Source organism: Tropicimonas aquimaris, assembly GCF_042676185.1.
GTDB lineage: Bacteria > Pseudomonadota > Alphaproteobacteria > Rhodobacterales > Rhodobacteraceae > Tropicimonas > Tropicimonas aquimaris.
The window spans coordinates 57,278-113,625 of record NZ_JBHTJT010000046.1 but is presented as its reverse complement, the minus strand read 5'-3'; the positions used below and the strand labels follow the sequence as shown (position 1 = coordinate 113,625).

Below are 56,348 nucleotides of genomic sequence, written 5' to 3'. Positions count from 1 at the left end.
AGGCCTGGAGCCTGATGGGCGAGGGCGAGTCGGACGCCGCGATGGCCGAATTCGACGCCGCCGCCGAGACCACCGGGCTCGATTCCTTTGCGCTTTATCACAAGGCACTGGCGCTCGCCCTGGCCGGGGATTTCGAGAAGGCGGAAGTCATCTTCTCCGGTGCCGCCGGCGCGCCTCTTCGGCTCACCCGCCGTGGCGCCTTCGCCCATGCGCAGGTGCTGAGCCAGCTTGACCGCAACAGCGCTGCCCTTCAGTTGATCGAGGTCGGTTTTGGCAGCGATCTCGATCCTGGCCTCGAGAAGCTGGTCGAACAGCTGGAAGCGGGCGAGACCGTGCCCTTCACACAGGTCCGCAACGTGCGCGACGGACTGGCCGAGGTGTTCTACACGGTCGCCGGCGCGCTGGAGGGCGAGGCGGCCGACAGCTACACGCTGCTCTACACCCGGATCGCCGAATACCTGCGCCCCGACCATGTTGATGCCATCCTACTGAGCGCCAACCTGCTGGAATCCCAAGGCCAGTACGAGCTTGCGACCCAGGCTTACAACCGGGTTTCGAGCGATGATGCCGGCTTCCACGTTGCGGAGATTGGCCGCGCCGACGCGCTGCGCCGCTCCGGGCGGCCCGAAGAGGCGATCGATGTCCTGAAGCAACTGGCGGAGGTTCGCGGCAACCTGCCGATCGTACACGTCACCCTCGGCGATGCCCTGCGCGGCGAGGAGCGCTACGAAGAGGCCAGCAAGGCCTACGATGCCGCCGTCTCGCTCTTCGAACAGGACGAGCCCGGCCAGTGGATCGTCTATTACGCCCGTGCCATCACCCACGAGCGCGAGAAACGCTGGGAACTGGCCGAAGCCGATTTCCGCAAGGCTCTTGAGCTCAACCCAGGCCAGCCGCAGGTGCTGAACTACCTCGGCTATTCCTTCGTGGAGATGCAGACCAATCTCGACGAGGCGCTTGAGATGATCGAGGAGGCCGTCGCGGCGGAGCCGGGTAGCGGCTACATCACCGACTCTCTCGGCTGGGTTCTTTACCGGCTCGGCAAGTATGATGAAGCGGTGATCCACCTCGAACGCGCCGCCGAGCTGATGGCGGTGGACCCGATCGTCAACGACCACCTCGGCGACGCCTATTGGGCCGTTGGCCGTCGCATCGAGGCCCGGTTCCAGTGGCACCGGGCGCTGTCCTTCGAGCCGGAGCCGGAGGAGGCCGAGCGCATCCGCCGCAAGCTCGAGGTGGGGCTGGACGCGGTCCTGGCGGAGGAAGGCGCAGAGCCGCTGTCCGTCGCAAATGAAGACGGTTGAGGAAGCCGCCCGCGCCAAGGTCAACCTCGCCCTTCACGTCACCGGCCGCCGCGCGGACGGCTACCACACGCTCGACAGCCTCGTCGTCTTCGCCGATCACGGCGACCTGGTTACCGCCAGGCCTGCGGAGGCGCTGAATTTCAACGTCACCGGCCCCCGCTCCGAGGGCGTGCCGACGGACAAGTCCAACCTCGTGCTGCGCGCTGCGACGCTCTTCGACAACGTGGCCGCCGAAATCACCCTGGACAAGCACCTGCCCGCCGCGTCCGGAATCGGGGGCGGCTCGGCCGACGCGGCGGCGACCCTGCGGGCGCTGCAGCGCCTGACCGGTCAGACCCTGCCGAAGCCGGAGGCGATCCTCGGCCTCGGCGCCGATGTGCCGGTCTGCCTCGTAGGCCGTCCGGTGCGCATGGAAGGCATCGGCGAACGCCTCTCGCCTGTCCCTAGGTTGCCGCCGCTGCCCGCGGTGCTGGTCAACCCCGGCGTCGGCGTCTCCACGCCTGCGGTTTTTGCCGCGCTGGAGAGCCGGGAGAACCCGGCCATGGAGGCCGTGCCGTCCGGCCTCCGAAGGCCCGGCGACCTCGCCGGCTGGCTGAAGACGCAACGCAATGACCTCGAACCACCCGCGATGGCCCTCCAGCCCCGGATCGCCACCGTCCTGGCTGCGCTCCGTCAGATCGACGGCTGTCTGATAGCCCGAATGTCAGGCTCGGGCGCTACCTGTTTCGCGATCTTCCCCGATGCCGTGACTGCCAGCTCTGCCGCCACGCAACTTCGCGCCAGCCACCCTGACTGGTGGACGGCCGATTGCACGTTCGCCTGAGCAGCATCATCTTCTTGGTGAAAATACCCCCCGCCGGAGGCGCGGCCCGCAGGGCCGGGGGCGATCAGCGCACCCGCGCGACGACGTAATCGGCCAGGTCCAGCAGCATCTCGCGCAGTTCGCTTTCCGGGAACAGCGTTAGCGCCTGCTTGGCCTCTTCCGCCCAGCGAAGCGCCTCTTGCCGGGTCTCCTCCAGCGTCTCGTGGCGGGCCAGCAGCGACAGTGCATGCTCCAGGTCGCCCTCTTCCTGGCGGCCCTTCTCGATCACCCGCTCCCAGAATGCGCGCTCTTCGGCATCTGCCTTCGCCACCGCCTTGATGACCGGCATCGTCAGCTTGCGCTCGCGGAAATCGTCGCCCACGTTCTTGCCGGTCGTGGAGCTGTCGCCATCGTAATCCAACAGGTCGTCGACGATCTGGAAACTGATCCCGAGCGCGTCTCCGTAGGCCCGCAGCGCCGCGATCTTCTCCTCGTCGACGCCGGCGGTCACCCCGCCAACCTCGCAGGCGGCGGCAAAGAGCGCAGCGGTCTTGCCGCGGATCACCTGCAGATAGACGTTCTCGTCGGTCGCCAGGTTTTGCGCGGCAGTCAGTTGCAGCACTTCGCCCTCGGCGATGGTGGCGGAGGCATTGGCGAGGATGTCCATCACCCGCAGACTATCGGTCTCGACCATCAACTGGAAGGAGCGGGCAAACAGGTAGTCGCCCACCAGCACCGAGGACTTGTTGTCCCACAGCAGGTTCGCCGTCGGCCGGCCGCGCCGCTGGGCGCTCTCGTCGACCACGTCGTCATGCAGCAGCGTCGCGGTGTGGATGAACTCCACGGTGGCCGCCAGCTTCACATGGTTCTCGCCGGAATACCCGCACATCCGCGCCGCCGCGAGCGTCAGCATCGGGCGCAGCCGCTTGCCGCCCGCCTCGACCAGGTGAGCCGTGACTTCCGGGATACGGGGAGCGTGTTCGGAGGCCATCCGCGCCCGGATCAGCGCGTTCACGCGCTCCATGTCGTCGGCCAGCACCCGGGCAAGCCGGTCGTGCGGTTTCTGGGAGGCGTCGTCCAGGCTCATCACGGTCTCGTCACCCCGTCTCGACAGCCGGATGGGGCTTTGCTTAAGTCCATTTCATGAAAGAGGTTTTACGCACCACCGACCCGACTGTCATCGCGCTGGCGAAATCCCTCCTCGATGGGGAGGATATAGACTGGTTCGAAATGGACGTCCATATGAGCGTCCTGGAAGGGTCGATCGGGATTCTTCCTCGCAGGTTGATGGTTCTGGACAGCGATCTGTTCATGGCGCGGGCGGTGCTTCGGGACAACCAACTGCCCGTCACCGAGGATCGCTGAGGTGGACGACGCGCTGACCTGCGACGCCTATCTGGGCGGTCGAATCTCCATTTCCCAACCGAAAAAGGGTTACCGGGCCGGGATCGACCCGGTTTTGCTGGCCGCGGCCTGCCCGGCAAAGGCGGGCGAGACGGTGCTGGAACTGGGGTGCGGCGTCGGAACGGCCTCGCTCTGCCTGTCAGCGCGGGTGCCCGGCCTGCAACTCACCGGTGTCGAACGTCAACCGGAGATCGCCGAGATCGCCCGCCTGAACGCCCGCGTCGCCTCCGCCTCTCTCGACATCGTGACCGCGGACCTGGCCGACCTGCCGGCCTCGCTTCGGCGACGCGGGTTCGACCACGTCATCGCCAACCCGCCCTATTTCCTGCGCAGCGCCTCCCATGCCTCGGGCCATGCCGCGCGGGAGGCGGCGATGGGGGAGGAAACTCCGCTGGAGATCTGGCTGGACGTCGCCTCGCGTCGTTTGGTGCCGGGCGGATGGCTCACCATGATCCATCGCGTCGAACGCCTTAACGATTTGCTGTCGGGATTGCGGGAGCTCGGCTCGGTCCAGATCCAGCCTCTGTCACCCCGCCAGGGGCGGGACGCCCGCCTTCTTCTGCTGCGCGCTCGAAAGGGTGGGCGCGCGCCGCTTCGGCTTCATGCGCCGCTGATCGTTCACCAAGGGGCGGAACATCAGCGAGACGGGGACGATTACACGCCGGCTCTCACCGCTGTCCTGCGTGACGGAGCTGCCCTTCCGGGGTTCTCAGAGGTGGCCATATAGGCATTGTCGTCTGATCGTTACAGAGGCGTCTCAAAATATTTTCATTCGATGCCGGTTCGGCGTGACAACCGAAATGTTTCGTGCTGCACTTGAGCCCTGACCTTAGCTTCAGAGGAGAAATCTATCATGCCCGAATCCGCCCGCGTTGCGGAACTTCGCAAGAAGCACGCCGCACTTTCGGCCAAGGTGGAACAAGTTCAGCAGTCTCCCGGCTCCGACGACCTCGAAATCGTAGAACTGAAGAAGCAGAAACTCCGAATCAAGGAAGAGATCACGCGGCTGAGCGCTGTGTGACGTCCTTTTCGGCGCGGCGGCTGGCCATCGCGGCCAGCACCGCGCCCCCTGTGATCAGTGCCGCCGCCACCAGAAGTTTTGGCGTCGGCGCAGCCAGACCGGCAAGCAACAGCGCCAGGGTCGAGAGCAGCGGCGCGGCATAGCTCGCAACTCCCAGAAGCTGGATATCCCCACGCTTCACCCCGATATCCCAGACATAGAACGCCAGTCCCACCGGCCCGAGGCCGAGGGCGATGACGCTTGCCCAGGCGAGCGGCGTGGCGGGCAGGACGGTCTCCTCCAGCGCAAGATGCGCGATGCCGGAGAGCAGCGCGGTCGCCAGGCAGAAGACCGCGACCGTCTCGGTCGGCGCGTCTCCGATCCGCCGCGACAAGACCGAGTAGCCGGACCAGAAGAAGGCGCAGAGCAGCGCCATGCCATAGCCGGGCAGGGCCGTGCCGCTGAGGCCGGCACCGTCTCCGAGGATGATCAGCGCCGCGCCAGCGAACCCGAGTGCGCCGCCCAGGAGATGCCCCGCGCGCAGCCGTTCGCCGGGCAGCAGCCCGGACATCAGCACGATCAGCAGGGGCCAGAGATAGGCGATCAACCCGGCCTGCGCCGGCGGGGCCAGCCGCAGGGCGGAGAAGTAGAACAGGTGATAGCCGAAAAGCCCCGTGGTGCCGAAGGCATAGACCTTCCAGCTCACGCCGCGCAGCCTGTGCAGCCCGCCCGCCGCCAAGGTCCAGACCACGCCGATCGCGCCACCGATGGCAAAGCTCATCGCGGTGAGCTGCAACGGCGGAACCGGCGCGCTGCCCACTGTGAACAATGCGAGGAGCGCCCAGAGCAGGACGGCGACGAAACCGATGCCGGTGGCGTTGGAGCGGGTCATGGCGCCTCGTGCAGGATCGACACGCGTGCGTCAAGCATCGTGATGTCAGAAACAAGAAACCCTCCGCCGGGCAGGCCGACGGAGGGTCTCGTGCTGGGTCCGGTGCCGATCAGACGAAGAACTGGCCGCCGTTGGCGGACAGGGTCGAGCCGGTGATGAAGCCGGCGTCTTCGGAGGCGAGGAAGACCACGGCGCGGGCGATCTCTTCGGGCTCGCCGAGGCGGCCTACGGGGATCTGCGGGATGATCTTCTCGTTCAGGATCTTCTCGTCGATGGCCTTCACCATCTCGGTCGCGATGTAGCCTGGGCAGATCGCGTTGACGGTGACGCCGAAGCGCGCGCCTTCCTGGGCCAGCGCCTTGGTGAAGCCGAGGTCACCGGCCTTGGAGGCGGAGTAGTTCGTCTGCCCAGCCTGGCCCTTCTGGCCGTTGATCGAGGAGATGTTGATGATCCGCCCCCACTTGCGCTCGCGCATGCCGGGATAGACCGGGTGGGTCATGTTGAAGACGCCGTGAAGGTTGGTGTCGATCACGTCGTTCCACTGCTGCACGGTCATCCGGTGGAACATCGCGTCCCGCGTGATGCCCGCGTTGTTGACAAGAACGTCGACCGGGCCGAGGTCGGCTTCGACCTGCTTGATGCCGTTCTCGCAGCCCTCGTAATCGGCGACCGACCACTTGTACGTCTTGATGCCTGTCTCCTCGGAGAACATGGCGGCGGCTTCCTCGTTGCCGCCGAAGTTCGCGGCGACGAGGTATCCGGCGTCTTTCAGCCCTTTCGAGATCGCGGCTCCAATTCCGCGAGTCCCCCCGGTGACGACTGCAACTCTTGCCATGGTTCCCTCCACTCTGGCGTAAATATCTTGTAACACTGCAAATTGCGCAGGCTCTCCCTGAGCAACAATGTTGCGCACGGCGACCTCCGCATCAAGGGGTGATCGGCGGGCGTCAGAAGAAAGGGGCGCCATGGCGGCGCCCCTCGACTCTCGTGTTCAGCGGGGCGGAAAGGTCAGGGGCGTTCGACGCAGAGCGCCACGCCCATGCCGCCGCCGATGCAGAGCGTGGCGAGGCCCTTCTTGGCGTCGCGGCGCTTCATCTCGAAGAGCAGGGTGTTCAGAACGCGGCAGCCCGAGGCGCCGATCGGGTGGCCGATGGCGATGGCGCCGCCGTTCACGTTCACGATCGAGGGATCCCAGCCCATGTCCTTGTTCACCGCACAGGCCTGCGCGGCGAAAGCCTCGTTGGCCTCCACGAGGTCAAGATCGGAGACCGACCAACCTGCCTTCTCGAGCGCCTTGCGCGAGGCATAGATCGGCCCGACGCCCATGATCGACGGGTCGAGCCCGGCGGTGGCGTAGGAGGCGATGCGGGCGAGCGGCTCGATGCCGCGCTTCTCCGCTTCGTCGGCGGACATGCAAAGCACGGCGGCGGCACCGTCGTTGATGCCCGAGGCGTTGGCCGCCGTCACGGTGCCGTCCTTCATGAAGGCAGGGCGCAGCTTCTGCATTGCTTCGATCGTGGCGCCCTTGCGGATGTACTCGTCGCTGTCGACGACGATGTCGCCCTTGCGGGTCTTCACGGTGAAGGGAACGATCTCGTCGGCGAACTTGCCGGCGGCCTGTGCGGCCTCGGCCTTATTCTGCGAGGCGACGGCGAATTCGTCCTGCATGTCGCGGGAGATCTGCCACTTCTCGGCCACGTTCTCGGCCGTTTGGCCCATGTGGTAGCCGTTGAAGGCATCCCATAGACCGTCCTTGATCATGGTATCGATGTATTTCATGTCGCCCATTTTCTGGCCCTGGCGCAGCGGCGCGGCGTGGGGGCTGAGCGACATGCTTTCCTGTCCGCCGGCGGCAACGATCGAGGCATCGCCGAGCATGATGTGCTGGGCGGCGAGCGCCACGGTGCGCAGGCCCGAGCCGCAGACCTGGTTGATGCCCCAGGCGGCCGATTCCTGCGGGAAGCCGGCGTTGATATGGGCTTGGCGGGCCGGGTTCTGACCCTGGGCTGCGGTCAGGACCTGCCCGAGAATGGTCTCGGAGACCTCCGAGGGATCCACCCCGGCGCGCTCGACAACGGCCTTCAGGACAGTGGCTCCGAGGTCATGGGCTGGCGTGTTGGCAAAAGACCCCAGAAAACTTCCGACGGCAGTGCGGCCGGCCGATGCGATAACGACGTTGGTCATGATGGCTCCTCTTAAAGTCATCCTCTCGGGGTCGGACGGCCGTGCTGGCCGTCTCCCTCTCCCCGCTCCAAGAAACCGGTAAGGGGAACCTCTTGCAATAGGCAACGGACAGGGTGTCCCACCCCTGCAGAAACCCGGGCGCGGGGCATGGATCGGCAATGTGCCGCCGGCCCTTTGAGGTTGGCGGCTTAATTGGAGGAACCTACCCGGCCGAACGCAGGCTCTGCGGGAACTCCGGCCAGCGCGGGCGGGTGGAGGGGACGCCGAAATAGAAGCCTTGCAGGCAGTCCACCCCGATCTCGGTCAGCAGCCGCGCCTCCGCCGCGCTTTCAACCGCTTCGGCGACGGTCAGCATGTCGAACTGGCGGGCGATGGAGACCAGCGCACTGGTCATGACCCGGTTGTCGGGATTGTCGTGGATGCCGGTGATGAACTCCCCGGCGATCTTGACGATGTCGAAATCGAGATCCCGAAGGTATCGGAATGCGGTGTAGCCAGCGCCGAAATCGTCCAGTGCGAAGGCCACGCCGCGATCCTGTAGCCGCTGCATGAAGACCATGGTGATGTCGGGCATCAGGATTGCGGAGGATTCGGTGATTTCCACGATCAGGCGCTCTCCGATGGTGGGCGCGGCGGCAAGTCCGCGCTCCAGCGTTTCCATCCAGCGCGGATAGCCGATCGAGCGGGCCGACATGTTGACGGCGAGTCGCAGTGACGGGGCGCAGGCGAGGGCTTTCAGCCCGAATTCCAGTGCAAGGCAATCGATGATGCGGCCGATTTCGTGCGATTCGCAGGCCTCCATGAACTCGTAGGCGGGAATGATTCGGCCGGTGTCGTCGATCACCCGGATCAGCCCTTCGTAGAAGGCCGTGCGGTCGGGGTGCCGCGCGTCCACCACCGGCTGGTAGGCGAGCAGGACATTGCCACGGTCAAGCGAGCGGCGCACCATCGACAGGATGTCCCTGTCCCTTTGAGCAATGGCAAAGGCGAGCGGATTGGCCTGCCCCTCGATCCCGACACGACCGATCTTTTCCAAGTCCTCTTCAGGCTGCATGCGCGACTCCGCTCTTCATTCCGCCCCATTTCAGCGCCGGGGCCTGAACAACTGGTAAAGCTTCGCATTTTGCATCATTTGTCGGGAAACGCTGCGGAGGGCCGGATGGGTGAACGGTGTGGCTGGGTCGGGAGCGAACCGATCTACGTGGACTACCACGACACGGAATGGGGCGTTCCGGAGTACGATTCGCGTGCGCTCTGGGAGAAGCTGATCCTCGACGGGTTCCAGGCTGGCCTGTCCTGGATCACGATCCTGAAAAAGCGGGAGAATTTCCGGATGGCCTTTGCCGGTTTTCAGCCCGAGGTGATTGCCGATTGGGGCGAGGACGAGGTGGAGCGGCTGCTGGCCGATCCGGGTATCGTGCGCCACAGGGGCAAGATCGAGGCGACGATCGGCAACGCCCGGGCCTATCTGGAGATCGAGTCCCGCGAGGGCTTTTCCGCATTCCTGTGGGATCGCGTCGGCGGCGCGCCGATCCAGAACCGTTTCGCGACCATGACCGAGGTTCCGGCGCAGACCGCGCTATCGCAACGCATCTCGCGGGACCTGAAGGCGGAGGGCTTCCGGTTTTGCGGGCCGACCATCATCTACGCCTTCATGCAAGCCACCGGCATGGTGAACGACCATCTGGTTACCTGCCCAAGCCACGACAGGGTGGCACAGGCAGCGCGCTGACGCATTTCGCTTGCGCCGGGCGATGGCAGGAGAATATATTCCAAAAGTCTTATGTGACTGCGGAACACGGATGCTCCTGACACTCTTCAATCCCTTCAGCCCCAAGGCTGAGCCGCTCGATGGCGCGGCGGCGGTCGCTATGGTGAAGGCCGGAAATGCCGTCCTGGTCGATGTGCGCGAACCCTCCGAGCTCGAACAGGGTGGCCGGGCGAAAGGGGCTATCAACGTGCCGGTCTCCGCGCTGGAACGCAGGGCCGATCCCAACAGTCCGCACTGCCAACCGGCCCTGAAGCGCGGCGCGCCGGTGATCCTCTACTGCGCCACCGGGGCTCGCTCGGGGCTTGCGGGCAAGATGCTTCGCAAACTCGGCCATGAGACGGTTTATGACCTCGGCCCAATCTCGGCATGGTCGGCTGCCGGCGGAGAACTCGAGCGCTGAACCCGACTCGCGTTCGGACCAATCAGGGGCAGCCGGCGCTCTCATCCAGCTCGAGCCGCTCAGCCATTCCCGGCCGGTCGAGATCGAGGAAGTCCAGAATTTCGCGCACGTCGGCGAAGATCCGCACGTCGAAGGCGGGACAGGTTTCCAGCAGGGATTGCCAGATGTGGGCCATGCCGAAAGAGAGATCTGTGGGAGCGAAGAGCGCCCACCGAGCCCGGCCCTCCATGCCGGCGGCCCGGGCCTGCAGACGGTCCAGGAACGGCATGAAGTCGGTAAGGCCGAGGTCTGTTTCGGTCAGCCGCGAGCAATCGGACAGGCGCAGGAGATCGACCCGGAAGGCCGGATCGCCAACGATGCTCATCTCGAGCGCGCGGTGTTCCTCGAGCGTGACATGTCCATCGTAGCGAATTGCGATCAGCCGGAGGTCCTCGAAGATCCGGTGGCGGCAGGGCATGGCTCTACCCTTGCCCTTCGTGAACGGTGAGTGAACGCTCCCCGATGGAGGTCCGGCCGGCGGGGTCGGGTGTGTTGAAACCGCGGTGGGGGGAGGCGCCGGCGTATGGCTGTGCGTCGAACATTGAGTCCTGCCTGCAGTGTCCTCACGATTTGAGGCAATCGACACGCAACGGCAAACGGGTCACCTCTGGATTGCGCATGAATGTGTCTTTTCTGCCGGTCCTTGCAGCCCCCTATGCTGCCAGGTCTCGGCGGTCGGGGAGGGCTCCCGCCCGCTGGCGCTGCATCTTGCGATGCATCGCCGGCGGTTGGGCCGGGCCGCGCGCTTCCGCGCGCGGCAGTCAGGACGGTCAGGACGGTCAGGATCCGCTGGACAGCGCTTCGAGAATGGCCACGGCGCTGTCGCTGTCCCATTCCGCATCGCCGCGCAGGCGGGCGACCTCGCGGCCGTCTGGGTCGATGATCACGGTGATCGGCAGGCCGAGGACGCCCATTTCGCGCGCCAGTGCCTGTTTGGGGTCGCGGTGCTGGGGGAGGTTGTCCACGCCGATCTCCTCGAAGAACCGGCGAATGCCCTCGGGCGCGTTCCGCCCCGTGGCGATGGTGACGACTTCGACCGGCGCGCCTTCGAAATGTGTCTGCAGGTTGGCCAGCGTCGGCATCTCCTTGCGGCAGGGGGCGCACCACGTGGCCCAAAAGTTTACGACCAGCCACTCGCCGCGCATCTCCTCCAGGCTGATCGGCGCCTCGGTCACATCGATGAAGGTGGTCGCGGGAACCGGTTGCGGCTCGTCGTGGAACACCAGCTTCTTCATCGTGCCGTCACGCAGCGCCTCCACGGCGGCCATGTCTGCCAGTCCCGGGTTTGCCAACAGCGCGGCGCCCGTATAGACCACTGCGGCCAACAAGTGCTTCATCTCATTCCTCCGAGGTCCGATCCATGACCGATGCTTCCCAACAGGCCGCCAACAAGATGTGGGGCGGGCGCTTTGCCGCCGGACCAGACGCGATCATGGAAGCGATCAACGCCTCCATCGGTTTCGACCGCCGGCTCGCCCGTCAGGACATCGAAGGCTCCCGCGCCCACGCCGCGATGCTGGCAGCGCAAGGCATCATCACCGATAGCGATGCGCAGGCGATCCGGGAAGGGCTGCTCACGGTCTTGTCAGAGATCGAGGGCGGGCGTTTCGAGTTCTCGACGGCGCTGGAGGACATCCACATGAATGTGGAGGCCCGGTTGAAGACACTGATCGGCGAACCGGCCGGCCGGCTGCACACGGCCCGCTCGCGCAACGACCAGGTCGCGACCGACTTCCGGCTCTGGGTGCGCGACCAGTGCGATGCGGCGATCGAGGGGGTCGGGGCGCTCCAGAAGGCGCTGCTCGGACAGGCCGAGGCTGGGGCCGACTGGGTGATGCCGGGCTTCACCCACCTTCAGACCGCGCAACCGGTGACCTGGGGCCACCACATGATGGCCTATGTCGAGATGCTGGGGCGCGATGCCAGCCGGTTCCGGGATGCCCGCGCTCGCATGAACGAATGCCCGTTGGGCGCTGCCGCGCTCGCCGGCACGTCGTTTCCGATCGACCGTCATGCGACCGCGGCGACGCTCGGTTTCGACCGCCCGATGGCCAACTCGCTCGACGCGGTGAGCGACCGCGACTTCGCGCTGGAGTTCCTCGGTGTCGCCAGCATCTGCGCCATGCATCTCAGCCGGCTGGCGGAGGAACTGGTGATCTGGTCCTCGGCGCAGTTCCGCTTCGTGACCATGAGCGACCGTTTCTCGACCGGCTCCTCGATCATGCCGCAAAAGAAGAACCCTGACGCGGCCGAACTGATCCGGGCCAAGATCGGCCGGATCATGGGCGCCAACGTCGGGCTGATGACGGTGATGAAGGGCCTGCCGCTCGCCTATTGCAAAGACACGCAGGAGGACAAGGAGCCGATCTTCGACGCGGCCGATACGCTGATGCTGTCGCTGGCCGCGATGACCGGCATGGTCGCCGACATGACCGCCAACCGCGAGGCGCTGGCGGCGTCGGCGGGCAGCGGCTTCTCGACCGCGACCGACCTGGCCGACTGGCTGGTGCGCGAACTGGGCCTGCCGTTCCGCGAGGCGCACCACGTAACGGGTGCGCTGGTGGCGTTGGCCGAGAAGCGCGGCTGCGACCTGCCCGAACTGAGCCTCGAAGACATGCAAGCCACCCATGCCGGCATCACCGAGGGCGTGTTCGAAGTGCTGGGCGTGGAGAACTCGGTCGCCAGCCGGACGTCTTTCGGCGGCACGGCTCCGGCGCAGGTCCGCGAGCGTATCGCGGAATGGAAGACGCGTCTGTGACGTCTCCCTTGTGACCTCGGGCGTTGCTGCGGAGGATCGCCCGACACGTTCAACGGCGACACGTGGCCGTTAATCCTTGAAGGAGCCGACATGAGCAAGTTCATCAGACTGGCCGGCTGCCTGGCCCTGATTGCGGGGCTCGCAGCCTGTGGCGTGGACGGAGCGCCGATCCCGCCGGCCGACAACACCGAGACACCTGCGCCGGGTGTGACCCTCTCGGGCAGCGTCAGCATGGGCGTGTCCGGCGGCAGCGGCAATTCGCCAATCTCCCCGGCGGACTGATCCGGGAACGGCCGCCGCGACCTAGTTGATCAGGGTCTCATGACCCATGCGCTGATCGGCCTCGAGCGTCAGGGCGTTGAGGTCGTCCTCCAGCCTCTGGCGGAGTATTTCGCGCATGTCGGCGCCGAGCTTCTTCGGGATCTCGGCGTCCCATCGGCGGTAGAGCATGATCCCTTCGTCGCCCGAAATGGGCAGGGCCATCTTGTCCCAGGCCTTGATGCAGCTGTAATTCCTATAGGAGGCGGTAAAGAGCCAGATCTGGGCACCGGTCAGCCGCGCCCAGTCGATCGGAACAGATTTTGCTTTGCGCGCCGGGCCGACCGGGCCGTCGGCGGCGAAGCCGATCGACGTGCCGCCGCGGACCATGCGGGCGATCTGCAGCGAGGTTCCGGTATTCGCCTTGCGCTCGCGCATCGGGATCGTGTCGTGGCCGAACTGTCCCATCACGCGTCCGACCATGCGGCCGGGGATCGCGGCCGAAGTCACGACGCAGAGCTTGCCCCAATCCGTGTCCCAGCCGATAGGGGCAGCCGGAAGGCGGCCATGCCAGAGCACCATGATGACACCGTTGCCGGCCCGAACGTGCTCGGCGAGCGGCTGTTGACCCTCGCTCGTCCAGCGCGTGCCCTCGAGGCGCGTGCGCAAGTGCGACGTGATCAGACGGCTCACAGGCCCGGCCACCGTCGGGCTGCAGAGCGCTGAATCGATCTTGCGGCGCGCCTGTTTCATCATCGACGGCATTGCGGCCCTTCCCCTTCTTTGCGGCCCCGTCGTTTGGCGTGCTTCGGTCGCACCGGGTGCCTGTCAAATCGATGTGATACCGCGCCGGGCGCGAGCGTGCGAGTCCCGCAATTGCGGTGGCCTGCCGGTGTGGTATGACCCGTGACCGATCTGCCCACCTTCCGGGTGGCTCCGTCCGGCGCGGCAAGGGCCTGACGACAGCCCGACGACAGCACAAGGACGAGCCCGAATGGACCATTTCCTCTATCGCGACGGCGCGCTGCACGCGGAGGACGTTCCCGTCGCCGAGATCGCGGCCGCGGTGGGCACGCCCTTCTACTGCTATTCCACCGCCACGCTTCAGCGGCACTTCCGGCTGTTCGACGAGGCGCTGGATCCGCTCGACCACCTGATCTGCTTTGCCATGAAGGCCAATTCGAACCAGGCGATCCTCAAGACGCTGGCGGAGCTTGGGGCCGGCATGGACGTGGTTTCGGGCGGCGAATACGCGAGGGCGAAGGCGGCCGGCGTGCCCGGTGAGCGGATCGTCTTTTCCGGTGTCGGCAAGACGGCGGGCGAGATGCGCGCAGCGCTGGAAGGCGGTATCCGCCAGTTCAACGTCGAGAGCGAACCGGAGATGGAGGCGCTGAGCGCCGTCGCCACGTCGCTCGGTGTGACCGCGCCGGTGGCGCTTCGGATCAACCCTGATGTCGACGCGCGCACCCACGCCAAGATCGCGACCGGCAAGTCGGAGAACAAGTTCGGCATTCCGATTGCGCGGGCGCGGGAGGTCTATGCCAGGGCGGCCGCGCTGCCGGGCCTCGAAGTCGTGGGCGTCGACGTTCATATCGGCTCGCAGCTGACCGAGCTGGAGCCCTTCGAGATGGCCTACCGCAAGGTGGCGGAGCTGACCGAGGCGCTGCGTGCCGATGGTCACGACATCCGGCGGCTGGATCTCGGCGGCGGCCTGGGCATTCCCTACACCCGCAGCAACGAGGCGCCGCCGCTGCCCAGCGACTACGGCGAGCTGGTGAAGCGGACGGTCGGGCATCTTGGCTGCGAGGTCGAGATCGAACCCGGACGGCTGATCGCCGGCAATGCGGGGATCCTGGTAAGCGGCGTGATCTACGTGAAGAATGGCGAGGGCCGGGACTTCCTGATTCTCGACGCCGCGATGAACGATCTGATCCGGCCCTCGATGTACGATGCCCACCACGACATCGTGCCCGTGATCGAGCCCGCACCGGGCGTGGAACCATCGGTGTTCGACATCGTCGGCCCGGTCTGCGAGACCGGCGACACCTTCGCGCGCGGTCGTTCCATGCCGCCGCTGGCGCCGGGCGACCTCGTCGCCTTCCGGTCGGCGGGGGCCTACGGTGCGGTAATGGCCTCGGAATACAACACTCGGCCCCTGATTCCGGAGGTTCTTGTGCATGGGGATCAATTCGCTGTCATCCGCGGACGTCCGACCTTTGACGAAATGATCTCGCGGGATAACATTCCCGAGTGGCTGGCCTGAGGCGGCCCGCCCCTACCGGCCCGATTTGCGGGCCGGTGAAAGGAGAGTCATGGAGCCGGACGCCACCCGCGCACAAGCCCTGAAACGACTTGTCCGCCCGCTGCGCCTGACCCGCGCGGGCATGGTCGCCGAGCGACTCACGCTGTGTTTCTGGCCGGTCTGGACGCTGGTTTTCGCGGTAGCCGCCGCGCTGATGTTCGGCCTGCACGAGACCGCGCCGGTCGAGGCGGTCTGGATCGGCGGGCTGGCGTTTCTGGCTGCCCTGCTGTGGTTCCTCTTCATCGGGCTGCGTCGCTTCCGCTGGCCGAGCCGGGCCGAGGCGCTGGAGCGGCTCGACGCGACGCTGCCGGGCCGGCCGCTGCAGGCGCTCGGCGACGCGCAGGCAATCGGGTCGGGCGATGACGCTTCGGTTGCCGTCTGGCAGGCGCACCTCGAACGTATGGCTGAGCGGGCCGCGGCGGCGCGTCGTGTGCCGCCGGATCTGCGGCTGGCGCGGCGCGATCCCTACGCCTTGCGCTACGTGGCGTTGGTGGCGCTGGTCGCGGCGCTCCTCTTCGGTTCCGTCTGGCGGGTCGCCAGCGTGGGACAGGCCGTCGTGCCGGGCGGCAACGTGGACCTCGCCGGCGGGCCGGCCTGGGAGGGCTGGGTCGAGCCGCCCGCGCACACCGGCCTTCCGAGTCTCTACCTGAACGATATCGACAGTGCGGTGCTGTCCGTGCCGGTCGGGAGCAAGGTCACGCTCCGGCTCTACGGCGAGATCGGCGCGCTCAGCGTCGACGAGACGGTGTCCGGCAGGGTCGGAGAGGCGGTGGTCCCGGCGACGGAGCCGAGCCAGGATTTCGAGATCACCCAGAACGGCCGCTTGGCGATCCTTGGCCCTGGGGGGCGCGACTGGCAGGTCGAGATCGTGGCCGACGCCGCGCCGACGATCGCGCCGGCGGGGGAACTCGAGCGCGAAGCCAGCGGCCGCATGAGCCAGGCGTTCCGGGCACAGGACGATTACGGCGTCGTGGCCGGGCAGGGCGAAATCGCGCTCGACATGGCGCGGCTTGAACGCCGCCACGGGCTGCAGGCCAAGCCCGACCCGCGCGAGGCGATCACGCTCGACCTGCCGATGACCATCTCCGGCGACCGCCGGGATTTCACCGAAACGCTGGTCGAGGATTTCTCCAAGCATCCCTGGGTCGGCCTGCCGGTCACCCTGACGCTGACGGCGGTGGATGCCTCCGGACAGGAGGGGGTGAGCGAAGGTGTTGAAATCCTGCTGCCCGGCCGCCGCTTCTTCGATCCGCTCGCCGCGGCGCTGATCGAGCAACGCCGGGACCTGCTTTGGGCTCGTGCCAATGGCGGGCGCGTGGCGCAGATCCTGCGCGCCGTGACCCACCGGCCGGACGAGATCATCCGCGACGGCGGCAGCTACCTGCCGCTCCGTGTGGCGATCCGGCGGCTGGAAGCGGGTATCGCCGCGCCCGACGGGCTGTCGACCGAGGTGCAGGACGAAGTGGCGGAGGCGCTCTGGACCATCGCGCTGCAGATCGAGGAGGGCGACCTCTCCGACGCCCTGGAACGGCTGCGGCGGGCGCAGGACCGCCTGTCGGAAGCGATCCGCAACGGCGCCAACGAGGACGAGATCGCACAGCTCATGGACGAGTTCCGCGAGGCGCTGCAGGAATACATGCGCCAGCTTGCGGAACAATCCGACCCCGATGCGCAGCGCGAGCTCTCGGAAAACACGCAGAACATGAGCGGCGACCAGTTGCAGCAGCTTCTCGACCGTCTCCAGCAGTTGATGGAAGAGGGCCGCACCGAGGAGGCGATGGCGCTCCTGGAGCAGCTGCGCCAGATGATGGAGAACATGCAGGTCACCCAGGGCCAGCAGGGCCAGTCCGGCCAGAGCCCGGGGGACCAGGCGATGCAGGGGCTGGCCGAGACGCTGCGGGATCAGCAAGGCCTGTCGGACGATGCGTTCCGGGATCTGCAGGAACAGTTCGGCCCGAATTCCGGCCAGCAGCAGGGCCAGCAGGGTCAGCAGCAGGGTCAACTCGGCCAGCAAGGCCAGCAGCCCGGGCAGCCGGGCCAGGGGCAGCAGCCGGGACAGGGCCAGCAGCAGGGGCAGGGCAATGGCGGACAGCCGAACCAGCCCGGGCAGGGCGGCCAGGGCGGCGAGCAGGGCATGCCCGATGCCGAGACGCTGGCCGAACGGCAGGGCGCGCTGCGGCGGCGGCTCGACGGTCTGCGGGAGAACCTGCCGGGCGCGGGCACCGAGGCGGGGGACGCTGCGCGCGAATCCCTGGGCGAGGCCGGACGGGCGATGGACCGGGCCGAGGACGCGCTGGAGGGCAACAACCTGGCCGAGGCGATCGACGAGCAATCGCGCGCCATGGAGGCGATCCGCGAAGGCATGCGCAACCTCGGTGAGGCGATGGCCCAGCAACAGCCGCAGAACGGCCAGGGCCAGCAGGGCGAGCAGATGGGCAATGCCGACGGCAACCAGCGCCGCGATCCGCTCGGCCGCGAAGCCGGCACCTCTGGCAGCTTCGGCAGCGAGGAGAACCTGCTGCAGGGCGACGATGTATACCGCCGCGCCCGCGACCTGCTGGACGAGATCCGCCGCCGGTCGAGCGACCGCGAACGGCCGGAAATCGAACTCGATTACCTTCGGCGGCTGCTCGACCGTTTCTGACCTGATCGATCACGACAAGGGAGGTGCCGGCACGGCGGCGCTCCCGCCGCTCGTCGTGGCATCGCGGATGCCCCTCCTCCCGTTGGGCCGGGCGCGCCTTCGGCGCGTGGGTGTGCGGTCTCAGGCCGTGGGCGGGGCGTCGAACGGGTCGTCGGGATAACCGACACCGGCGAGGTAGAGCCCGTGCGGCGGGCAGACCGGCCCACAGGCGGCGCGGTCCCGCGCCTCGAGCGCGTGGCGGACATCCTCGGGCGACCATGACCCGGCGCCGACCCGTTCCAGCGTTCCGACGAAGCTGCGCACCTGGTTGTGCAGGAAGGCGCGCGCCCGCACGTGGAAGTGGAACTCGCGCCCCGTCGCGGTATCGACCGTCTCGATGTCGAGCTGGTCGAGCGTGCGGACCGGGCTGTCGGCCTGGCATTCCGAGGCGCGGAAGGTGGTGAAGTCGTGCCGCCCGACGAGGTGCCGCGCCGCCTCCCGCATCGGTTCGGGATCGAGCCGGTGCGCGACCTGCCAGACCTTGCCGGCCAGCAGGGCGGCAGGGGCGCGGCGGTTCAGCAGCCGGAAGAGGTAGCGCCGTTCGGTGGCGGAGAAACGCGCGTGCCAGTCCTCCGGCGTCCGGGCAACGGCGACGATCGCGACCGGGTGCGGTTTGAGGTGGTAGTTCAGCGCCTCCGACAGGCGGAACGGTTCCCAGTCGCGCTCCATGTCGGCATGGGCGACCTGCGCCAGTGCGTGGACCCCGGCGTCGGTGCGGCCGGCGGCGGCGATGGTCACGGGCGCTTTCTGCAGGCGGGAGATCGCGGTCTCGACCGCCTGCTGGACGGAGGGGTGCTCCTTCTGGCGCTGCCAGCCGGCGAACGGGGCGCCGTCGTATTCGATCTTGAGGGCATAGCGGGGCATGGCGGGCGCTTAGCCTGTGTCGGGCGGGCTGTCCACGGTTGCGTTGCTGCCGGGGGAGGGCCGCGCCGTGATCCGCCCCCGCCGGCGAGGTTCGGCGGCTGGCCCCTTTGCAGGGCGGCCGGGGGGCCATATGTAGGACGGGGCAGTTGAAAGGGATTCAGGTGGTTATCGGTCGGATCGCGGATGGCATCGTGCAGGGCGTCGAGGACACCGGTGCCGCGATTTCCGAGGTTTTCCGCGAGCCGACGATCCGCCTTGGCGTGACGGGGCTCGCCCGGGCCGGCAAGACCGTCTTCATCACCTCGCTGGTGGCCAACCTGATGGACCGCGGGCGGATGCCAGGGCTGCAGGCGGCATCGTCCGGACAGATCACCGCCGCCTGGCTGCAACCGCAGCCCGACGACACCGTGCCGCGTTTCGCCTTCGAGGAGCACCTTGCCGCGCTGACCGGGCCAGAGCCGCGCTGGCCCGAGCCGACGAGCGCCGTGTCGGAGCTGCGCCTGTCGCTCAAAGTGCAGCCGCAGGGGATCTGGGGAACCTTCTCCGGGCCGCGCACGGTGCATCTCGACATCATCGACTACCCTGGCGAATGGCTGCTCGATCTGGAACTGCTGGACAAGGATTATGCCGCCTGGTCGGCCGACGTGCTGTCGCTGGCGCGCGGGCGGAGCGAGGCCGAGGGCTTCCTCGCCGATCTCGACGCGGCCGATGGCGATGCCATGCTCGATGAGCCCGTTGCGCAGGGGCTGACCCGCAGCTACATCGGCTACCTCCGCGCCGCGCGCGTGGCGGGCTATTCCGACTGCACGCCGGGGCGGTTCCTGATGCCCGGAGAGATGGAGGGCTCGCCCGCGCTCACCTTTGTGCCGATGCCGGCCGCAGGCGGCAGGGCGCCGCGCGGCTCGCTGCGGCGGGAGATGGAGCGGCGCTACGAAGCCTACAAGGCGCGGGTGGTCAAACCCTTCTTCCGGGAGCATTTCGCCCGGATCGACAGGCAGGTGGTTCTGGTCGACCTGCTCGGGGCGATCCACGCCGGGCCGCGGGCGATGGAGGATCTCGGGCGCTCGATGAACAATTTACTCGGCGCCTTTCGTCCCGGTCCGACGGCCTGGTTGACGCGGCTGCTCGGTCAGAAGCGGGTGGACCGGATTCTGTTTGCCGCCACCAAGGCCGATCACATCCACCACAGCCAGCACGGACGGATGACCGCGATCATGGAGGCCCTGCTGCGGCAGGCGCGGGACCGGGCGGATTTCGCCGGGGCGAAGACGCGCGCGATGGCGATCGCGGCGCTGCGGGCCACCGTCGAGGAGACCCGCGAGGTGAACGGAGAGAGCCTCGGCATGGTGCGTGGGCGGCTGCTCGACACCGGCAAAGAGGCGCTGCTCTATCCCGGCACCCTGCCGGAGGAGCCGTCGCGCCTGCTGGTGCCCGCGCAGGACGGGGCCGAGCGCTGGCTCGACGGCGATTACTCGGTGATGCATTTCGCTCCGGCCGCGCGGACGCTCAAGCCGGGCGAGGGGCCGCCGCATATCCGGCTGGATCTCGCCGCGGAGTTCCTGATCGGGGACAAGCTGCGATGATCTGCCGAGCCGCCCCGTCACGGACAGACCCGGCGATGCACGCAAGCCGTTGTCATGTGGCGCAGATCTGCGCAGGCATCGGAAACGCAGGGGCGCGGCAGGCGGCGCGGCGCCCGGATTGGAGCCTCAGATGAGCGAGACACCCAAGGGACCGGTGATGATCGAGGTCGGCGAGGACACGGGGCCGTCGCAGCATGGCCCTGCCGATGCGCCGCCGGTGCCGGAGCTGGAGCCCGGCCTGCCGGAAGGGCGCGCGATGCAGCGTGTCGTCAGCATCGGGGCGCGCCGGCCATCGTCGCTTGGGCGGCTGTTCTGGGGGGCGCTCGGATCGCTGCTGCTCTTCGCCGCCTCGGTGGCCGCCTGGGACTTCGTGACCGGGCTCTTCGGCCGCAACACCTTCCTCGGTGCGCTGGCGTTCGGGTTGGTGGCGCTGGTGCTGCTGGCCTTTCTCGGGCTGGCGATCCGCGAGGCGGCCGGGTTCTTTCGGCTCGGGCGGCTGGACGACATCCATGCCGACGCCACGGCCGCCGCTGCAACGCATAACCTTGGCGCAGCGCGCAAGGTGGTCGCGCGGCTCGAGGCGCTCTATGCCCCGCGGCGCGAAATGGAATGGGGGCGCAAGCGGCTGCAGGAGCGGGCGGAGGAGCAGTTCGATGCCGACGCCCTGCTGGGGCTCGCGGAGGCCGAGTTGATGGCGCCGCTCGACGCCGCCGCGCGGGCCGAGGTGGAAGCCGCGGCCCGACAGGTGGCGACGGTCACCGCCATCGTGCCGCTCGCACTGGCCGATATCGTCACGGCGCTGGTCTCGACCGTGCGAATGATCCGTCGCATCGGCGAGATCTATGGCGGCCGCTCCGGCACGCTGGGCAGCCTGCGGCTGACCCGGTCGGTCCTGACGCACCTTGTGGCGACGGGCGCGGTGGCTGTGGGCGACGACCTGATCGGCTCCGTCGCGGGCGGCGGGGTGCTCAGCAAGGTGTCGCGCCGATTCGGCGAAGGCGTGGTCAACGGCGCGCTGACCGCCCGCGTCGGCGTGGCTGCAATCGAGGTCTGCCGCCCGCTGCCCTTCGTGCGCCTCAAGAAGCCCTCGGTCACTTCGCTGGTGAAACGCGCCCTCTCCGGGTTGTTCGGCTCCGACTAGGCAGCACAAGCAGGCCGCGCGGACGAAAAATGCACCCGGCGATCAGGCTGATGGCTGAACGGGTGATACGGCCCGCTGGTAGAGATGCCATGTCGTGTGGCCAAGGATCGGCAGGGTGAAGATCAGGCCCAGGAAGGCCGGAACCAACGACAACAGCATTGTGACGGTGATGATCGCGGCCCAACTGAGCATGACCACCGGATTTTCCTTGACCACGCGAACCGAGGTTATCATGGCGGAAACGAAATCCATTTCGCGGTCGAGCAGCATGGGCATGGCGACGACGGTCACCGAAAACAGCACAGCCGAAAGAAACGCGCCGACGCAGGTGCCGATCGCGAGGAACGTCCAGCCCTCTGGTGTGAAGAACACCGTGTTCAGGAATCCGTCCAGGTCCGAGAAGGACGAATCCTGCAGCACGATCACAAGCACGGTCCGGAACTGGTAGAACCAGACCCACAGGATGAACAGGGTGACGAAAGCCATCCAGCCCATCTCGCGTTTGCGTTGATTGGCCATGACGGTGAGAATGTCGGACCAGCCGAAGCTCTCGCCTGCCTGCATCCGGCGGGACATCTCGTAGAGCCCGGCGGCGGCGAAAGGGGCGACCAGTGGAAAGGCGATGACGGCCGGGATGATCATCCAGATCTTGCCGAGCCAGAGCAGGCACCAGACGAACAGGATCCCGAAAACCGCGTAGAAGAGGCCGAAGAAGCCGCTCATGAAAGGGCGCGCGAGGAAGTCGGCAAACCCGGCCTTCAGCGACGCCCTGATATCGTCGGCGGTCACCTTGTTGACCTCGGGAATGGCCGGCGGCTCCGGCGTCAGATCGTCCGGTGGTGTGGACCCTGTGGTCTTGGATGTCATGACACACGCCTCCCAGAGCATAACGTCCCGCGGGTCCATGCGCCAACAGACCCAGCGATAAGACAGGCATCCCTCCTCCGCCTACGAGTTTGTCTCAGGTGAGGCGCAAGGGCAAGGTTGAGCATGGCGGCCTGACCCGCAGACCTGATCCAAGATGAATACCCGTGAATGGCGGCGATGCGCGGTGTCCGTCGCCCTGGTAAGCGCCAGCCCTTCATCCCCCGAGGCGGACCGCGGCTTTGCCGAAGCGTCGCGCCCGACACTCTGGACGCTCGGCGGGTGGGGCGGTATAGCGCAATCAAGATGCTGCAACGGTCGATCATCATTCGAATTAGCTGCCCGGCGCTCTGATCAGACGAGCCGCCGGGCCAAGGCGTATGAAAGACCGCGCCGACCGACATCCCCGAAAAGCTGACATTCCGAAGGACGCAACCATGTGCGCCGATACGCCCGAGACGACCGCCCCCGACTACAAGTCCACTCTCAACCTTCCGCAGACCGAGTTCCCGATGCGCGCCGGCCTGCCCAAACGCGAGCCCGAATGGCTGGAGCGGTGGGAGAAGATCGGCGTCTACGACCGCCTGCGCGACAAGGCCGAGGCGACGCCGCGCCCGCCCTTCACGCTGCATGACGGCCCTCCCTACGCCAACGGCAACCTCCACATCGGTCACGCGCTCAACAAGATTCTCAAGGACATGGTCGTCCGCTCGCAGCAGATGATGGGCAAGGACGCCCGCTACATCCCCGGCTGGGACTGTCACGGCCTGCCGATCGAGTGGAAGATCGAGGAGCAGTACCGCCAGAAGGGCAAGAACAAGGACGAGGTTCCCGTCGTCGAACTCCGCCAGGAGTGCCGCGCCTTTGCGGAGAAATGGGTTGACATCCAGCGCGAGGAATTCAAGCGCCTCGGCGTCACCGGCAAGTGGGACGATCCCTACCTGACGATGGCCTTCCATGCCGAGGCGGTGATCGCCGAGGAGTTCATGAAGTTCCTCATGAACGGCACGCTTTACCAGGGCTCCAAGCCGGTCATGTGGTCCGTGGTCGAGAAGACGGCGCTGGCCGAGGCCGAGGTCGAGTACCACGAGCACCAGAGCCACACGATCTGGGTCAAGTTCCCGGTGATCCGCTCGGTCGATGCGACCGGTGCCCGCCAGAGCCTGCGCGGCGTCAACGTCGTGATCTGGACCACGACGCCCTGGACGATCCCCTCGAACCGCGCGGTGGCCTTCAACCCGGAGCTGTCCTACGGGCTCTATGAGGTGACGGCCGCCCCGGAGGAGAACTGGGCCAAGGTGGGCGACAAGTACCTGCTGGCCGACAACCTCGCCGGCGAGGTCATGAAGGCCGCGCGCGTCGATGGCTTCGAGCGCCTGCAGGACGTGACAGCCGAACAACTCGACCTGATAGTCTGTGCGCATCCGTTCCACGGGATCGAGGGCGGCGAGGGCGAGTGGGACTACGACGTGCCGCTGCTGCCCGGCGCGCATGTGACCGACGAGGCCGGAACGGGCTTTGTCCACACCGCGCCCAGCCACGGTGCCGACGACTACATCCTTGGTGTCCGCCACGGCCTGAAGATGACCTACAACGTGCTGGAAGACGGCTCCTTCCGCCCCGATCTGCCGCTCTTTGGCGGGGCCGTGATCTTCGATCACAAGGGCAAAGAGAAGGACGCGAACAAGCGGGTGATCGATGCCATGGCCGGTGTCAACGCGCTGATCGCGCGGGGTCGGGTCAAGCACTCCTACCCGCATTCCTGGCGTTCCAAGGCGCCGCTGATCTTCCGCAACACGCCGCAATGGTTCGCCGCCATCGACCGCGAGGTCGGCGACGGGCAGGACGAGTTCGGCAAGACGATCCGCGCCCGCGCGCTGAAATGCATCGACGAAATGGTCACCTGGACGCCGCCTTCGGGCCGCAACCGGATCCATTCGATGATCGAGGCCCGACCGGACTGGGTCCTGTCGCGCCAGCGCGCCTGGGGCGTGCCGCTGACCTGCTTCGTGAAGAAGGGCGCGCAACCGGACGATCCCGAGTTTCTGCTGCGCGACCCGGCGGTCAACGCCCGCATCGCCGCCGCCTTCGAGGCCGAGGGCGCCGACGCCTGGTATGCCGAGGGCGCCAAGGCGCGGTTCCTCGGCAACGATTATGATCCGGATGCCTACGAGCAGGTGTTCGACGTGCTCGACGTCTGGTTCGACTCCGGCTCCACCCACAGTTTCGTGCTGCGCGACCGGCCTGACGGGTCGGCGGACGGGATCGCCGACCTCTACCTCGAGGGCACAGACCAGCATCGCGGCTGGTTCCATTCCTCGCTGCTGCAGTCCTGCGGCACCAACGGCCGCGCGCCCTATCGCGGCGTGCTGACCCACGGGTTCACGCTGGACGAGAAGGGCAACAAGATGTCCAAGTCGCTCGGTAATACGGTCGCGCCGGAGGAGGTCATCAAGCAGTACGGTGCCGATATCCTTCGGCTCTGGGTGGCGCAGTCCGACTACACCGCCGACTTGCGGATCGGCCCGGAGATTCTCAAAGGCGTTGCCGACAGCTACCGGCGCCTGCGCAACACGATGCGTTTCCTGCTCGGGTCTCTTGGCGATGTCGATACGATCACGCCTGTTGCACCGGCGGACATGCCGCCGCTGGAGCGTTGGGTCCTGCACCGTCTATCGGAACTCGACGAGGCCGTGCGCGCCGGATACGCCGCCTACGACTTCCAGGGCGTATTCCAGAAGGTATTCAACTTTGCCACCGTGGATCTCTCGGCCTTCTACTTCGACATCCGCAAGGACGCGCTCTATTGCGATGCCGATGACAGCCTGTTCCGCCGGTCGTCGCTGACCGTGCTCGACGCGTTGTTCCAGAGGCTGACCACATGGCTGGCGCCGATCCTTCCGTTCACCATGGAGGAAGTGTGGCTGGAGCGTTATCCGGGCGAGGACAGCTCGGTCCACCTTCAGGACATGCCGGCCACCCCGGCGAACTGGCAGGTGCCGGAACTGGCCGCGCTGGTCGAGCGTGTGCGAGCCGTGCGCCGCGTGGTAACGGCCGCGCTTGAGGTGCAACGGCGCGACAAGGTGATTGGCTCCAGCCTGGAAGCCGCTCCGATCGTCCATGTCGAGGATGCGAGCCTGGTGGCGCTGCTGCGCACGGTTAACTTTGCCGACATCTGCATCGCCTCGCAACTGACGCTGGTCGAAGGGCCGGCGCCGGAGGGGGCGTTCACCCTTGATGAGGTGCAGGGCGTGGGCGTGGTCTTCGCACTGGCGGAAGGCGACAAGTGCCAGCGCTGCTGGAAAATCCTGCCGGACGTCGGCACCCATTCCCACCCGGGCACCTGCCAGCGCTGCAACGACGCGCTCGGTTAGAGAGACCGGCAGACGGCCGTCTGAAAGGACACATCGATCCGGGCGGGTGCACAGGTGGCCGTTGCCCACCAAAGGCCCGCAGCCCAGCTGCAGACCATACGATTCTTGCCGGAGCGTTCATTCAGGCCGGGGAACGAAACGTGGGTCTGCCTGTTAGCGGCGGGCCGACGCGTTCCACCGCGTGGCTGGAGCGATCACCTTCCGCTTCCGGCCCCATTGGCATACAATCTCCGAAACAAGGCCGCGCATTCTTCCGAGCGCCTCTCGATGGCGTCATCATCCAAGGGGGGCTGCGACCCGAGTGCCTGCTGAATCTGGAGTTCGCCGAGCAACAGGCGGATGAAGACATCTGCCGCACCGCCCGGATCTCCCTTGAAATCGAAAGGTCCGGCTGCCTCCACGCGTTCCATGAACGCAGCAAGACGTTGCATCATCACCGACCTTGCGTGGGTCTCGATTGCCGCGGCAAGCAGGCCGGTGTCGGCCACGTCTGCAACGGCCGCGCGGTTGATGATGACCGCATTGTCGGTTGCCGTGAACCGAAGGAGCAGGCGGCCCACGTTCTCCAGGGAATGCTCCGGATCGCTCCCGCCCGCGATTGCCTCTTCCAGAACCTGCCGTATTCCGCTCGCGTTTCCCTCGATGATACTGCTGAAGAGGGCCTGCTTGTTGCCATACCAGTTGTAGAGCGTCTCGTTCGATGCCTGCGCGCGCTTGGCGATCTGCAACATGCTGGCCTTGCGATACCCCATCTCCTCCAGCACCTCGAAGGCGGCGGCCTCGATGCGACCGCGACGCTCATCCTTGTTCTCCGCCATCGATGCTCCAATTCTCGACCTTGACACTTACCGTACACATGTTTACGCATCCTGAAAAGTGGCGTAAACCTGTGTACGGAAAAGTTCACTCATTCAATTGGAGCTGATCATGAGATGTTTCACTCTTTTGGGCCTCGGCGTTGCGTCCATCGCACTCGTGGGGGCGGTGTCGATTGGAATCGGTTCGTATATGACCGAGCGGGACATCAGGGCATTTCAGGCCCGCATCGAGGCGATTGCCGCCGACACGCATCAGGTCCCGACCCCGGCACAGGACCTGAGCAGCCTGCCCGAACCAGTTCAGCGCTATTTCGGCTTCGTGTTTCCCGACGGTGCCCACGAGGCGTCGCTCGTTCGGCTGGAGGTCGCCGGCAACTTTCGTCGCCCGCAGACCGACACATTCAACGCGACCACGGCGGAGCAGGTGATTGCAATCGGCGCGCCGGCGCTGATGTTCTCCGCGACCACGCCGGTGCTGCCCGGGATCTGGGCGCGGGCCTACGACTACTTCGCAGACGGCGAAATGGAGATGAAGGCAAAGGTCTTGTCGCTATTTACGGTGGTTGACGAGAGCGAAACACCAGCCCTCAACGTCATCTCACTGCGCCGGTGGCTTTTCGAAAGTGCGCTGTTTCCAAGCGCACTTCTCCCGGGAGGGCCAGTCCGTTGGGAGGCAATCGACGAGTCCCACGCACGCGCGATCGTCGAGGCAAACGGCCAGACGGCCGCGATGGTGGCCACATTCGACGCCGAAGGCCGCATGACCCAGATGCAAGCCGAGGAGGATGGTGATCTGGCGACGCCCTACCACGGCTCCGGCGAGCATGTCACACGCGAGGATTATCGCCCCGTTGGAGGCGTGATGATCCCGCATTCTTTCGTCATTTCCCGTGCCGCTGGTGGCGAGATCTACCCATTCTTCGACGCCAAGATCATCAGCATCGCATTTGAATAACACAGTGAGCGACGTCCCCTCCGGCGACAATCTTGGCGCCGGAGAGTCGAGAAAGGCAGAACCGGCGCCCATCCTGACGGCCGTTGTTCCGGGAAGAATTGGTCACACGGGGGCGCAAGGTCTGCGCCCCGCAGAGAGTGCGGATCATGGCCGAGCTAGGCCGGGATCTTGCCCGACTCGATGAGTTTCCTGCTGAACGCCTCGTAGGCAGAGCGCCAGGCCTGTTCGAGTTCCGGCGTGAACCGCTCGCCAAGCTTGTCGCCGAGCGACTCCATCAGCGCCTCCTCCATCGGCGCGAAATGTGCCTGCCGGATGCCAAGCGTCGCGTGAAGGCGGCCCAACTCGGCGTAATCGACCGAGGAGCCGTTGCTTTTCTCCATGTCGGCGAGGATCAGGCCGAGCGTGTTCATGAAACGCATCCCCTGGCCCTTGAGATCCTCGCGGAAAAGCTCGCGAAGCTCCGGCGCCCGCTTGAACAGAGCGTCGTAGAAAAAGAGCGACGTGGGTTCGAGATAGGGCCGCAGATCCTCGAAGCTCTGCTTGACCTGGGACATCTCCAGTTCCGTCGGCGGCATGTCGGACTCCTTGCTGGCATTCGGCCGTTGTGGCCGAAGCCTGTCACGGATCCGCGAGGCGCCAACTTGATTTAGCGCAAACTGCGACCTTTGGGACCGGATTTCGCAAAGCGGGGCATTCCGGATGTCCATGATTTCGGCAGTTCGCGCGCGCCCGGACAGGGCACGGCCCTCCATTGCCGGGTGGTCTTTTAACGGCCGCCGCGAATCCTATATATTCCATCAGTCGAATATCATGGAGCGGAGCCGATGAGCGGCAGCCTGAAACTGACCTGTCATGCCTGTGGCGTGACCAACCGGATCCCGGCCGACAGGCTCGACGCCGGCCCGAAATGCGGCACCTGCGGGGCGCGCCTGACCGACGGCAAGGTGCACGAGATGACCTTCCGTGAGGCCGAGAAGGCGTCGAAGGTCGACGACCTGCCGCTGCTCGTGGATTTCTGGGCGCCCTGGTGTGGCCCGTGCCGGGCCATGGCCCCGGAATTCGCCAAGGCGGCGCAATCGCTGCGCGGCAAGGCGCGACTGGTCAAGGTCGATACCCAGGCCAACCCGGACGCGACCGTGCGCTACAATATCCGCGGCATCCCGCAGCTGATCCTGTTTGATCGCGGCCGGGAAGTGGCCCGGCTCTCCGGCGCCCGGCCGGCGGGGCAGATCGAGGCATTCCTGCGGGAAAACGTAACGCTGCCGGCTTGACATCGCCCGACGGTTGGGCGAATGGAGGCCGTCGTGGGGCCGTAGCTCAGTTGGGAGAGCGCGTCGTTCGCAATGACGAGGTCGTCGGTTCGATCCCGATCGGCTCCACCAGAAATTCCCTCCCTGTTGCGCATATTCGCTGCCGGTCTCGATGGCGTGAAGTGCATGCGATGCAATCTTGATGCTAGGATCTCCGCGTCGGAGGGCAGGCGCTCGGCTTCTGGGGGGACTGGGAACAATGATCACACGCAGATCCATGCTGGCGGGAACGGCGGCGCTGGCGGCGGTTCCGCTCGCGGGGCGGCGCGCTCTTGCGTCCAACCTGGCCGTTGAGGAACTGACGGCCGCGCCTGCGACGGTGCAGATCGCGCCGGAAGGTTATCCGCAGACCGAGATCTGGGGCTACGGCGGTGCGGTGCCGGGCACCGAGATCCGCGCCCGCCAGGGCAGCCGATTGCGGCGGCGGTTGGTAAATGAGCTGCCCGCGCCGACGTCGCTGCACTGGCATGGCATCCGCATCGACAATGCGATGGACGGTGTGCCGGGCGTGACGCAGGAGGCGGTTCCGCCGGGCGGCAACTTTCTCTACGAGTTCGACCTGCCGGATGCCGGAACCTACTGGTATCATTCGCACAACCAGTCCTACGAACAGGTCGCGCGTGGCCTTCAGGGGGCGCTCATCGTCGAAGAGGCGGAGGCGCCTGATATCGACCGTGAGGAGGTGTTCGTCCTCGACGATTTCCGCCTCGATCCGGAGACAGGCCAGATCGCCGGCTTCGGCAACATGCACGACTTCAGCCACGGCGGCAGGATCGGCAACATCGCGGTCACCAACGGCATCTTCAACAATACCCTGGGCGCGCGGCACAACGAGCGGCTGCGCCTGCGGCTGATCAACAGCGCGAACGCACGGATTTTCGAGCTCGCCCTTCAGGGGCTGGAGGGCTGGTTCGTAGCGCTCGACGGGATGCCGCTGGAGGCGCCGCAGCCGATCGAGGAGTCGTTCCTGCTCGCACCGGCGCAGCGTGCCGACCTGATCGTCGATGTGACCGCGGAGGACGGCGCGGAGGCCCACCTGTTGCGCCTGGAGGGCGGCGAGAGTTTCAGCCATGTGCTCTTCGAGGTCCGCGGCAGCGCCTCGGCCTCTCGCCGCGCGGCGCCCGCCGCCCTGCCGCCGAACCCGGACATGGAGGTCGCGGGCCTGGAGGAGGCCCTGACGAGCCGGCTCCACATGGAGGGCGGCGCGATGCGCGGTTTCCAGACAGCCACGATGGACGGGCGGGAAGTCGGTTTCCGGGATGCGGCGCAGAACATGAAGTTTTGGGCCATGAACGGCATGGTGGGTATGCCCGAGGAGCCGCTGTTCATCGCCGAACGCGGCCGGACGGTGCGGGTGGTGATGCAGAACGACACCATGTTCCCCCATGCCATGCACCTGCACGGCCACCATTTCAGGGAGGTCCTGCCGGACGGCAGCCTCGGACCCATGCGCGATACGTTGCTAGTCTTTGGCGACGAGAGCCGGGAGATCGCCTTCGTTGCGCATAACCCTGGAGAATGGGTGTTCCACTGCCACATGCTGACCCACGCGGCCTCGGGCATGATGACCCGAATGCGGGTTCTGGCCTGAGCCGGACGCCGGCACTTCGTCCGCCCGCGTCATCATTGCACGCAGCGAGTCGTTTGACGGATTGTTCCCCCCGACTATAAGGGCGGGGACCCGACCCGTCGTCGCATGCAGGGGGGCCGCGACGAGACGCATGATCCGCGGCACGCCGAGCGACCTCGGGTTCGCGAAACCGAGACACGACAATATCCGGACAACTGAAAGGTGAGGAAAAACATGGCTGAAACGGTGAAACCAGATATTCTGTATACCAAGGTAGACGAAGCGCCCGAGCTGGCCAGCGCCTCCCTGCTGCCGATCATCAAGACTTTCGCCGGTGCTGCCGGGATCTCGGTCGGGACCAAGGACATCTCTGTCGCGGGCCGAATCCTCGCCACCTTCCCGGAATACCTGAAGGAAGAGCAGCGGATTTCCGACGACCTGGCCGAACTGGGCGAGCTGGTGAAGACACCCGACGCCAACGTGATCAAGCTGCCGAACATCTCGGCCTCGGTGCCGCAGCTGACCGCCGCCATTGCCGAACTGCAAGGCCAGGGCTTCGCCGTTCCGGGCTATCCGGAAGATCCGAAGACCGACGAGGAAAAGGCGATCCGCGCACGCTATGACGCGATCAAGGGCTCGGCTGTGAACCCCGTGCTGCGCGAGGGCAACTCCGACCGTCGCTCCGCGAAGGCGGTGAAGAACTTCGCCCAGAAGAACCCGCATTCGATGGGTAAGTGGGCGTCCGACAGCAAGACCAAGGTCTCGTCGATGCCCGGTAACGATTTCTTCGCCAACGAAAAATCGGCCACCATCACCGCCGCACAGGCCGGCCCGGCGAAGATCGAGTTTGTTGCCAAGGACGGCACCGTAACCGTGCTCAAGGATGGCTGGCCGCTCGAGGAAGGCACCGTGGCCGATGCGACCTTCATGTCCGTCAAGGCGCTCTCGTCGTTCCTCGCCGATGCGATCGCGGACACCAAGGCCGATGGCACGATGTTCTCGCTGCACCTGAAGGCCACGATGATGAAGGTCTCCGACCCGATCATCTTCGGCCACGCGGTGAAGGCCTGGCTCGCCCCGGTGTTCGAGAAATTCGGCGCCGAGCTGGCGGCTCTGGGCGTCAACCCGAACTCGGGAATGGGCGACCTGCTGGAGCGGGTGAAAGGCAATCCCGAGATCACGGCCGCGATCGAGGCGGTGACTGCCGAGCGGCCGGACATGTACATGGTCGACAGCGACCGCGGCATCACCAACCTGCACGTGCCGTCCGACGTGATCGTCGACGCCTCGATGCCGGCGGTGATCCGTGCCGGCGGCAAGGGCTGGGACCAGACCGGCGCCAAGGGCGACACCAACTGCGTCATCCCAGACCGCTGCTACGCGCCGGTCTATGACGAGGCGATCAACTTCTTCAAGGCCAACGGCGCGCTGGACCCCTCCACCGCCGGCGCCGTCGCCAACGTCGGCCTGATGGCACAAAAGGCCGAGGAATACGGCTCGCACCCGACGACCTTCGAGGCTCCGGCCGACGGCACGATCCGCATCGTTCTGGCCAACGGCGATGTGCTGCACCAGCACGATGTGGAGACGGGCGACATCTGGCGCGCCTGCACCGTCAAGAAGGCTCCGATCGAGAACTGGATCCAGCTCGCGATGGACCGCCAGCGCCTGACCGGCTCGGAAGCGATCTTCTGGCTTAATGCAGAACGTGCGCATGACGCGGAGCTGATCAAATACGTCAAGCCCGCGCTCGAAGCGGCGGGCGTCGCGGACAAGTTCCAGATCATGGCCCCGCGCGAGGCGACGGCGCAGTCGCTCAAGACGATCACCGCGGGCAACGACAGCATCGCCATCACCGGCAACGTCCTGCGCGACTACCTGACCGACCTGTTCCCGATCCTGGAACTCGGCACCTCGGCCAAGATGCTCTCGATCGTCAAGCTGATGCACGGCGGCGGCCTGTTCGAGACCGGCGCCGGCGGCTCTGCGCCGAAGCACGTGCAGCAGCTTGTCGCGGAGAACCACCTGCGGTGGGATTCCATGGGTGAGTTCTGCGCCCTCGGCGAGAGCTTCAACTTCCTCGCCGACAGCCAGGGCAACGCAAAGGCCGGTGTGCTGGGACGTGCCGCGGAAGCCGCGACGCAGGGCATTCTCGACGACAACCGCTCGCCCTCGCGCAAGGTCGGCGAGCCGGACAACCGCGACAGCCACTACTGGTTCGCCCGCTACTGGGCCGAGGCACTGGCCGCACAGAGCGACGATGCCGAGCTTGCCGCGCATTTCGCGCCGATCGCGAAGGCGCTGGCCGACAAGGAGGAGTCCATCCTTGCCGAGCTGGCGGCTGCACAGGGCAAGCCGGTCGATCTGGGTGGCTACTACAACACCGACCCGGCCAAGGCGGCGATCGTGATGCGTCCCTCGGCGACGTTGAACGCGATCATCGGCTGATCCGCGATATCGTTTTGGTACGCTGACAGGAAAGCGCCCGGTCCCGGCCGGGCGCTTTTTTCCCTTTCCGGAGGGCTCCCGCCCGTCGTCACGGCATCAAGATGCCGCTCCTCCCGTTGGGCGTGGCCGCGCGTTCCGCGCGGCGGATCTTTCGGACAAAAGATTGCGCCTCCGGCGGGGGTATTTCGGCCAGGAGAAACGGCGCGGTTTGCGGGTGTTCACGACCCGGGCAGCAGGCGGTCCAGCGTGTCGGCGGTGAAGGGGTCTTCGGGGCCGATCTTGTCGAAGCCGAGACGGTCGTAGCTCTTCCAGTTGGTTGTGATGCCGCGGCAGTGCCAGTATCCGAAATCCTTGCGTTTCAGCGCGCCTGTTGGAAGCCAGGTCTCGGGGCGGTGGACGTCCCAGCCGACGCGCTTGCGCCAGCCGTCAGGACGCAGGCAATACTTGGTCGGACAGGAGGCATCCTTGTAGCGGAGAAACCGGTGATCTGCGTGGTGAAACGGAGGCTCGGCGTCGAGGGCAGGCATCCGCCAGCGGCCTTCGAAGGTGACGAAGCCGAAGGGACTGGCGACGGCGGCGTCGAAGACGGAGCCCGAGCGGGTCCAGACCAGCTCGTCAAGGTCGACGTTGAGCACTGCGCGGGCGCGGTGGAGGAAGCGGAGCCGGGCGAGGTTGAGCATAGCCGGCTGCAGGAACTTCGCGCCGCCGCCGCCTTTCTTCTCGCGGACCGGACCATAGGGTTGCGGCACCTTGAGCACCACGGCGCGCTTGAGCCCTGTCCCTGTGAGCGCGTCGAGGATTGCGTTGGGGGGGTAGGTCTCGGAGGCGTTGTCCATGACCAGCATCGCTTCGAGCCCGTGTTCGGCGATGTGGAAACGCGCCCAGTCGGCGATCCATTCGGGGCGGTTTTCGCGTGAGATGTGGAGCGAGGCGTTGAGCCCGGCAAACAGGGCGGATTGGTCGGGGCTGACGCCGCTTTCGCCCTGCCAGCGGCCGGCCGAGGTGGAGAGGCGGGCAGCCGGCCCGTCGGTGCGCAGTCGAAGGATGTCGTGCCGGCGGAAGCTCTCGCGGCGGCCGATACGGGCGGTCTGGCCGTCGACCTTGAGCGCGCCGTCCGCGATAAGTGCCTTGAAGTTCAGAAGCTTCGGGCAGATCAGCAGGATTTCGCGATCCAGCTGCACGGCGTCGTACCAGAGCGTTGTCCAGTCATAGGCCGCATCGAAGCCCTCGCCGCGCGCGGCCTCGGGTACGACCGCCTCGCGGCGCAGGGAGGAGCCTTCGGTTGAAAGGCTATGCATCTCGGCGATAGAGAAATCCGGCGTTTCCATGCCGTCTCTTAAGGCAAGTTCAGGGGCGCTGCCAACTGGCTTGCTCGGCGGGTGAAAAGCCGGGTCCTGACGATCATTCAGCCGCCTGGGGCGACGCCTCCTCGCGGGCGAGAGCCATCCAGGCGTCGTATTGCGACAGGAAAACCCGGCCGTTCAGTTCGTCGAGGAAGTGGCTGCGCTGCAGGCGATCCATGACCGGGCCTTTCACCTCGGAAAGGTGGAGGTGGATGTTCATGTCCTTCAGTCGCTGGAGGATGGCTTCAAGAGATTCCAGTGCCGAGAGGTCTACCTCGTTCACCGCGGGGAAGTTCAGGATCACGTGCTCCAGTTGGCGATCTCCGACGACGCGATCGTATATATAATCCTCGAGGAAGCGAGCGTTGGCGAAGTAGAGGCTCTCGTCGACGCGGAGCGTCAGAACCCTTGGATCGGTCGTCACCTTGTGGCGCAGGATGTTCCGGAAATGATGGGTGCCGGGCACCAGTCCGATCTCGGCGATATGCGGGCGGGAGGTCTTGTAGAGGTGCAGGAAGATCGAAAGCACCACGCCGGCCGAGACGCCGACTTCGACGCCCATGCCGAGGGTCAGCAGGATCGTCGTGGCTACGGCAAAAAAGTCGGCGCGGGAGAAGGCCCAGGCGCGCTTCAGGATTGAGAAGTCCACGAGGCTCAGGACGGCGACGATAATCGTCGCGGCGAGGGTCGCGGTGGGCAGGAAGTAGAGCAGGGGCGTCAGAAGCAGCGCGGCAAGCAGGATGCCGATGGCGGTGAAGGCGCCGGCGGCTGGAGTTTCGGCGCCGGCGTCGAAGTTCACGACGGAGCGGGCGAACCCGCCGGTCACCGGGTAGCCGCCGGTGAGCGAGGCGGCGATGTTGGAGGTGCCGAGGCCGATCAGCTCCTGGTCCGGGTCGATGCGCTGGCGCCGCTTCGCGGCCAGGGTCTGCGCGACCGAGACGGATTCCACGAAGCCGATGATCGAGATCAGCACCGCCGAGCCGAAAAGCGCGACCCAGATCTCCATGTCGAAGCTGGGCGCGGTGAGGGGGGGCAGGCCGCGGGGCACGTCGCCGACGATGGCGACGCCGCGGTCGGCGAGGCCGAACGCCCAGGCGAGGAGCGTCGTCGCAACGACGGCCGCGACGGGGCCGGCCTTGGTCAGCACGTCGGCGAGGCGCGGCTTCAGGCCGTAGCCCAGGAGCAGCGGCTTCAGCCCCTTGCGCACCCAGAAAAGGAAGGCGGTGGTCGCGACGCCGATGATCAGCGTCCAGAGGTTGGTCTGGCCGAGGTTCGACAGGAGGCTCTCGACAGTCTCGATGAGGTTGTGGCCGGACGCCTTGACCCCGAGGATGTGCTTGAGCTGCGAGGTCGCGATCAGGATCCCGGAGGCAGTGATGAAGCCCGCGATCACCGGATGGGACAGGAAATTGGCGATGAAACCGAGCCGCATCAGCCCCATCGCGGTCAGGAAGACGCCGGAGAGGAACGCCAGGGTGATCGCGGCGAGGGCAATGGCGGCGGGGTCGGTGAGGCCGAGGTTGCCGACCGCGGCGGCGGTCATCAACGAGACAACGGCGACCGGCCCCACGGCGAGGGCCCGCGAGGTGCCGAAGATGGCGTAGGCCACCAGCGGCAGGATCGAGGCGTAGAGGCCCATCTCGGCCGGCAGACCCGCGAGCAGCGCATAGGCCAGCGACTGCGGGATCAGCATGATCGTCACGATGACCGCCGCGAGGGCGTCGCTTTCGAAGGTCTGGCGGCTGTACTGACTTCCCCAGTCGAGGACTGGCAGGTAGCGGCGCAGGAACGGGGGCATCATGGAACCTCGGGGAAACGTAAGGCGTTGGCGCGCCCGGTGGCCGGACGCGCCGTGGGTGTCAGGCGGAGACGGTGCCCTCGCCGGTGATTTTCTCGGGCTTGGCCATCCATTCGCGGCCCTTGAGCATCGCGCCCCAGTAGACCGGGGGCAGGAGCATCTCCTTGAGCAGCCATGCGGCGCGCGTCGGCTTGGTGCCGTCGATCACCCACTTGGGGAAGGAGGGCAAGAGCGTGCCGCCATAGCCGAACTCGGCCAGCACGATCTTGCCGCGCTCGACCGTCAGCGGGCAGGATCCGTAGCCGTTGTAGGCCCCCTGCGGATTGCCCCCCAGGATATCGGCAGTCACATTGGCGGCGACGACCGGTGCCTGCATCCGGGCCGCGGCGGCGGTCTTGGCGTTGGGCGCGTTCATCACGTCGCCGAGCGACCATATGTTGTCGAAGCTCTTGTGGCGTAGCGTGATCTGGTCGACGTCCACCCAGCCGGCGGCATCGGAGAGCGGCGACACGCGGATGAAGTCTGGCGCGGTCTGCGGCGGGCAGACATGGATCATGTCGAACTCGACCTCGATGGTGCGCGGTTCCTGCTCAGGCTCCTTCACCGCGAAGGTCGCCTTCTTCGCCGGGCCGTCGATGGCCACGAGGTTGTGGAAGAAATTGAGCTTGGCGTCGTATTTCCGCACGTAGTCCATCAACGCGGGCACGTAGTCCTTCACCCCGAACAGCACGCCGCCGGCATTCATGAACTGGATATCGATGTTGCCCAGCACCTCTTCGCGCCACCAGTGATCTCCGGAAAGGTACATCGCCTTCTGTGGCGCGCCGGCGCATTTGATCGGCATCGGCGGCTGGGTGAAGAGCGCGCGGCCCTTGCGGAGACCCTGCACCAGCTCCCAGGTGTAGGGCGCGAGATCGTAGCGGTAGTTCGAGGTGACGCCGTTCTTGCCGAGCGTGTCGACGAGCCCGTCGACCGCATGCCAATCCAGCTTTAGCCCCGGGCAGACGATCAGGCGATCGTATTTCACCACCCGGCACCCGTCGAGAATGACGGCGTTATTGCCCGGCTCGAAGGCGGCCACGGCGGCCTTGATCCAGTGCACGCCTTTGGGAATCAGGCTCCCCATGGTTCGGGCGGTGGTGGTCGGATCGAACACGCCGGCGCCGACCATGGTCCAGCCGGGCTGGTAATAGTGAATGTCGGCCGGGTCGATGACGGCGATGTTCAGATCGCGCATCCGGCTCTTCAGGGAGGAAGCGACCGAGATGCCGCCCGCGCCGCCGCCCACGATCACCACGTCGAACTTGGCGTCGCCGCTGTCGGTCGGGGTCTTGCCACCGTTGACGATGCGGCGGACCACGCCGCCCATGTCGTAGCCGGCGGCCTTGGCGGTCGCGAGGATCCGGGTCGGGTCCATGTCCTTGGCGTGCGACAGCGACCAGAGCGTCGTCGAGCGCATGCCGGAGCGGCAATAGGCCAGCACCGGGCCGGGCAGCTCGTTGAGCGCGCGAGCGAATTCATCGGCCTGCGAATCCTCGACCATGCCGGAGGTGATCGGCAGGTAGCGGGCCTCCAGCCCCAGTTCCACCGCGCTGCGCTCGATCTCCTCGAAGGTCGGCTGGTCGTTGCCCTCGCCGTCGGGACGGTTGCAGATGATGGCGCGGAACCCCGCATCCTTGATCCGGGGCAGGTCGTCCGCGCTGATCTGGCCGGAGACAGACAGGCGATTGGTCAGTGTCTTGAAATCCATGGTTCTCGTCTCCTCCAAGAGAACAGTGTCCCGGGAAAGGCACCGCGCGGCTCGCTTCGGAACGGCGCGGCGCCCTGTGGTCTCAGAGGCCGTTTACCGGCACCTTCAGCATCGGCACGCCATCCTTGTCGCGCGGCACCTCGCCAGCGCGCATGTTGACCTGCAGCGAGGGGATGATCAGCTTGGGCATGGTAAGCTGCGCATCGCGCTCGGTGCGGAACTTAACGAACTCTTCCTTGGTCTTGCCGGCGCCGACGTGGATGTTGTGCGCCTTCTCGTCGGCCACCGTGGTCTCCCACTGGATGTCACGGCCGTTCGGGCCGTAATCGTGGCACATGAAGAGCCGCGTCTCGTCGGGCAGGGCCAGCACCTTCTGGATGCTGTCGTAGAGCGTCCCGGCGTCCCCGCCGGGAAAATCGGCCCGCGCCGAGCCGCCGTCGGGCATGAAGAGCGTGTCGCCGACAAAGGCGGCATCGCCCATCACGTGCACCATGCAGGCCGGCGTGTGGCCCGGCGTGTGCATCGCGAAGACAGGCATCTGGCCGACCATGTAGGTGTCGCCGTCCTTGAACAGGGCGTCGAACTGCGACCCGTCGCGCTGGAACTCCGTGCCTTCGTTGAAGATCTTGCCGAAGACGTCCTGCACGGTGACGATGTGCTCGCCGATGCCGATCTTGCCGCCCAGCTTATCCTGGATGTAGGGAGCGGCGGACAGGTGGTCGGCGTGGACATGGGTCTCGATCAGCCACTCGAGCTTGAGACCGTTTTCCTGCACGAACTTGATGAGTTCGTCGGCATGTTCATAGGTGATCCGGCCGGCGGCGTAATCGATGTCCATCACCGAGTCGACGATGGCGCAGGCGTCGGAGGCCGGGTCCTTCACGACATAGCTGATGGTGTTGGTCGCCGGGTCGAAGAAGCCGGTGACCTCGGGTTTCAGAGAGGTGTCGACAGGGTATTCCATGGTTTCCTCCTCAGGTTTTGTCGGCTTCGGGTGCGACATCGCGGGGCAGGTGGGTCAGCGGACCATGCGGGGCGGGTTTGTGCTCGGCATAGTTCGGTGTCTGGAACCGGGTCGCCATGTGGGTGTTGATAAACCGGGCCAACGCCATGCCGCCGATCAGCGCTGCGGCAAAGATCAGGACCTCGGAGCGGCCGGTGCCGATCGCGGGCAGCGCCCCGCCGGGGCAGAAGCCGGACAGCCCCCAGCCCACGCCGAAAACAGCCGAGCCGCCGAGCAGTTTCATGTCGATGCTGCGGTTCTGGGGCAGGTGAAAGATCTGGTCGAAGCTGGGTCCTGGCCGGCCAAGGACCCAGCGGTAGCCAAAGAAGGTCACGACCAGCGCGCCGCCCATCACGAAAGCGAGGGACGGGTCCCAGGTGCCGGCGATGTCGAAGAAGTTCAGCACCTTCTCCGGGTTCGCCATGCCGGAGATCGAGATCCCCAGGCCAAAGACCAGGCCGATCAGGTATGTCAGGAGCAGGCGCATGTCAGACCCCCATCACGTGCCGGGTGACGTAGACAGTCAGCCCGGTGGCCAGCATGAAGGTGAGTGTCGCGGCGAGCGAGCGCGGCGAAAGGCGGGCCAGCCCACAGACCCCGTGGCCCGATGTGCAGCCGGAGCCATAGGAGACGCCGAGCCCGACGAGCAGGCCGCCGATCACCAGCAACGGCGTCGAACTCGGCACGGTGATCTCCGGCCAGCCCCCGGTCAGCATCAGGAAGAGGGCGGGGCCGCTGATCATTCCGGCGAGGATCGCCCACCGCCAGGAGCGGTCGTCCTCGCCCCAGATTGCCGCGGCAAGGATGCCCGTGGCGCCCATGATGCGGCCCAGGACGAGCATGAGCAGAACGGCGGCCAGCCCGATAAGGCTGCCGCCGAGGAGAGACGCCAGAGGCGTGAAGTTCACGATTTGCATGTGTCAGGTCTTGGTCTTGCAGGTCTTTATTCCGAGGATCTGGTAGGGCGGGCAGTATCCCATGGCGGCGGTTCCGAGCATCACCAGCCCGACGACAGCCGCAATGGTGGACCACAGCCCGCTCCAGCCGGCACTGAAGGCCGCGATCAGCAGCACGACACCGATCACGGCGCGGATGGCGCGGTCGGCGGAGCCCATATTCTTGGTCATGGTAGCGTTCCCTTCTTGGTCAGGTTTCGAGGTAACTCTACCCCGAGTCGCAGTCGGGTTTCAGTGACCATGTCACCGAAACCGGTGCCGGGGATGCGCATTTCGATATCCCGGACAGGGGTCCAGGGGGCGCGCGCCGGCGTCGGACATGAACTGCCCTTGTATCCTTGGCCCGGAGGGGCGGTCCCGTTCACTTGGGTATCGCGACTTATAAATTCAATAATGTGAATTTGTAAAGGGAAAAGGTCAGGCTGCCGTGGCGGCGATGCCGGCGATCGCGGCGCGGTCGGTGATCTCGATGGTCCCGCGGGCCTGTTCGATCCAGCCGCGCCGATGGAATTCAGCAAGTTGGCGCGAGACGACCTCGCGCGCGGTGCCGAGTTCGGCGGCAAGTTTCTGATGTGTGGCCTTCACGGTGCCGTCCTGTGCGAGATCGAGCAACCTCTGCGCCAGCCGGATGTCCATCCGGCGGAACGCCACTTCCTCGATCACCAGGAAGAGGTCGGTGATCCGGCGGGAGTAGTTGTCGAAGACAAAGCGCCGGAAGGCGTCGGACCGTGCGATCAACTCGTCGAACACAGGACGCGGGATCGCCGCGGCCTCGACGGCGGTCTCGGTCACGCCCTCGGCGGCGTATTCCTCCTGTCCAAGCAGGCAGGCGGTCGTCAGGACGCAACTCTCACCTGCCTTGACGCGATAGAGCACAATCTCGCGGCCGGTCTCGGAGATTTTCTGAACCCGCACGATGCCCTCCAGCAGCAGGAGCAGCGAGTCCGGTTCCCGGCCGGGGCCGAAGACTGTCACGCCCTCCGGGACGCGGAGCACCTGGCTGCGCGCCTCGAGCAGATCCCGGGCGTTGCCTTCGAGATCGGCAAGACCGGTGAAAAGATCGATCCAGGACATGACGTACCTCGCTCTGTCAGCGGTCCTTCCTGTCTAGCCTGCGCACCGGCGGGCGCAAGCGGCAGACGCGGGGTCGGACAACGCATCCGCGACCTCGTGACCGACGGTGACGCTTGCGCGAGCGTAAACAGGTGCGCCGGCACGGGAATGTCGCAGGCAAATCGCGATGCCGGGCCTTGACGACCTCCCATGGCTGGGCGGAATACTAGAGGGCCGCGCGGCGCGGTCATCCTGGTGAGCCAGACCGGGAACGTACCGGCCGGGTCACGGGGCAGGATCAGACGGCGGCCAGAGTCCGCGCGGGATCCGGCAAGGTCCGCCCCAAAGAAGCGGGCCAGATCGCGCATCGAGGTCTCCGACCGCCAAACCGGTAACGTTTGGAGGAACTCTAAGATGCGATGCTTCACTGTCCTGGGCCCATCGAGCTCGGGCAAGACGACCCTGATCGAGGCGCTCAGCCAACTCGACTCCAAACCCGTCAAGTCCGAGCTTTCCGAGTTCTTTTCACTGACCGAATTCACCTATCTCGACGAGCCGTGGTGCGCCTTCGACATTGCCGGTGGCGCGGATTACCTCGGCTTCGCCGGCGAGGCGCTGGCCGCGAGCGACGCAGCCATCCTCTGCGTGCCGCCCGATCCCGAGGCGGCCGTGCTTTGCGCCCCTTACCTGCGGCTGATCGAGGAGAGCGGCACGCCCTGCGTGCTCTTCATCAACCGCATGGACATCACGGACAACCGGGTCCGTGACATCGTCGCGGCGCTGCAATCCTATGCGAACCACACGATCATCCTGCGCCAGGTGCCGATCCACGAGGGGGGAGAGATCGTCGGCACCGTCGACCTGATCTCGGAACGGGCCTGGGAATTCCAGGAGGGACAGCCCTCGAACCTCATCGAGATCCCCGATGGCGTGCGCGCGAGAGAAAAGGAGGCCCGCGCCGAACTGCTGGAGCACCTGTCGGATTTCGACGATCACCTGCTGGAAGAGCTGATCGAGGACAAGGCGCCGCCGCGCGACGAGGTCTATGACGTCGCCGCCCACGTGCTGCGCGACAACGACGACATCCCGGCCTTCCTCGGGTCGGCCGCGGCCAAGAACGGCATCACCCGGCTGATGAAATCTCTGCGCCACGAGGCGCCCTCGGTCGAGGTGACGGCAGAGCGGCTGGGGCGAAAGGCCGATGCCATCGGGGTCTTCGCCAGCTTCCGCAAGCACATGGGCAAGGCCGTGGTGATACGGGCCATTGGCTCGGAGGTCGGCGCAGGCGCCAACCTGGGCGGCGCGGGGATTGGCAACCTGAGCGGCATCGACGCCAAGCATCCCGTGCAATCCATTCCCGTGGGCGCGGTGGGCGTTGCGGTGAAATCCGACCATCTGGATGCGGGTTACACCTATACCACCAATGGCCGCGAGGCGTTGGATGACTGGTGCCGCGGGCACCCGCCGAGCCACGCCTGCCTCGTCACTCCGGTGCACGAGAAGGACGACGCGCGGTTGTCCAGCGCGCTCGCCCGCATAGCCGAAATAGATCCGGGGCTTGCAGTAGAGCAGGACGAGGCCAGCGGCCACGCCGCCGTGCGGCTGCAGGGGCCGATGCACCTGCGGCGGATCCAGGCGCAGCTGGAAGGGGATTTCGGGATCTCGGTGGAGACCGCTCCGGTGCCGGCCAGCTATCGCGAGACGATCACCCGGACCGTCCAGCACCAGCATCGCCACCGCAAGCAATCGGGCGGGGCGGGCCAGTTCGCGGATGTCCACATGACCATCGCGCCACGCGCCCGCGGCACCGGCTTTGCCTTTGAAGAGGTGGTGAAGGGTGGGGCGGTTCCGCGCAACTACATCCCGGCGGTCGAGGCTGGGGCGCAGGATGCGCTGGTCCGTGGTCCGCTGGGCTTCCCGGTGATCGATGTTGCCGTCACCCTGACCGACGGCAAGGCGCATTCGGTGGACAGCTCCGACTTCGCGTTCCGCGCCGCGGGCAAGGCCTGCGTCAAGGAGGCGCTCGGGGAGGCCGGGCCGGTGCTGCTGCAGCCGATCGACCAGGTCAACATCCACGTGCCGTCGATCTTCTCTGGCGCCATCGTGACGCTCGTGTCTTCGCTCAAGGGGCAGGTGCTCGGCTTCGATCCGAACCCTGACGCCAAGGGATGGGACATCTTCCACGCGATGCTGCCCGATTCCTCGCTGGACGAACTGTCCCGAGCGCTCGGCGGCGCGGCGCAGGGCACCGCCTGGTTCGAGGCCAGCTTCGACCATTACCAGGAGTTGCACGGCAAGGAGGCGGAAAGGATCAGCGCCGAGGCCAAGGAACCGGCCTGACGGGCACCTTCGGAAAATGAAATTCGCCGGGCAGGTCACTGCCCGGCGTTCTCAGGTGCCGCGACTGCGACGCTCACGTCCAGCCGTGCTTGGCCTCACTCTCCGGCGAGATAGATTTTCAGAGTTTCCGCGGTGCCTTCTTGCCAGAGCGACGTCAACGCTGCGCCGAAGGCGGCGCGGAAGGTCACGTTGCTGGCCACGTCGCCGTAGATGTCTGCCATCTCGAGCCAGGCCATCGGGTCCGTGCGGGCGGCGTGGGCCTGCTGGACCAACCGCTCCCATGCGGGATCGTTCGCCTCGATCTTCGCGCCTTGTTCATCCTCGCCGAAGCAGTAACGGGCCCAGAGCGCGCTGCCGAGCGCCAGGCCGTCGACCCCACGTTCCGCGGCCAGGCAATCGGCGACCGACGGCACGATGAACTTTGGCTGGCGGTTGGAGCCGTCGAAGCAGAGCCGGCGGATCTGATCCTCGATCCGCGGGTTTGCAAAGCGGGACTTGATGAGGTCCAGGTAGTCCCACAGCGACGTATCGGGAACCGGCGGCACGATCGGCACCACCTCGTCGCGCTCCACCTTGTTCATGAAGCCGCCGACGAGCGGGTGGGCCATTGCCTCGTGGGCGTAGGTGCAGCGCAGAAGATGCCCGGCATAGGCGATCAGCGCGTGGCCGCCGTTCAGGATGCGGATCTTCATGTGCTCGTAGGGCGTCACGTCGGCAACGAACTGCACGCCGACCTTTTCCAGTGCCGGGCGGCCGGCCGTGAAGCTGTCTTCGAGAACCCACTGCCGAAACGGCTCGCAGAAGACGGGACGGGCATCGTCCAGACCGTAGGTGTCGCGCAGGTGCGCCTGACGTTCGGGCGTTGTGGCCGGGGTGATCCGGTCGACCATCCCGTTCGGGAAGGCGACATTGGCCTCGATCCAGTCCGCCAGCGCAGGGTCCTGGGCCCGGGCAATGCCGACCACGGCCGCGCGGGCGACCTTGCCGTTATGGGGGACGTTGTCGCAGGACATCACCGTGAAAGGCACCGCGCCGGCGTCTCGCCGCGCCCGCAGGCCCGCCACGATGGCGCCGAAGATCGTCGTTGGGTGGTCGGGGTGGGCGATGTCGGCCTGGATCTGCCGGTTCTTGGGGTCGAAGACGCCGGTGGCGGGATCGATGAAGTAGCCGCCCTCGGTCACGGTCAGCGAGACGATGCGGATGGCCGGGTCTTCCATCGCCTTGAGGATCGGTCCGTGGCCATCCTCGACCTCGGCAAAGCCGCACATCGCGCCGACAACGCGGGCGCTGTCGCCGGAGCCGTCCTGCTCCATCACCGTGTAGAGGCAATCCTGGGACATCAGCGCCTTGCGCTGCTCGGCGTCGTAGCCCATGACGCCGGCGCCGAGGATTCCCCAATCGTCCGAGCCGCCGAGCGCCAGCAGGTCGTCGATATAGATCGCCTGGTGTGCGCGGTGGAAATTGCCCATGCCGACATGCAGGATGCCGGGCGTGACGCCGGCGGGGTCGTAAGCCGGGCGCGCGATGCCTTCCGGCAGGGCGCCGAGCGTTTCGCGGGACAGTTTCGTGGTCATCGGGGCCTCCATTGGGATGGTTGGCAACGCGCCACCATCGCTTTGATCAGTGGGCTCGACCGCGGCGCTGGCGCGGTCGGAGCGGAAAGGTACGGGCGAGCCGGCCGGCTCAGTGTCCGGCGCAGAGGCTCTGTCGTCCCGCCGCGGTCGGGCGGGGCGTTGTCGGTGGCAATCTGGTTCCGAGCGTCATGTCAGCTCATCCACTGGCCGCCATCGACGTTGAAACATTGCGAGACGATGTAGTCGGCCTCGTGCGTGGCGAGGAAGATCGCCATGCCGGTGAGGTCGTCGGCGGTGCCCATGCGTCCATAGGGAACCGCTTCTCCGACTTCCTTCTTCTTCTGGCCCGGGGCCTTGTTCTCGTACTTGGCGAAGAAGGCGTCGACACCGTCCCAGTGCTCGCCATCGACCACGCCGGGCGCGATGGCGTTCACGTTGATGCCGTGTCCGATCAGGTTCAGCCCGGCGGATTGGGTCAGGCTGATGACGGCGGCCTTGGTGGCGCAGTAGACCGCGACCAGCGGCTCGCCGCGCCTGCCGGCCTGGCTGGCCATGTTGATGATCTTGCCGCCACCACCGCGCGCGATCATGTGGCGCGCCACCGCCTGCATGGTGAAGAGCGTGCCGGCGACGTTGACGGAGAACAGGGTGTCGTAGTCGGCGCGCTCGATCTCTACGATGGGCGCGGCGCTGAAGAGAGCCGCGTTGTTGATCAGGATGTCGATCCGGCCGAGCCGTTCCACCGTCTCGGCGACGGCGGCGTCGATGCTGTCCTGCCGCGTGACGTCCATCTCGACGGCAGTGGCGGCGTCGCCGACCTCCGCGGCGGTTTCGCGGGCGCGCGCGATGTTGAGATCGGCTATGGCGACACGCGCGCCCTCCTTCACATAGGCTTCCGCAAAGGCGCGACCGATCCCGCGCGCTGCGCCGGTTATGAGTGCGGTCTTGCCGTCCAGCCGTTTCATCGGATCGCGAGCCCCTCGGCGTCGAACTTGTGCAGCTTGTCGAGTTGCGGCGTGAGATAGATCGCGTCGCCGTGACGCACGGCGATGTCGCCGGTGATGCGCACGGTGACCATGTCCGCAAGGCCGGTGTCGTGGACGTGGATGAACGTGTCCGACCCGAGGTGTTCGGCCACCCCGACCCGGCCCTTCCAGGTGCCCTCGGTCTTGCTGACGTCGATGTGCTCCGGACGGATGCCGATGGTCGTGGCGCCGTGCTTCTGCGCTTCCGCGCCGTCGAACATGTTCATCTTGGGCGAGCCGATGAAGCCGGCGACGAAGGTGTTGCGCGGCTCGTGGTAGAGCTCGAGCGGAGACCCGACCTGTTCGATGTTGCCGGCGCGCAGTACCACGATCTTGTCGGCCATTGTCATGGCCTCGACCTGGTCATGGGTGACGTAGATCATCGTGGTCGCCAGACGCTTGTGCAGCTCGCTGATCTCCAGCCGCATGCCGACCCGCAGGGCGGCGTCGAGGTTGGAGAGCGGCTCGTCGAACAGGAAGGCCGCGGGCTCGCGCACGATGGCGCGTCCGATGGCGACCCGCTGGCGCTGGCCGCCCGACAGCTGGCCCGGGCGCCGGTCCAGATAGTCGGTGAGGTTCAGCGCCTTGGCTGCAGCCTCGATCCGCCGCTTCTGCTCGTCTTCCGGCACGCCAGCCATCCGCATCGGGAAGGCGATGTTCTTGCGAACCGACATGTGCGGATAGAGCGCGTAGGACTGGAACACCATCGCGAGACCGCGCTTGGCGGGCGGCACGTCGGTCGCGTCCTTCCCGTCAATGGCGATGTGGCCCGAAGTGATGTCTTCCAGCCCGGCGATGAGCCGCAGAAGGGTGGACTTGCCGCAGCCCGAGGGGCCGACGAAGACAGTGAACTCGCCGTCTTCGATGGTCAGATCCAGTGGCGGGATGACCTGCACGTCGCCGAAGCTCTTGGTCACCTGGTTCAGTTGAATTTGTCCCATTGGTCAGTTCCCTTACTTGACGGCGCCGAAGGTCAGGCCGCTGACGAGTTGCTTCTGGCTGAACCAGCCGAGAATGAGGATCGGTGCGATGGCCATGGTCGAGGCTGCCGACAGCTTGGCGTAGAACAGGCCTTCCGGGCTGGAGTAGCTGGCGATGAAGGCTGTCAGCGGAGCTGCCTTTGCTGCGGTCAGGTTGAGCGTCCAGAACGCCTCGTTCCAGGCCAGGATCACGTTGAGCAGCAGCGTGCTGGCGATGCCGGGAATGGCCATCGGCGTCAGGATGTAGAAAACCTCTTCGCGAAGGGACGCGCCGTCCATCCGGGCCGCTTCGAGGATCTCGCCGGGGATCTCCTTGAAGTAGGTGTAGAGCATCCAGACGATGATCGGCAGGTTGATCAGCATCAGCACGATGGTCAGGCCGAGGCGGGTGTCCAGCAGACCCAGTTTGATGAACAGCAGGTAGATCGGGTAGAGCACGCCAACCGCTGGCAGCATCTTGGTGGACAGCATCCACAGCAGGATGTCCTTGGTCCGCTTCGAGGGCACGAAGGCCATCGACCAGGCGGCGGGCACCGCGATGATGATGCCGAGGATGGTGGAGCCGCCCGCGATGATGATCGAGTTCCACAGGAAGCGCATATAGTTGGAGCGTTCCATGACCACGCCGTAATTCTCCAGCGTCCAGTCGAAGTTCAGGAATATCGGCGGATCGGCGATCGCCTGCGCTTCGGTCTTGAAGCTGGTCAGGATGGTCCAGAGGATCGGGAAGAAGATGAGCAGTCCGACGATCCAGGCTGCGGTCGTGTTGATGACCTTGCGTTTAGTCGTTGCTGAGCGAGCCATGATGTCCTCCTCACGCGTCCAGGTTCTTGCCGACGATGCGCATCAGGAAGATCGCAACGATATTGGCGAGAATGATTGCATAGACACCGCCCGCGGATCCGAGGCCGACGTTCTGGCTCTCCAGCACGCGCTGGAAGATCAGATAGCTCAGCGTCTTGGTGCCGAATGCGCCCCCGGTGGTGACGAAGATCTCGGCGAAGATGGCGAGCAGAAAGATTGTCTGGATCAGGATGACGATGGTGATGGCGCGGCCGAGATGCGGCAGGATGATATAGAAGAACCGGGACAGCGGCTGAGCCCCGTCCATCTCGGAGGCTTCGAGCTGTTCGCTGTCGAGAGACTGGATGGCGGTCAGCAGGATAAGCGTGGCGAAAGGCAGCCACTGCCACGAGACGATCAGGATGAGAGACGGTAGCGATGCCTGGCTCAACCACTCGACAGGCGCTGCGCCGAAGGCTTTCCAGAGATGCGCGAGAAGGCCGTTGACCGGATCCATGAACATGTTCTTCCACACCAGCGCCGACACGGTCGGCATGACGAAGAAGGGCGCGATGACGAGGATTCGTACGATACCTTGCCCCCACATCGGCTGGTTGAGCAGGATCGCCAGCAGCACGCCAAGCGTCACGGTGATGGCCAGCACGCCGCCGACAATTACCAGCGTGGCGTAGATCGAGGGCCAGAATGCACTGGACGTCACGAACCGGACGTAGTTCTCGAAACCGACCCAATCGAGGCCGTTGGCGAGAGAGTCGCCCCGAAGTGGCAGGTACTTCTTGAACGAGAAGAACAGTGTCATCGTCAGCGGGACGAGCATCCATCCCAGGAGCAGTATGACGGCCGGGGCCATCATCATGCGAGCGGCTGAACGTGAATGTTGGGTTGCCATGGTGACTCCTTCTCCTGTGACGGAACAAAAGCCCGCCGCAACCGGATGTTGGCAAGGGAAGTCGGGGTACGAAGGGCCCGGGGGGCGGCAAGCTGGGCCGCCCCCCGGGGTCGGGGAGGAGAGCTTAGTAGCCTGCGGCTTCCATTGCGTCCGTGGTCAAAGCCTGGGCCTTTTCAAGGGCCTCTTCGACCGATTGCTGACCGGCGTAAACCGCCGAGAACTCCTGGCTGACCTCGGTCGCGATACCGGCGAACTCCGGGATGGCGACGAACTGGATGCCGACGTAGGGCACCGGATCGACCGTCGGGTTGGTCGGATCGGCCGCGTTGATGGAGTCGAGCGTCATCTTGGCGAACGGCACCTTCTGGTACTCGGGGTTGTCGTAGAGAGAGGTCCGCGCACCCGGGGGAACGTTGGCCCAGCCTTCCTTCGCGGCGACGAGCTCGATGTACTCCTTCGAGGTCGCCCACTCGATGAACTGCTTGGCGGCGTCGGCTTTCTGCGTGCCGGCCGGGATCGCCAGCGCCCAGGCCCAAAGCCAGTTCGCCCGCTTGTCGACGCCGTCCTTGTTCGGCGCCAGCGCAAAGCCGACCTTGTCGGCGACGGTCGAGTCATTGGGGTTGGTCACGAAGGATGCCGCAACGGTGGCGTCGATCCACATGCCGCACTTGCCCTGCTGAAACAGCGACAGGTTCTCGTTGAACCCGTTGGTGGCATAGCCCGGAGGGCCAGCTTCCGTCATCAGGTCCACGTAGAAGTTGAGCGCCTCGGCCCATTGGGGCTGATCGAACTGGGCTTTCCAGTCTTCGTCGAACCAGCGAGCGCCGAACGAGTTGCCAGTCACGGTGATAAAGGCGCCGCCTTCACCCCAGCCGGCCTTGCCGCGGAGGCAGATGCCGTTGATCTCGTTGGCGCGGTCGGTCATCGCGATCGCGGCTTCACGGATGAACTCCCAGGTCGGAGCTTCGGGCATCTCGAGGCCGGCCTTCTCCATCAGGTCGGTCCGGTACATGATCATGGAGCTCTCGCCATAGAAGGGCGCTGCATAGAGCGTTCCATCATGGCTGAGACCGTTCCGCATCGCGGGCAGGATGTCGTCGACGTCGTATTCGGCGCTCAGATCATCCAGCGGGATCAGCCAGCCATTGGCGCCCCAGATCGGAGTTTCGTACATGCCGATGGTCATGATGTCGAAAGCGCCACCCTTGGTCGAGATGTCGGTGGTCACGCGCTGGCGCAGAACGTTCTCTTCCAGCGTGACCCATTCGACCTCGTGTCCGGTCTTCGCGGTGAAATCATCCGTATAGCCCTGCATGCGGATCATGTCGCCGTTGTTCACGGTAGCAATGGTGATCGTTTCCGCAGTGGCCGCCGTCGTCAGCGCCGCCACCGCACAAGCGCCCATGAAAAGGGCGTGTGCCTTCAGTCGCATTGGTTTCCTCCCAAATGTGAGCATATGCTCATTTAGTGAGTTAATGCTCATCTAAGGCCGCCCTTAAGTCAAGATGTTTCTCAACCTGCCTGATTTGTGTGCGGCCTACTGGGAGAGGAGCGCTTGGGCCGTCTGCTCGTCGGTAACCAACCCATTGACGATCCTGCCGGATATTGCGCCAAGGATCGCCGGAAGCTTTTCGAGGCCTCCGGCCACGCCGACCACCAGCTTGTCATTGCTGGGCGGATCGACCCGGACTCCGGCCACGCGGCGGTTTGGGCCGGCATCGAGATAGGCTCCCGATTCGTCGTAATACCAGCCCGCGATCTCGCCGATTCCGCCTGCCTTTCGAATCTCGTCGAGCTCTTCTGCCGTGAGGAAACCGTCCTTCAGCATCGGAGCGGAGCCGGAGGCCTGGCCGATTCCCACGAAGGTCACGCTTGCCTTGCGTGCCATCGCGATGTTTCGTCGTACCGGTCCCAGCGAGTGAAACAGCTCGCGTTCGTCTTCTGACGAGGCGAGCACCGGCAGCGGCATCGGGTATTGCCGCGCGCCCACCCGGTCGGCCAGCCGCATCAGCACGTCGAAATGCGAGGCGGAGCCGTCGGGCGAGATATTGCCATTGAGCGAGACGATCTGGTGATGTGCGCCGTTTAGCGTCGGAACCTGTTCCACCGCCGCGCGCATGGCGCGCCCGGTGCCCACCGCGACGATCAGCGGCTCCTCGACGCTCAGGATCCGTTCGATCTCGGCGGCGGCGATTGGCGCGATCGCATGCAGCGGCTGCGCGCCCTCGCCGAGGCTCGGCGCCACCCGGCACAGCCGGAGGCCGCGACGGACGAACTCCGCCTCCATCTCAAGGCAACGCGCGATGCGATGGTCGAGATGGAAGTGGATCAGCCCTTCCGAAACGGCGCGCGCAACGAGACGCTGGGCGCGCTGACGCGAGATGCCGAGTTCCTGCGCGATCTGGTCCTGGGTCTTCTGACCGACGTAGTAGAGCCAGGCCGCACGGGCGGCCTGATCGAGCGGTGTTGCCTCGAAAACGGCGGCCTTCAGATCGTTCATGGGGTGACCCCATCGGACTTGAGATGCGGAACAGGGTGATAGAAATCGGCAAAAGATGCAAATGTCCTGTGCGGCGCGGCCCCGTTTGCGGTGGGCTGCGGGGGGATGTCCTGCATGTGGCTGCCTCCCAGGAATTGCCAGACCTGCATGCCCGCGGCGAGCCCCGCGCGCACCCCGTTCATGCTGTCTTCGATCACCAGGCAACGTTCCGGACTTGCCCCCATCTGCCTGGCGGCAAAGAGAAACAGATCCGGCGCGGGTTTTCCGTTCGCGACCTGCGACGCGGTGAACGCCCGGCCCGCGAAGGTCTCGGTCAGGCCGACAAGATCGAGCGACATCGCCAGCCGTGCCGGGCTGGAACTGGTCGCGAGGCAGAAGGGCGTGGCGAGCGAGACGAGCACGTCGCGCACTCCGGGGATGATCCGCAACTCGCGTCGAAACGCCTCGAGCAGGCGCTGCCGATACTCGGCCTCGAACCTGTCGGGCAGTGCGAGTCCGAACTCCTTGCGGATCTGCTGGAGCACGACGGGATAGCTGCGGCCGAGGAAATGACGGCGTACATAGTCGATGTCCACATCGATGCCCCAGACCGCAAGTTCGGCGACCAGCATTCGTGCCGAAATCAGCTCGCTGTCGATCAGGACACCGTCACAGTCGAAAATGACCAGATCGATCTCTGGCATGAAAGGGTCTCCGTCCCCGACGTTGCAGCGCCCGGACGAAACGCCCGGCCGGAGGCCGCAGACTTACGGATTTGTCGTCCGCCCGCAACCGCTTGCGCCACCTTGGTCAGGCTTCGCCGACGTCGTCCATCAGCAAAGTGTCAGGATCGATCCCGCGTTTCTCGGCGCTGGCGCGCACCGCCTCCCGCAGGGCGGCGCTCCGGTTGAGCAGGCGGCGGAAGCGTGCCTCGTCCAGCACGAGCAGGGTCGAGGGCGCGATGGCCCGCACATCGGCGCGATGCGCCTTGCGCATGAGGATCGACATCTGGCCGAACATCTCGCCGCGTCCGAGCCGCCATGTCTGGCCGGCCATTTCCAGCTCCACCGCGCCGGAGGCGATGAAATAGACGCTCTTCGCCGGCGTGGACTTGCGGAAAAGGACCTCACCGGCGTTGACGTAGCGCGTCTTGAGCGCACGGCCGAGACGCTTGAGCGTGGATTCCTTGAGATCTGTGAAGAGCGGGAACTGCCGCACAAGCTCGATCCTCTGCAGCGCGATGTCGAGCCGCGGGCGCTCCTCAGCCGCAGCTCGGCGGGTGGCGACGTCTTGCATCAGGGCTGTGTAGACCTCGGCCCCGATCAGCCCGTCCTCCCGCATGGCGGCGTATTCGCGTTCCTCTAGCCGCAGCGCCGTGCGACGGATGAAGCGGCGTTCCAGTTCTTCGGCATAGCCGGGGTATTGCAGGCGCAGCCCTTCCAGCGCCGTCTCCACCGCCTCGATCCGGCGCGCCAGCAACTCGCGAAGCAGGTCGGCAACCCGGCGCCCGTGGATCCGGCGGATGCGGCCCTCGATGAAGGTGCCGAGGTCGCGCAGGATCAGGCGCTGAGACAGCAGCAGTTCGAACCGGTCGGCCGTCATCCGCGCGAGCGGGCCGGAAAGACCGAGGCGGCTGTGCTGGATGACCGCGGCCCGGAACACCGTGCCATAGGCGACGCTCTTGCGCGCGGCGCGCTGGTAGCCGCTCCGGCCGCCGCTGTGCGCGCCCTCGATCAGCTGGTCGGCATTCGCGAGCACCTGCTCGGCCATCCGTGCCGAGATCGTCCGTTCCCGCATGCGGGCGAGGATCGTGTCACGCTCGTGGCCGGCCAGCGCGATCAGCCCCAGGGTGATGCGGTCGCGGTCCAGGATGTCGGCGCTTTCCTCTGCCGTCTTGACCGCCGCGTCCAGCCGTTCGCCGAAGCGGATGGCCTCGGAGCGCACGATGTCGTGGGCGAGGTCGTAGTTCTCTGTGCTGCGCGCCACGTCCTCGCGCACCGTCTGCAGCGCCACGGCGACCACCTGCCGCGACAGCGCCTCGTCGATCGGCGACAGCCGGTCCAGCCCGAGCCACCCGATCACCGAACGCAGCGTGGTGCCCTGCACGATCAGCGTGAAGAGCGTGAAGCCGGTGGCCAGGATGCCGACCAGCCGCTTGATCTCGACCGGGACGAGGATGCTTTCGGTTACGGCCAGCGCCAGGGCGAGGGTCACCGCGCCCCGGAGCCCGCCCCACAGGATCGCGACGCGGTAGGGGCGCTCCACCGCGGGCGACGCGCGAAGCAGGGTCAGCAGCGGCAGCAGCCCGAACAGGATCACCGCCCGTGCTGCAATGGCGGCGACGATCACCACGCCCACCAGCACGAAATCGGCCGCCCGGACCTCTTCCAGCAGGCGCGGGATGAGCAGGGCGGCGAGAATAAAGATCAGCGCCCCCGCCCAATGGGCCAGCACCGCCCAGAGCTCGCGCAGGTTGGTCCAGGATTGCGGGGGCAGGCGGCCGGGGCCGGTCAGGTTGAGCGTCAGGCCCGCCGCGACCACCGCGATCACGCCCGAGGCGCCGACGATCTGTTCGGCGCCGATATAGGCCAGGTAGGGCAGGGCGACGGAGAGCGAGATTTGCGCCAGCTCGTGACGGCCGAACAGCGACATCAGCCAGACGGCAAAGCGCGCCGCGATCCAGCCGGTGACGGCGCCGCCCACGATCAGCATCGGAAACTGCGTGAGCGCATCGCCGAGATCTGGATCCGGCATCCCGAGCATCACGAAGCCCATGAACAGGCCGAACAGCGCGATCGCGGCGGCGTCGTTCAGCAGGCTTTCGCCCTCGATGATCCGCGCCAGCCGACGGGGGGCGGAGAGCGACCGGAAGATCGAGACGACCGCCGACGGGTCCGTGGTGGAGACGATGGAGCCGATCAGCAGGCAGGCCGCCAGCGGGATCGTGCTTGTCCAGGAGAGCGCATAGCCGACCCCCAGCGTCGCCACGACGACAGCGACCACCGCCAGCACGAGGATGGGCACCCAGTCGTCGACCATCCGGCGGATGTCCATCTCGATGGTCGCCTAAAAGATCAGCGTCGGCAGGAACACGTAAAGGAACACGTTGGACCGGATCGGCAGCCCGAGGATCGCCTCGGCGACCGGGTTCAGCGCATCGGTCAACTCGGTCCGCAAAAAGAAGGTCGCGCCGACCCCGATCAGGACCCCGAGCACGGCCAGGATCACGCTGTAGGGCAGCCGCAACCGCGCCGCGAGCGGCTCGGCCGCGCCGATGACGAAGAAGAGCGACGCGATGACGGTGGTGACCAGAACGATATCCATTTGGACGACCTAACCGGATTTGATGGCCAGCGGAATTGGCAAGTCTGTCCATAAGCCCCGGACATGAGCGGCTTTCCGCATCCTGCGGGCGAGAGGGGCTGAACCGGCCATCGGGCAAGGCCCAATCACTGTCAGCCGGGCCGCGTGACCTTCTCGGCGACAAAGGGCCGGTTTCGGACCGCGAGCCAGAGGATTGCGCAGACCGTCCCGATCGTGATGAACAGCGTTCCGAGCGTCTGGATCAGGTCGTCGGAATGGGCGGCGACAATCTGGACCCCGCCAGCGCCCAGCATTATCGTGACGAAATTGATCAGAGCGGCCGCCGATCCGGTGTCCCGCTGCTGCTGTTCGAGCATCAGGTTCGCGCCCGGCACCCGCAACAGGATCACCGCGACGGTCGAGACCGCTGCCACCCCGGCGAACAGGAAGGGCGAGAGGGGGCCGATCAGGGCGATCATCGTCCCGCCGAGCACCACAACCGAAAAGGCTGCGAGGATCAGGGTCTGAACCGGGATGGTTCGCGACAGGCGCATGTAGAGCGTCGGGCCGGCAAGGGCGCAGGCGGCGTTGAAGGCGAAGATCAGGCTGAAGGCCTGCTCCGACATCCCGAAATTACCGATGTAGACATCGGCGGCGCTGCCGATGAAGGACATCAGGCACATCGGCGCGAGGCCGAAGATCAGCAGCAGGCAGGCGAAGCGCGGGTTGCGCATCACCGTGCCCAGCCGCGCCCAGGACGTCAGCATGGAGCCGTCGTACCTCTTCTCCAGCGTCTCCCGGAACAGCGTCACCAGCACCGCCGCGCAGCCGCCGAACAATGCCAGCACCAGGAACAACGCCTGCCAGGAGGCGATCCTGAGCAGGAAGGCCCCGAGCACGGGCGCGATCATCGGGGCGATGATCACCAGCGACATCACCGTTGCCATGATCCGTTCCCGCTCCCTGCCGTCATAGAGATCCTTGACGATGGACGTCTGCACCACCGTCACCGCGCCGCCGCCGATCCCCTGCAAGGTCCGGAAAGCGATCAGGCCCTCGATGCCGGTCGAGAGCACGCAGCCGAGACAGGCCAGGATATAGAGCGCGAGCCCGATCAGCAGGATCGGCTTGCGGCCGTATTTCTCGCTGAGAGGCCCCCAGAACAGCATCCCGCAGGCATAGGCGACCATGTAGGCGCCCAGCGTCAGGTTGACGGTGCCGCGGCTGGTCTGGAAGGCCTCCACAAGCTGCGGCAGGGCCGGCAGGTAGAGGTCCATCGTCATGGGCGGAAAAGCCGCGAGGATGATCAGGAGAAACAACATTCCCCTGCGGCCCAGCAGCGGCTGCTCGGTTTTCATGATCTGTGTCTCCTGCACGGGAATGCCGCCTAGAACGCCAGTTGCTCGAAACGGATATGCCGACGGGGCACGCCGAGCGATTTCAGTGTGCGGACGACAAGGCGCGTCATCTGGGGCGGGCCGCAGACGTAGAAGGCGGCCTTGGCGATCTGGTCGGCGTCGAGTTTGCGGGAAAGGACCATCCGGTCGATGAGGCCGCGCTCGGCGCTGTCGCCGGCGTTCTCGAGCACCAGCGTCGCCTTGAAGTCGGCCATCTGCGCCTCGGCGGCGGCGATCTCGTCCCGCGCCACCACGTCTTCGGGATTGCGGCTGCCGTAGATCAGCCGAACCCGCCGCGTGCAGCCCTGGTCCCGCAACGCGCGGAGCAGGCCGAGGATCGGGCCGATCCCGACGCCGCCGGCGATCAGCACGATGTCCTGCGACGCGGCATTCTCCAGCGTGAAGTCACCGAAGGGCCTGTCGAGATAGACCCTCTGCCCGGGTGCGAGTCTGGCCAGGTCCGAGGTGTAGTCGCCGAGATTGCGGACCACGAAGGAAAGCCGCGGCAGGTCCCGTGGGGTGGAAGCGATCGATAACGGGTGCTCCGTCAGATTACCCGCATGGCCGCTGGTGTTGATCCAGGCGAACTGGCCTGCCCTGAAATCGAACGGAAAATCGCCGTCCTTCTCGATGGTCAGCAGCGTGTCCCGGGCGCTGGCCCGCTCGACGGCGGCCACGCGGAAAGGGCGCCGCGCGCGCCGGTAGGGGTGCCACAGGTAGGTGTCGAGCAGCGAGGCGACGGCCGCGGCGCAGAGCGCGATCCACATCGCGTCGTACCAGTGGTTGTAGACGCCGTGGCGACCGTTGGTGATGGCGTGCAGCGTGGCGAGCACGGCCACAACGGCAAATCCGACACCGTGCGACAACCGCCACGCTTCGTAGCTCATCGGCAGGCGGTCCTTGAAGACCGAGGTCAGAACCAGCACCGCC

General features: G+C 66.2%; 49 protein-coding genes, 1 tRNA gene and 1 pseudogene (2 of these 51 running past the window's edge). 20 read left to right on the top strand and 31 right to left on the bottom strand.

The genetic code is table 11. The features are described 5' to 3' along the window. Both ACFQ2S_RS18900 and ACFQ2S_RS18895 read left to right on the top strand, forming a co-directional pair. A protein-coding gene (locus tag ACFQ2S_RS18900) for a tetratricopeptide repeat protein (RefSeq protein ID WP_386076876.1) crosses the window boundary here: on the top strand, window positions 1-1,304 show its 3' portion. It extends 412 nt beyond the left edge of the window; 1,304 of the gene's 1,716 nt are visible here — the last part of the coding sequence; its start codon lies off the left edge, out of view; it ends in the stop codon at window positions 1,302-1,304. Further along, window positions 1,291-2,127 carry a 4-(cytidine 5'-diphospho)-2-C-methyl-D-erythritol kinase gene (locus tag ACFQ2S_RS18895; RefSeq protein WP_386076875.1) on the top strand — a complete coding sequence of 279 codons (837 nt, stop codon included), beginning with the start codon at window positions 1,291-1,293 and terminating at the stop codon, window positions 2,125-2,127. Before ACFQ2S_RS18900 ends, ACFQ2S_RS18895 begins: the two co-directional genes overlap by 14 nt. 64 nt (window positions 2,128-2,191) lie before the next feature. On the opposite strand, the gene ACFQ2S_RS18890 is transcribed toward ACFQ2S_RS18895, so the two are convergent. Next, entirely contained in the window at window positions 2,192-3,193 is a 1,002-nt protein-coding gene (locus ACFQ2S_RS18890; protein WP_386076873.1) for a polyprenyl synthetase family protein, read from the bottom strand. Window positions 3,194-3,249: 56 nt separating this feature from the next. On the opposite strand from ACFQ2S_RS18890, the gene ACFQ2S_RS18885 reads away from it, so the two are divergent. The 3 genes from ACFQ2S_RS18885 to ACFQ2S_RS18875 all read left to right on the top strand — a co-directional run bounded on the left by ACFQ2S_RS18885 (window position 3,250) and on the right by ACFQ2S_RS18875 (window position 4,531). Beyond that, a complete protein-coding gene (locus tag ACFQ2S_RS18885) occupies window positions 3,250-3,471 on the top strand; it encodes a putative signal transducing protein (RefSeq protein WP_386076871.1) in 222 nt (73 codons plus the stop codon). Further along, window positions 3,464-4,237 (top strand): tRNA1(Val) (adenine(37)-N6)-methyltransferase, encoded by a 774-nt coding sequence (locus tag ACFQ2S_RS18880; protein WP_386077041.1) that lies wholly within the window; start codon window positions 3,464-3,466, stop codon window positions 4,235-4,237. Before ACFQ2S_RS18885 ends, ACFQ2S_RS18880 begins: the two co-directional genes overlap by 8 nt. 126 nt (window positions 4,238-4,363) lie before the next feature. After that, window positions 4,364-4,531, top strand: a complete 168-nt coding sequence (locus ACFQ2S_RS18875; protein WP_089230613.1) for a YdcH family protein — start codon at window positions 4,364-4,366, stop codon at window positions 4,529-4,531. Here the strand turns inward: ACFQ2S_RS18875 and yddG are convergent. The 4 genes from yddG to ACFQ2S_RS18855 form a co-directional block, all read right to left on the bottom strand. Continuing rightward, complete coding sequence (gene yddG / locus ACFQ2S_RS18870) at window positions 4,509-5,402, bottom strand: aromatic amino acid exporter YddG (RefSeq protein ID WP_386076870.1); 894 nt, start codon at window positions 5,400-5,402, stop codon at window positions 4,509-4,511. The two genes, ACFQ2S_RS18875 and yddG, sit on opposite strands and share 23 nt — an antisense overlap. Window positions 5,403-5,511: 109 nt before the next feature. After that, window positions 5,512-6,237 carry an acetoacetyl-CoA reductase gene (gene phbB, locus ACFQ2S_RS18865; RefSeq protein ID WP_386076868.1) on the bottom strand — a complete coding sequence of 242 codons (726 nt, stop codon included), beginning with the start codon at window positions 6,235-6,237 and terminating at the stop codon, window positions 5,512-5,514. A gap of 173 nt (window positions 6,238-6,410) precedes the next feature. Then, the gene (locus tag ACFQ2S_RS18860; RefSeq protein ID WP_386076866.1) at window positions 6,411-7,586 is read right to left on the bottom strand and encodes an acetyl-CoA C-acetyltransferase; all 1,176 of its coding nucleotides are present in this window, start codon (window positions 7,584-7,586) and stop codon (window positions 6,411-6,413) included. 202 nt (window positions 7,587-7,788) lie between these two features. Further along, window positions 7,789-8,640, bottom strand: a complete 852-nt coding sequence (locus ACFQ2S_RS18855) for an EAL domain-containing protein (protein ID WP_386076864.1) — start codon at window positions 8,638-8,640, stop codon at window positions 7,789-7,791. A 105-nt stretch (window positions 8,641-8,745) separates the two neighbouring features. Here ACFQ2S_RS18855 and ACFQ2S_RS18850 point away from each other — a divergent pair, with 105 nt between their 5' ends. Together ACFQ2S_RS18850 and ACFQ2S_RS18845 are read left to right on the top strand one after the other, a co-directional pair. Next, entirely contained in the window at window positions 8,746-9,318 is a 573-nt protein-coding gene (locus ACFQ2S_RS18850; RefSeq protein WP_386076863.1) for a DNA-3-methyladenine glycosylase I, read from the top strand. Window positions 9,319-9,388: 70 nt separating this feature from the next. Next, window positions 9,389-9,757 carry a rhodanese-like domain-containing protein gene (locus tag ACFQ2S_RS18845; protein WP_386076861.1) on the top strand — a complete coding sequence of 123 codons (369 nt, stop codon included), beginning with the start codon at window positions 9,389-9,391 and terminating at the stop codon, window positions 9,755-9,757. Window positions 9,758-9,779: 22 nt separating this feature from the next. On the opposite strand, the gene ACFQ2S_RS18840 is transcribed toward ACFQ2S_RS18845, so the two are convergent. Beyond that, a complete protein-coding gene (locus tag ACFQ2S_RS18840; RefSeq protein WP_386076859.1) occupies window positions 9,780-10,214 on the bottom strand; it encodes a hypothetical protein in 435 nt (144 codons plus the stop codon). A gap of 361 nt (window positions 10,215-10,575) precedes the next feature. Next, the gene (locus ACFQ2S_RS18835) at window positions 10,576-11,133 is read right to left on the bottom strand and encodes a TlpA family protein disulfide reductase (protein WP_386076857.1); all 558 of its coding nucleotides are present in this window, start codon (window positions 11,131-11,133) and stop codon (window positions 10,576-10,578) included. A 23-nt stretch (window positions 11,134-11,156) separates the two neighbouring features. Here ACFQ2S_RS18835 and argH point away from each other — a divergent pair, with 23 nt between their 5' ends. Together argH and ACFQ2S_RS18825 are read left to right on the top strand one after the other, a co-directional pair. Beyond that, entirely contained in the window at window positions 11,157-12,554 is a 1,398-nt protein-coding gene (argH, locus tag ACFQ2S_RS18830) for an argininosuccinate lyase (protein WP_386076855.1), read from the top strand. Window positions 12,555-12,644: 90 nt separating this feature from the next. After that, window positions 12,645-12,836, top strand: coding sequence for an argininosuccinate lyase (locus ACFQ2S_RS18825; protein WP_386076853.1), 192 nt, complete (start codon window positions 12,645-12,647; stop codon window positions 12,834-12,836). Between the two features lie 21 nt (window positions 12,837-12,857). Here the strand turns inward: ACFQ2S_RS18825 and ACFQ2S_RS18820 are convergent, their stop codons facing one another. After that, the gene (locus tag ACFQ2S_RS18820) at window positions 12,858-13,577 is read right to left on the bottom strand and encodes a lysophospholipid acyltransferase family protein (protein WP_386076851.1); all 720 of its coding nucleotides are present in this window, start codon (window positions 13,575-13,577) and stop codon (window positions 12,858-12,860) included. Window positions 13,578-13,806: 229 nt separating this feature from the next. On the opposite strand from ACFQ2S_RS18820, the gene lysA reads away from it, so the two are divergent. Next, on the top strand, window positions 13,807-15,075 hold the full coding sequence (gene lysA / locus ACFQ2S_RS18815) for a diaminopimelate decarboxylase (RefSeq protein WP_386076849.1): 1,269 nt from the start codon (window positions 13,807-13,809) through the stop codon (window positions 15,073-15,075). Window positions 15,076-15,124: 49 nt separating this feature from the next. Beyond that, entirely contained in the window at window positions 15,125-17,758 is a 2,634-nt protein-coding gene (locus ACFQ2S_RS18810) for a TIGR02302 family protein (protein ID WP_386076847.1), read from the top strand. Between the two features lie 120 nt (window positions 17,759-17,878). On the opposite strand, the gene truA is transcribed toward ACFQ2S_RS18810, so the two are convergent. Then, window positions 17,879-18,661, bottom strand: coding sequence for a tRNA pseudouridine(38-40) synthase TruA (truA, locus tag ACFQ2S_RS18805; protein ID WP_386076845.1), 783 nt, complete (start codon window positions 18,659-18,661; stop codon window positions 17,879-17,881). A 161-nt stretch (window positions 18,662-18,822) separates the two neighbouring features. Here truA and ACFQ2S_RS18800 point away from each other — a divergent pair, with 161 nt between their 5' ends. Continuing rightward, complete coding sequence (locus tag ACFQ2S_RS18800; RefSeq protein WP_386077039.1) at window positions 18,823-20,244, top strand: YcjX family GTP-binding protein; 1,422 nt, start codon at window positions 18,823-18,825, stop codon at window positions 20,242-20,244. Between the two features lie 130 nt (window positions 20,245-20,374). Beyond that, window positions 20,375-21,385 carry a YcjF family protein gene (locus ACFQ2S_RS18795; RefSeq protein WP_386076843.1) on the top strand — a complete coding sequence of 337 codons (1,011 nt, stop codon included), beginning with the start codon at window positions 20,375-20,377 and terminating at the stop codon, window positions 21,383-21,385. Window positions 21,386-21,427: 42 nt separating this feature from the next. On the opposite strand, the gene ACFQ2S_RS18790 is transcribed toward ACFQ2S_RS18795, so the two are convergent. After that, a complete protein-coding gene (locus tag ACFQ2S_RS18790; RefSeq protein WP_386076842.1) occupies window positions 21,428-22,252 on the bottom strand; it encodes a DUF2189 domain-containing protein in 825 nt (274 codons plus the stop codon). A 434-nt stretch (window positions 22,253-22,686) separates the two neighbouring features. Here ACFQ2S_RS18790 and ileS point away from each other — a divergent pair, with 434 nt between their 5' ends. Further along, window positions 22,687-25,623, top strand: a complete 2,937-nt coding sequence (gene ileS, locus ACFQ2S_RS18785) for an isoleucine--tRNA ligase (protein WP_386076840.1) — start codon at window positions 22,687-22,689, stop codon at window positions 25,621-25,623. Window positions 25,624-25,817: 194 nt separating this feature from the next. On the opposite strand, the gene ACFQ2S_RS18780 is transcribed toward ileS, so the two are convergent. Next, the gene (locus ACFQ2S_RS18780; protein ID WP_386076838.1) at window positions 25,818-26,441 is read right to left on the bottom strand and encodes a TetR/AcrR family transcriptional regulator; all 624 of its coding nucleotides are present in this window, start codon (window positions 26,439-26,441) and stop codon (window positions 25,818-25,820) included. 190 nt (window positions 26,442-26,631) lie between these two features. Here ACFQ2S_RS18780 and ACFQ2S_RS18775 point away from each other — a divergent pair, with 190 nt between their 5' ends. Beyond that, on the top strand, window positions 26,632-27,396 hold the full coding sequence (locus ACFQ2S_RS18775; protein WP_386076837.1) for a DUF6920 family protein: 765 nt from the start codon (window positions 26,632-26,634) through the stop codon (window positions 27,394-27,396). A 155-nt stretch (window positions 27,397-27,551) separates the two neighbouring features. Here the strand turns inward: ACFQ2S_RS18775 and ACFQ2S_RS18770 are convergent, their stop codons facing one another. Further along, on the bottom strand, window positions 27,552-27,971 hold the full coding sequence (locus tag ACFQ2S_RS18770; RefSeq protein WP_386076836.1) for a globin domain-containing protein: 420 nt from the start codon (window positions 27,969-27,971) through the stop codon (window positions 27,552-27,554). A gap of 249 nt (window positions 27,972-28,220) precedes the next feature. Here ACFQ2S_RS18770 and trxC point away from each other — a divergent pair, with 249 nt between their 5' ends. From trxC to ACFQ2S_RS18750, 4 genes are all read left to right on the top strand, one after another. Next, the gene (gene trxC, locus ACFQ2S_RS18765; protein ID WP_386076834.1) at window positions 28,221-28,667 is read left to right on the top strand and encodes a thioredoxin TrxC; all 447 of its coding nucleotides are present in this window, start codon (window positions 28,221-28,223) and stop codon (window positions 28,665-28,667) included. 35 nt (window positions 28,668-28,702) lie between these two features. Beyond that, window positions 28,703-28,778 (top strand) — tRNA-Ala (locus tag ACFQ2S_RS18760). A gap of 127 nt (window positions 28,779-28,905) precedes the next feature. Beyond that, entirely contained in the window at window positions 28,906-30,297 is a 1,392-nt protein-coding gene (locus tag ACFQ2S_RS18755; RefSeq protein ID WP_386076833.1) for a multicopper oxidase family protein, read from the top strand. A 213-nt stretch (window positions 30,298-30,510) separates the two neighbouring features. Continuing rightward, window positions 30,511-32,724: an NADP-dependent isocitrate dehydrogenase gene (locus ACFQ2S_RS18750; protein WP_386076831.1), complete on the top strand. Its 2,214-nt coding sequence runs from the start codon at window positions 30,511-30,513 to the stop codon at window positions 32,722-32,724. 218 nt (window positions 32,725-32,942) lie between these two features. On the opposite strand, the gene ACFQ2S_RS18745 is transcribed toward ACFQ2S_RS18750, so the two are convergent. From ACFQ2S_RS18745 to ACFQ2S_RS18710, 8 genes are all read right to left on the bottom strand, one after another. Then, entirely contained in the window at window positions 32,943-34,052 is a 1,110-nt protein-coding gene (locus ACFQ2S_RS18745) for a hypothetical protein (RefSeq protein WP_386076830.1), read from the bottom strand. A 73-nt stretch (window positions 34,053-34,125) separates the two neighbouring features. After that, the gene (locus ACFQ2S_RS18740; protein ID WP_386076828.1) at window positions 34,126-35,868 is read right to left on the bottom strand and encodes a SulP family inorganic anion transporter; all 1,743 of its coding nucleotides are present in this window, start codon (window positions 35,866-35,868) and stop codon (window positions 34,126-34,128) included. 58 nt (window positions 35,869-35,926) lie between these two features. Then, window positions 35,927-37,615, bottom strand: coding sequence for a TIGR01244 family sulfur transferase (locus ACFQ2S_RS18735; RefSeq protein ID WP_386076827.1), 1,689 nt, complete (start codon window positions 37,613-37,615; stop codon window positions 35,927-35,929). 82 nt (window positions 37,616-37,697) lie between these two features. Then, entirely contained in the window at window positions 37,698-38,579 is an 882-nt protein-coding gene (locus ACFQ2S_RS18730; protein WP_386076825.1) for an MBL fold metallo-hydrolase, read from the bottom strand. 10 nt (window positions 38,580-38,589) lie between these two features. Then, window positions 38,590-39,105 (bottom strand): DUF6691 family protein, encoded by a 516-nt coding sequence (locus ACFQ2S_RS18725; RefSeq protein ID WP_386076823.1) that lies wholly within the window; start codon window positions 39,103-39,105, stop codon window positions 38,590-38,592. Window position 39,106: 1 nt separating this feature from the next. Continuing rightward, window positions 39,107-39,535: a YeeE/YedE family protein gene (locus ACFQ2S_RS18720; RefSeq protein ID WP_386076821.1), complete on the bottom strand. Its 429-nt coding sequence runs from the start codon at window positions 39,533-39,535 to the stop codon at window positions 39,107-39,109. 3 nt (window positions 39,536-39,538) lie between these two features. Next, a complete protein-coding gene (locus tag ACFQ2S_RS18715) occupies window positions 39,539-39,745 on the bottom strand; it encodes a YgaP family membrane protein (protein ID WP_386076819.1) in 207 nt (68 codons plus the stop codon). Window positions 39,746-39,991: 246 nt separating this feature from the next. Next, the gene (locus ACFQ2S_RS18710; RefSeq protein WP_386076817.1) at window positions 39,992-40,648 is read right to left on the bottom strand and encodes a Crp/Fnr family transcriptional regulator; all 657 of its coding nucleotides are present in this window, start codon (window positions 40,646-40,648) and stop codon (window positions 39,992-39,994) included. A gap of 393 nt (window positions 40,649-41,041) precedes the next feature. Here ACFQ2S_RS18710 and ACFQ2S_RS18705 point away from each other — a divergent pair, with 393 nt between their 5' ends. Next, window positions 41,042-42,967, top strand: coding sequence for an elongation factor G (locus ACFQ2S_RS18705; protein ID WP_386076815.1), 1,926 nt, complete (start codon window positions 41,042-41,044; stop codon window positions 42,965-42,967). A 95-nt stretch (window positions 42,968-43,062) separates the two neighbouring features. Here the strand turns inward: ACFQ2S_RS18705 and ACFQ2S_RS18700 are convergent, their stop codons facing one another. From ACFQ2S_RS18700 to ACFQ2S_RS18650, 11 genes and pseudogenes are all read right to left on the bottom strand, one after another. Beyond that, complete coding sequence (locus ACFQ2S_RS18700; protein ID WP_386076813.1) at window positions 43,063-44,541, bottom strand: mannitol dehydrogenase family protein; 1,479 nt, start codon at window positions 44,539-44,541, stop codon at window positions 43,063-43,065. A gap of 191 nt (window positions 44,542-44,732) precedes the next feature. Continuing rightward, complete coding sequence (locus ACFQ2S_RS18695; RefSeq protein WP_386076811.1) at window positions 44,733-45,506, bottom strand: L-iditol 2-dehydrogenase; 774 nt, start codon at window positions 45,504-45,506, stop codon at window positions 44,733-44,735. After that, window positions 45,503-46,507, bottom strand: coding sequence for an ABC transporter ATP-binding protein (locus ACFQ2S_RS18690; protein ID WP_386076809.1), 1,005 nt, complete (start codon window positions 46,505-46,507; stop codon window positions 45,503-45,505). Before ACFQ2S_RS18690 ends, ACFQ2S_RS18695 begins: the two co-directional genes overlap by 4 nt. Before the next feature lie 12 nt (window positions 46,508-46,519). Continuing rightward, the gene (locus ACFQ2S_RS18685; RefSeq protein WP_089230645.1) at window positions 46,520-47,350 is read right to left on the bottom strand and encodes a carbohydrate ABC transporter permease; all 831 of its coding nucleotides are present in this window, start codon (window positions 47,348-47,350) and stop codon (window positions 46,520-46,522) included. A 10-nt stretch (window positions 47,351-47,360) separates the two neighbouring features. Beyond that, window positions 47,361-48,239 carry a carbohydrate ABC transporter permease gene (locus ACFQ2S_RS18680; protein WP_386076807.1) on the bottom strand — a complete coding sequence of 293 codons (879 nt, stop codon included), beginning with the start codon at window positions 48,237-48,239 and terminating at the stop codon, window positions 47,361-47,363. Window positions 48,240-48,363: 124 nt separating this feature from the next. Beyond that, on the bottom strand, window positions 48,364-49,671 hold the full coding sequence (locus ACFQ2S_RS18675; protein WP_386076805.1) for an ABC transporter substrate-binding protein: 1,308 nt from the start codon (window positions 49,669-49,671) through the stop codon (window positions 48,364-48,366). 105 nt (window positions 49,672-49,776) lie between these two features. Beyond that, the gene (locus tag ACFQ2S_RS18670; protein ID WP_386076803.1) at window positions 49,777-50,739 is read right to left on the bottom strand and encodes a sugar-binding transcriptional regulator; all 963 of its coding nucleotides are present in this window, start codon (window positions 50,737-50,739) and stop codon (window positions 49,777-49,779) included. Beyond that, window positions 50,736-51,422: an HAD family hydrolase gene (locus ACFQ2S_RS18665; RefSeq protein WP_386076801.1), complete on the bottom strand. Its 687-nt coding sequence runs from the start codon at window positions 51,420-51,422 to the stop codon at window positions 50,736-50,738. Before ACFQ2S_RS18665 ends, ACFQ2S_RS18670 begins: the two co-directional genes overlap by 4 nt. 106 nt (window positions 51,423-51,528) lie before the next feature. After that, window positions 51,529-54,042 (bottom strand): annotated as a pseudogene (locus tag ACFQ2S_RS18660) (cation:proton antiporter). Between the two features lie 131 nt (window positions 54,043-54,173). Next, window positions 54,174-55,379 carry a multidrug effflux MFS transporter gene (locus ACFQ2S_RS18655; protein ID WP_386076800.1) on the bottom strand — a complete coding sequence of 402 codons (1,206 nt, stop codon included), beginning with the start codon at window positions 55,377-55,379 and terminating at the stop codon, window positions 54,174-54,176. A 29-nt stretch (window positions 55,380-55,408) separates the two neighbouring features. Continuing rightward, on the bottom strand, window positions 55,409-56,348 hold the 3' portion of the coding sequence (locus ACFQ2S_RS18650) for a ferredoxin reductase family protein (protein WP_386076798.1). Its footprint extends 416 nt past the window's final position; the window shows 940 of its 1,356 coding nt (coding positions 417-1,356); its start codon lies beyond the right edge, outside the window; its stop codon occupies window positions 55,409-55,411.

Coding starts and splice junctions, on each gene's coding strand:
- ACFQ2S_RS18895 (WP_386076875.1), top strand. CDS start 1,291: ATGAAGACGGTTGAGGAAGCCGCCCGCGCCAAGGTCAACCTCGCCCTT.
- ACFQ2S_RS18890 (WP_386076873.1), bottom strand. CDS start 3,193: ATGAGCCTGGACGACGCCTCCCAGAAACCGCACGACCGGCTTGCCCGG.
- ACFQ2S_RS18885 (WP_386076871.1), top strand. CDS start 3,250: ATGAAAGAGGTTTTACGCACCACCGACCCGACTGTCATCGCGCTGGCG.
- ACFQ2S_RS18875 (WP_089230613.1), top strand. CDS start 4,364: ATGCCCGAATCCGCCCGCGTTGCGGAACTTCGCAAGAAGCACGCCGCA.
- yddG (WP_386076870.1), bottom strand. CDS start 5,402: ATGACCCGCTCCAACGCCACCGGCATCGGTTTCGTCGCCGTCCTGCTC.
- phbB (WP_386076868.1), bottom strand. CDS start 6,237: ATGGCAAGAGTTGCAGTCGTCACCGGGGGGACTCGCGGAATTGGAGCC.
- ACFQ2S_RS18860 (WP_386076866.1), bottom strand. CDS start 7,586: ATGACCAACGTCGTTATCGCATCGGCCGGCCGCACTGCCGTCGGAAGT.
- ACFQ2S_RS18855 (WP_386076864.1), bottom strand. CDS start 8,640: ATGCAGCCTGAAGAGGACTTGGAAAAGATCGGTCGTGTCGGGATCGAG.
- ACFQ2S_RS18850 (WP_386076863.1), top strand. CDS start 8,746: ATGGGTGAACGGTGTGGCTGGGTCGGGAGCGAACCGATCTACGTGGAC.
- ACFQ2S_RS18845 (WP_386076861.1), top strand. CDS start 9,389: ATGCTCCTGACACTCTTCAATCCCTTCAGCCCCAAGGCTGAGCCGCTC.
- ACFQ2S_RS18840 (WP_386076859.1), bottom strand. CDS start 10,214: ATGCCCTGCCGCCACCGGATCTTCGAGGACCTCCGGCTGATCGCAATT.
- ACFQ2S_RS18835 (WP_386076857.1), bottom strand. CDS start 11,133: ATGAAGCACTTGTTGGCCGCAGTGGTCTATACGGGCGCCGCGCTGTTG.
- argH (WP_386076855.1), top strand. CDS start 11,157: ATGACCGATGCTTCCCAACAGGCCGCCAACAAGATGTGGGGCGGGCGC.
- ACFQ2S_RS18825 (WP_386076853.1), top strand. CDS start 12,645: ATGAGCAAGTTCATCAGACTGGCCGGCTGCCTGGCCCTGATTGCGGGG.
- ACFQ2S_RS18820 (WP_386076851.1), bottom strand. CDS start 13,577: ATGCCGTCGATGATGAAACAGGCGCGCCGCAAGATCGATTCAGCGCTC.
- lysA (WP_386076849.1), top strand. CDS start 13,807: ATGGACCATTTCCTCTATCGCGACGGCGCGCTGCACGCGGAGGACGTT.
- ACFQ2S_RS18810 (WP_386076847.1), top strand. CDS start 15,125: ATGGAGCCGGACGCCACCCGCGCACAAGCCCTGAAACGACTTGTCCGC.
- truA (WP_386076845.1), bottom strand. CDS start 18,661: ATGCCCCGCTATGCCCTCAAGATCGAATACGACGGCGCCCCGTTCGCC.
- ACFQ2S_RS18795 (WP_386076843.1), top strand. CDS start 20,375: ATGAGCGAGACACCCAAGGGACCGGTGATGATCGAGGTCGGCGAGGAC.
- ACFQ2S_RS18790 (WP_386076842.1), bottom strand. CDS start 22,252: ATGACATCCAAGACCACAGGGTCCACACCACCGGACGATCTGACGCCG.
- ileS (WP_386076840.1), top strand. CDS start 22,687: ATGTGCGCCGATACGCCCGAGACGACCGCCCCCGACTACAAGTCCACT.
- ACFQ2S_RS18780 (WP_386076838.1), bottom strand. CDS start 26,441: ATGGCGGAGAACAAGGATGAGCGTCGCGGTCGCATCGAGGCCGCCGCC.
- ACFQ2S_RS18775 (WP_386076837.1), top strand. CDS start 26,632: ATGACCGAGCGGGACATCAGGGCATTTCAGGCCCGCATCGAGGCGATT.
- ACFQ2S_RS18770 (WP_386076836.1), bottom strand. CDS start 27,971: ATGCCGCCGACGGAACTGGAGATGTCCCAGGTCAAGCAGAGCTTCGAG.
- trxC (WP_386076834.1), top strand. CDS start 28,221: ATGAGCGGCAGCCTGAAACTGACCTGTCATGCCTGTGGCGTGACCAAC.
- ACFQ2S_RS18755 (WP_386076833.1), top strand. CDS start 28,906: ATGATCACACGCAGATCCATGCTGGCGGGAACGGCGGCGCTGGCGGCG.
- ACFQ2S_RS18750 (WP_386076831.1), top strand. CDS start 30,511: ATGGCTGAAACGGTGAAACCAGATATTCTGTATACCAAGGTAGACGAA.
- ACFQ2S_RS18745 (WP_386076830.1), bottom strand. CDS start 34,052: ATGGAAACGCCGGATTTCTCTATCGCCGAGATGCATAGCCTTTCAACC.
- ACFQ2S_RS18740 (WP_386076828.1), bottom strand. CDS start 35,868: ATGATGCCCCCGTTCCTGCGCCGCTACCTGCCAGTCCTCGACTGGGGA.
- ACFQ2S_RS18735 (WP_386076827.1), bottom strand. CDS start 37,615: ATGGATTTCAAGACACTGACCAATCGCCTGTCTGTCTCCGGCCAGATC.
- ACFQ2S_RS18730 (WP_386076825.1), bottom strand. CDS start 38,579: ATGGAATACCCTGTCGACACCTCTCTGAAACCCGAGGTCACCGGCTTC.
- ACFQ2S_RS18725 (WP_386076823.1), bottom strand. CDS start 39,105: ATGCGCCTGCTCCTGACATACCTGATCGGCCTGGTCTTTGGCCTGGGG.
- ACFQ2S_RS18720 (WP_386076821.1), bottom strand. CDS start 39,535: ATGCAAATCGTGAACTTCACGCCTCTGGCGTCTCTCCTCGGCGGCAGC.
- ACFQ2S_RS18715 (WP_386076819.1), bottom strand. CDS start 39,745: ATGACCAAGAATATGGGCTCCGCCGACCGCGCCATCCGCGCCGTGATC.
- ACFQ2S_RS18710 (WP_386076817.1), bottom strand. CDS start 40,648: ATGTCCTGGATCGATCTTTTCACCGGTCTTGCCGATCTCGAAGGCAAC.
- ACFQ2S_RS18705 (WP_386076815.1), top strand. CDS start 41,042: ATGCGATGCTTCACTGTCCTGGGCCCATCGAGCTCGGGCAAGACGACC.
- ACFQ2S_RS18700 (WP_386076813.1), bottom strand. CDS start 44,541: ATGACCACGAAACTGTCCCGCGAAACGCTCGGCGCCCTGCCGGAAGGC.
- ACFQ2S_RS18695 (WP_386076811.1), bottom strand. CDS start 45,506: ATGAAACGGCTGGACGGCAAGACCGCACTCATAACCGGCGCAGCGCGC.
- ACFQ2S_RS18690 (WP_386076809.1), bottom strand. CDS start 46,507: ATGGGACAAATTCAACTGAACCAGGTGACCAAGAGCTTCGGCGACGTG.
- ACFQ2S_RS18685 (WP_089230645.1), bottom strand. CDS start 47,350: ATGGCTCGCTCAGCAACGACTAAACGCAAGGTCATCAACACGACCGCA.
- ACFQ2S_RS18680 (WP_386076807.1), bottom strand. CDS start 48,239: ATGGCAACCCAACATTCACGTTCAGCCGCTCGCATGATGATGGCCCCG.
- ACFQ2S_RS18675 (WP_386076805.1), bottom strand. CDS start 49,671: ATGCGACTGAAGGCACACGCCCTTTTCATGGGCGCTTGTGCGGTGGCG.
- ACFQ2S_RS18670 (WP_386076803.1), bottom strand. CDS start 50,739: ATGAACGATCTGAAGGCCGCCGTTTTCGAGGCAACACCGCTCGATCAG.
- ACFQ2S_RS18665 (WP_386076801.1), bottom strand. CDS start 51,422: ATGCCAGAGATCGATCTGGTCATTTTCGACTGTGACGGTGTCCTGATC.
- ACFQ2S_RS18655 (WP_386076800.1), bottom strand. CDS start 55,379: ATGAAAACCGAGCAGCCGCTGCTGGGCCGCAGGGGAATGTTGTTTCTC.